Origin of the sequence: Rhodococcus mengyinensis (assembly GCF_048381435.1) — a bacterium.
Classification (GTDB): Bacteria; Actinomycetota; Actinomycetes; order Mycobacteriales; family Mycobacteriaceae; genus Rhodococcus_F; species Rhodococcus_F opacus_D.
In genome coordinates this window covers 1-43,202 of the sequence record NZ_JBLWIT010000014.1, presented here as the reverse complement: position 1 = coordinate 43,202, position 43,202 = coordinate 1, and the positions used below count along the sequence as shown (strand labels likewise).

The 43,202-nt window shown below is 62.2% G+C and carries 37 protein-coding genes and 5 pseudogenes; 29 read left to right on the top strand and 13 right to left on the bottom strand.

Annotated elements, in window-relative coordinates; all coding sequences use genetic code 11:
* The coding region (locus ACNJ7E_RS01395) for an FAD-dependent oxidoreductase (protein WP_418338861.1) at positions 1-689 on the bottom strand (689 nt) is incomplete at its 3' end.
* A gap of 1,058 nt (positions 690-1,747) precedes the next feature.
* Between ACNJ7E_RS01395 and ACNJ7E_RS01390 the strand changes: the two genes are divergently transcribed.
* From ACNJ7E_RS01390 to ACNJ7E_RS01310, 17 genes are all read left to right on the top strand, one after another.
* On the top strand, positions 1,748-2,788 hold the full coding sequence (locus tag ACNJ7E_RS01390; protein WP_418338860.1) for an ABC transporter ATP-binding protein: 1,041 nt from the start codon (positions 1,748-1,750) through the stop codon (positions 2,786-2,788).
* A gap of 141 nt (positions 2,789-2,929) precedes the next feature.
* The gene (locus ACNJ7E_RS01385) at positions 2,930-3,646 is read left to right on the top strand and encodes an MlaE family ABC transporter permease (RefSeq protein ID WP_230990436.1); all 717 of its coding nucleotides are present in this window, start codon (positions 2,930-2,932) and stop codon (positions 3,644-3,646) included.
* A gap of 14 nt (positions 3,647-3,660) precedes the next feature.
* Positions 3,661-4,518: an ABC transporter permease gene (locus ACNJ7E_RS01380; RefSeq protein WP_109335965.1), complete on the top strand. Its 858-nt coding sequence runs from the start codon at positions 3,661-3,663 to the stop codon at positions 4,516-4,518.
* A 2-nt stretch (positions 4,519-4,520) separates the two neighbouring features.
* Positions 4,521-5,735 (top strand): MCE family protein, encoded by a 1,215-nt coding sequence (locus ACNJ7E_RS01375; RefSeq protein WP_418338859.1) that lies wholly within the window; start codon positions 4,521-4,523, stop codon positions 5,733-5,735.
* A complete protein-coding gene (locus ACNJ7E_RS01370) occupies positions 5,732-6,751 on the top strand; it encodes an MCE family protein (protein WP_418338858.1) in 1,020 nt (339 codons plus the stop codon). The genes ACNJ7E_RS01375 and ACNJ7E_RS01370 overlap by 4 nt, the downstream gene beginning before the upstream one ends.
* Positions 6,751-7,983, top strand: a complete 1,233-nt coding sequence (locus ACNJ7E_RS01365; RefSeq protein ID WP_109335968.1) for an MCE family protein — start codon at positions 6,751-6,753, stop codon at positions 7,981-7,983. The genes ACNJ7E_RS01370 and ACNJ7E_RS01365 overlap by 1 nt, the downstream gene beginning before the upstream one ends.
* 3 nt (positions 7,984-7,986) lie before the next feature.
* A complete protein-coding gene (locus tag ACNJ7E_RS01360) occupies positions 7,987-9,327 on the top strand; it encodes an MCE family protein (protein ID WP_418338857.1) in 1,341 nt (446 codons plus the stop codon).
* The gene (locus ACNJ7E_RS01355; protein ID WP_418338855.1) at positions 9,324-10,460 is read left to right on the top strand and encodes an MCE family protein; all 1,137 of its coding nucleotides are present in this window, start codon (positions 9,324-9,326) and stop codon (positions 10,458-10,460) included. The genes ACNJ7E_RS01360 and ACNJ7E_RS01355 overlap by 4 nt, the downstream gene beginning before the upstream one ends.
* Entirely contained in the window at positions 10,460-11,968 is a 1,509-nt protein-coding gene (locus ACNJ7E_RS01350) for an MCE family protein (RefSeq protein ID WP_418338854.1), read from the top strand. The genes ACNJ7E_RS01355 and ACNJ7E_RS01350 overlap by 1 nt, the downstream gene beginning before the upstream one ends.
* Complete coding sequence (locus ACNJ7E_RS01345) at positions 11,935-12,717, top strand: hypothetical protein (RefSeq protein ID WP_418338853.1); 783 nt, start codon at positions 11,935-11,937, stop codon at positions 12,715-12,717. The genes ACNJ7E_RS01350 and ACNJ7E_RS01345 overlap by 34 nt, the downstream gene beginning before the upstream one ends.
* Positions 12,714-13,748, top strand: coding sequence for an RDD family protein (locus tag ACNJ7E_RS01340; protein WP_418338852.1), 1,035 nt, complete (start codon positions 12,714-12,716; stop codon positions 13,746-13,748). Before ACNJ7E_RS01345 ends, ACNJ7E_RS01340 begins: the two co-directional genes overlap by 4 nt.
* A gap of 42 nt (positions 13,749-13,790) precedes the next feature.
* On the top strand, positions 13,791-14,483 hold the full coding sequence (locus tag ACNJ7E_RS01335) for a hypothetical protein (RefSeq protein ID WP_418338851.1): 693 nt from the start codon (positions 13,791-13,793) through the stop codon (positions 14,481-14,483).
* Positions 14,450-15,517 (top strand): RDD family protein, encoded by a 1,068-nt coding sequence (locus tag ACNJ7E_RS01330; RefSeq protein WP_418338850.1) that lies wholly within the window; start codon positions 14,450-14,452, stop codon positions 15,515-15,517. The genes ACNJ7E_RS01335 and ACNJ7E_RS01330 overlap by 34 nt, the downstream gene beginning before the upstream one ends.
* 39 nt (positions 15,518-15,556) lie before the next feature.
* On the top strand, positions 15,557-16,174 hold the full coding sequence (locus ACNJ7E_RS01325) for a B-4DMT family transporter (RefSeq protein ID WP_418338849.1): 618 nt from the start codon (positions 15,557-15,559) through the stop codon (positions 16,172-16,174).
* 356 nt (positions 16,175-16,530) lie between these two features.
* Positions 16,531-17,283 carry a hypothetical protein gene (locus ACNJ7E_RS01320; protein WP_418338848.1) on the top strand — a complete coding sequence of 251 codons (753 nt, stop codon included), beginning with the start codon at positions 16,531-16,533 and terminating at the stop codon, positions 17,281-17,283.
* A complete protein-coding gene (locus ACNJ7E_RS01315; RefSeq protein ID WP_418338847.1) occupies positions 17,280-17,888 on the top strand; it encodes a cytochrome c oxidase subunit 3 in 609 nt (202 codons plus the stop codon). Before ACNJ7E_RS01320 ends, ACNJ7E_RS01315 begins: the two co-directional genes overlap by 4 nt.
* Before the next feature lie 91 nt (positions 17,889-17,979).
* A complete protein-coding gene (locus ACNJ7E_RS01310; protein WP_418338845.1) occupies positions 17,980-18,210 on the top strand; it encodes a cytochrome C oxidase subunit IV family protein in 231 nt (76 codons plus the stop codon).
* Between the two features lie 631 nt (positions 18,211-18,841).
* Here the strand turns inward: ACNJ7E_RS01310 and ACNJ7E_RS01305 are convergent.
* Positions 18,842-19,735 (bottom strand): alpha/beta fold hydrolase, encoded by an 894-nt coding sequence (locus ACNJ7E_RS01305; RefSeq protein WP_418338844.1) that lies wholly within the window; start codon positions 19,733-19,735, stop codon positions 18,842-18,844.
* Between the two features lie 39 nt (positions 19,736-19,774).
* On the opposite strand from ACNJ7E_RS01305, the gene ACNJ7E_RS01300 reads away from it, so the two are divergent.
* Both ACNJ7E_RS01300 and ACNJ7E_RS01295 read left to right on the top strand, forming a co-directional pair.
* Entirely contained in the window at positions 19,775-20,308 is a 534-nt protein-coding gene (locus ACNJ7E_RS01300; RefSeq protein ID WP_418338843.1) for a hypothetical protein, read from the top strand.
* A 5-nt stretch (positions 20,309-20,313) separates the two neighbouring features.
* Positions 20,314-20,865, top strand: a complete 552-nt coding sequence (locus ACNJ7E_RS01295) for a ferritin (protein WP_418338842.1) — start codon at positions 20,314-20,316, stop codon at positions 20,863-20,865.
* Positions 20,866-20,928: 63 nt separating this feature from the next.
* On the opposite strand, the pseudogene ACNJ7E_RS01290 reads toward ACNJ7E_RS01295, so the two are convergent.
* The 5 genes and pseudogenes from ACNJ7E_RS01290 to ACNJ7E_RS01270 all read right to left on the bottom strand — a co-directional run.
* Positions 20,929-21,069: pseudogene (locus ACNJ7E_RS01290) on the bottom strand (IS256 family transposase); the annotation flags it as partial.
* A gap of 12 nt (positions 21,070-21,081) precedes the next feature.
* Positions 21,082-22,149, bottom strand: coding sequence for a tyrosine-type recombinase/integrase (locus ACNJ7E_RS01285; protein ID WP_418338840.1), 1,068 nt, complete (start codon positions 22,147-22,149; stop codon positions 21,082-21,084).
* A gap of 7 nt (positions 22,150-22,156) precedes the next feature.
* Positions 22,157-22,645 (bottom strand): annotated as a pseudogene (locus ACNJ7E_RS01280) (IS3 family transposase); the annotation flags it as partial.
* Positions 22,642-23,100 (bottom strand): annotated as a pseudogene (locus ACNJ7E_RS01275) (ISAzo13-like element transposase-related protein); the annotation flags it as partial. The pseudogenes ACNJ7E_RS01280 and ACNJ7E_RS01275, both read right to left, overlap by 4 nt.
* A gap of 540 nt (positions 23,101-23,640) precedes the next feature.
* Positions 23,641-23,883, bottom strand: a pseudogene (locus ACNJ7E_RS01270) (SDR family oxidoreductase); the annotation flags it as partial.
* Here ACNJ7E_RS01270 and ACNJ7E_RS01265 point away from each other — a divergent pair.
* Positions 23,860-24,192, top strand: a pseudogene (locus tag ACNJ7E_RS01265) (response regulator transcription factor); the annotation flags it as partial. The pseudogenes ACNJ7E_RS01270 and ACNJ7E_RS01265 sit on opposite strands and share 24 nt — an antisense overlap.
* Positions 24,193-24,234: 42 nt before the next feature.
* On the opposite strand, the gene ACNJ7E_RS01260 reads toward ACNJ7E_RS01265, so the two are convergent.
* The 5 genes from ACNJ7E_RS01260 to ACNJ7E_RS01240 form a co-directional block, all read right to left on the bottom strand.
* Positions 24,235-25,251, bottom strand: a complete 1,017-nt coding sequence (locus ACNJ7E_RS01260; RefSeq protein WP_418338839.1) for an Rv3169 family protein — start codon at positions 25,249-25,251, stop codon at positions 24,235-24,237.
* A gap of 159 nt (positions 25,252-25,410) precedes the next feature.
* Positions 25,411-26,136, bottom strand: coding sequence for a FadR/GntR family transcriptional regulator (locus ACNJ7E_RS01255; RefSeq protein WP_418338838.1), 726 nt, complete (start codon positions 26,134-26,136; stop codon positions 25,411-25,413).
* A 172-nt stretch (positions 26,137-26,308) separates the two neighbouring features.
* Positions 26,309-27,532 carry an NAD(P)/FAD-dependent oxidoreductase gene (locus tag ACNJ7E_RS01250; RefSeq protein WP_418338837.1) on the bottom strand — a complete coding sequence of 408 codons (1,224 nt, stop codon included), beginning with the start codon at positions 27,530-27,532 and terminating at the stop codon, positions 26,309-26,311.
* 3 nt (positions 27,533-27,535) lie between these two features.
* The gene (locus ACNJ7E_RS01245) at positions 27,536-27,730 is read right to left on the bottom strand and encodes a ferredoxin (RefSeq protein WP_044475678.1); all 195 of its coding nucleotides are present in this window, start codon (positions 27,728-27,730) and stop codon (positions 27,536-27,538) included.
* Complete coding sequence (locus ACNJ7E_RS01240) at positions 27,727-29,400, bottom strand: pyruvate, phosphate dikinase (RefSeq protein ID WP_418338862.1); 1,674 nt, start codon at positions 29,398-29,400, stop codon at positions 27,727-27,729. The genes ACNJ7E_RS01245 and ACNJ7E_RS01240 overlap by 4 nt, the downstream gene beginning before the upstream one ends.
* 121 nt (positions 29,401-29,521) lie before the next feature.
* On the opposite strand from ACNJ7E_RS01240, the gene ACNJ7E_RS01235 reads away from it, so the two are divergent.
* The 9 genes from ACNJ7E_RS01235 (at position 29,522) to ACNJ7E_RS01195 (ending at position 42,195) form a co-directional block, all read left to right on the top strand.
* The gene (locus tag ACNJ7E_RS01235; protein ID WP_050785285.1) at positions 29,522-30,694 is read left to right on the top strand and encodes a cytochrome P450; all 1,173 of its coding nucleotides are present in this window, start codon (positions 29,522-29,524) and stop codon (positions 30,692-30,694) included.
* A 2-nt stretch (positions 30,695-30,696) separates the two neighbouring features.
* Positions 30,697-32,199, top strand: coding sequence for an aldehyde dehydrogenase family protein (locus tag ACNJ7E_RS01230; protein ID WP_418338836.1), 1,503 nt, complete (start codon positions 30,697-30,699; stop codon positions 32,197-32,199).
* Entirely contained in the window at positions 32,187-33,263 is a 1,077-nt protein-coding gene (locus ACNJ7E_RS01225) for a Zn-dependent alcohol dehydrogenase (RefSeq protein ID WP_418338835.1), read from the top strand. Before ACNJ7E_RS01230 ends, ACNJ7E_RS01225 begins: the two co-directional genes overlap by 13 nt.
* A gap of 197 nt (positions 33,264-33,460) precedes the next feature.
* Complete coding sequence (locus ACNJ7E_RS01220) at positions 33,461-35,596, top strand: acetate--CoA ligase family protein (RefSeq protein WP_418338834.1); 2,136 nt, start codon at positions 33,461-33,463, stop codon at positions 35,594-35,596.
* A gap of 72 nt (positions 35,597-35,668) precedes the next feature.
* On the top strand, positions 35,669-36,730 hold the full coding sequence (locus ACNJ7E_RS01215) for a phosphotransferase family protein (protein ID WP_418338833.1): 1,062 nt from the start codon (positions 35,669-35,671) through the stop codon (positions 36,728-36,730).
* A complete protein-coding gene (locus tag ACNJ7E_RS01210) occupies positions 36,727-39,168 on the top strand; it encodes a PEP-utilizing enzyme (protein WP_418338832.1) in 2,442 nt (813 codons plus the stop codon). Before ACNJ7E_RS01215 ends, ACNJ7E_RS01210 begins: the two co-directional genes overlap by 4 nt.
* Positions 39,161-39,997 carry a tyrosine-protein phosphatase gene (locus ACNJ7E_RS01205; protein WP_418338831.1) on the top strand — a complete coding sequence of 279 codons (837 nt, stop codon included), beginning with the start codon at positions 39,161-39,163 and terminating at the stop codon, positions 39,995-39,997. The genes ACNJ7E_RS01210 and ACNJ7E_RS01205 overlap by 8 nt, the downstream gene beginning before the upstream one ends.
* Positions 39,994-41,058, top strand: coding sequence for a phosphotransferase family protein (locus tag ACNJ7E_RS01200; RefSeq protein WP_418338830.1), 1,065 nt, complete (start codon positions 39,994-39,996; stop codon positions 41,056-41,058). Before ACNJ7E_RS01205 ends, ACNJ7E_RS01200 begins: the two co-directional genes overlap by 4 nt.
* A gap of 18 nt (positions 41,059-41,076) precedes the next feature.
* Positions 41,077-42,195: an Rv3169 family protein gene (locus ACNJ7E_RS01195; protein WP_418338829.1), complete on the top strand. Its 1,119-nt coding sequence runs from the start codon at positions 41,077-41,079 to the stop codon at positions 42,193-42,195.
* An 87-nt stretch (positions 42,196-42,282) separates the two neighbouring features.
* On the opposite strand, the gene ACNJ7E_RS01190 is transcribed toward ACNJ7E_RS01195, so the two are convergent.
* The coding region (locus tag ACNJ7E_RS01190) for an IS3 family transposase (protein ID WP_418338796.1) at positions 42,283-43,202 on the bottom strand (920 nt) is incomplete at its 5' end.

Below are 43,202 nucleotides of genomic sequence, written 5' to 3'. Positions count from 1 at the left end.
TCGACGATGACCTCGATCGTCGGCGAGTGGTCGAGTTCACGCAGCTCGAGGGGGGTGAACTTGGCCTGCGCCGGTCCGCGGCGACCGAACACGTGGACCTCGACGGCCTTGTTGGCCTTGAGTCCCTCGTAAACGTTGGCCGGGATCTCCGTCGGCAGCAGTTCGTCGCCGGTCTTGGCGAGGACGCGGGCGATGTCGAGGGCGACGTTGCCGACACCGAGGACGGCGACCTTCTCGGCCTCGAGGGGCCAGGTGCGCGGGACGTCAGGGTGGCCGTCGTACCAGGAGACGAAGTCGGCGGCGCCGTAGCTGCCGTCCAGTTCGATGCCCGGGATGCCCAGGGCGCGGTCGGCGTTGGCACCGGTGGAGAAGATCACCGCGTCGTAGAAATTGTGCAGGTCTTCGAGGGTGATGTCGCTGCCGTAGTCGATGTTGCCCAGCAGGCGCACCGACGGCTTGTCGAGCACCTTGTGCAGGGCGGTGATGATGCCCTTGATGCGCGGGTGGTCGGGTGCGACGCCGTACCGGATCAGACCGAAGGGGGCAGGCATCCGCTCGAAGAGGTCGATGCTGATCCCGCCGTCAGACGCGGCATCGGATTTCATGAGAGCGTCGGCTGCGTAGATACCGGCGGGGCCGGCACCCACGATCGCAACGCGCAACGGACGTGTCTGCACGGAGTCGGACACAGCATCTCCTCACTCATCGGTTCCGGCAAGCGCTGGAACGTCAACTGATGTTACAGCATGAACGTCATCAAAATCTAAAAAGAAATCGAACGAATCGACTTGATGTGCCGATTATGTTGTTGACCCTTTCCAGCTCTCGCCAGAAGCGCGATACCCCACCCCAGCTGCTGGTATGGACAAATCGCTGAAGCGTCTCTGTCCTGTGTCTCCGATGCATGGACTGCTGATTCACCGCAGCGTCAAGGGATGAACGGTGTCGCGGTTGAGTAATCTATTCTCTGTTAGGCAGACGGAGGTGCCGGGGGTTAGCTCTCGGGCCAGTTTCTTGCAACTGATGTTGGAAGCCCTTCGAAGGCCCGGCGCGAGAGCGAACAATCCGTCCAGATTCGCGAGGTTTCGGCTTCTCACGTAGAAAGCTGTGAACGGAGCGTCGATCTTGCGCCGGGCGAGGTTATGGATTCGGCAACCATCCAAGATCAGGTCCCACCGGATCGCACAATTTCTAAGCTGAGATTGGTTGTAACCGTGAACGCAGTCCGCTTACACGGGTGGCAGATGCCCTCTGAGTAGTAGCCACGCGATTGCCGTGACCAACCCCTGGACCGGGTCGACAAGATCGATGATCATCTCTCTTCCTTTCTGTGTTAGAGCCCCTTTGATCAGCGCAAATGCGTGCAGCGTAAGGGTTGGTCACGCTGATTGTCGCGTCTTTGCGCTGTTGGGTCGAATCGGCGATCTCGGACATTCGAGACACTTGGGGTCGCATTGCAGCGCCCCTTGCTTCAAGCGGTCGAGATCTCGTCCCGTTCCGATAATGGCAGACTACGTCTTCTTGCGCTCAGAAAAACCTGTGCTAGTTTAGATTCACTGTGACTCAGGGCACACAGGAAATCGGAGGACCGAGAAGCAGCGCTTTCGATCCGGGCGGTCCAACCGCGAGTACCGGTCCACCCGCGAGCGGTCGGCCCTGAGTTCCATGGGTGAGAAGTACGCGGACGAGCGAGGCGCTCTGCAGGTAGCTGAATTGCGACATTCGTACTGGAAGGGCGGTGAGGGTAGTGGTGGGAGTCGAAGTGCAAGTGGAAGGACTGACCAAGTCCTTCGGTTCGCAGACGATTTGGAAGGACGTGACATTGACCCTTCCCCCAGGGGAGGTCAGTGTGCTGTTGGGTCCGTCCGGGACGGGGAAGTCGGTCTTTCTGAAGTCTCTGATCGGTCTGCTCTGTCCTGAAGAGGGATCGATCGTCATCGACGGCACGGACATCATGGGCTGTTCGAGTGATGAGCTCTACGAGATCCGCAAGCTGTTCGGTGTGTTGTTCCAAGACGGGGCGTTGTTTGGGTCGATGACTCTTTACGACAATGTCGCCTTCGTTCTCCGGGAGCACACAAAGAAGAACGAGACCGAGATCCGCCGCATCGTGATGGAAAAGATGGAGTTGGTCGGTCTCATCGGTGCCGAGGAGAAGCTGCCGGGGGAAATCTCAGGAGGAATGCGCAAGCGTGCCGGATTGGCGCGCGCGCTAGTCCTCGATCCACAGATCATCTTGTGCGACGAGCCGGACTCCGGTTTGGACCCCGTCCGCACCGCGTACCTGTCGCAGCTGCTGATCGATATCAACGCGCAGATCGACGCCACCATCTTGATTGTCACCCACAATATTTCCGTGGCCCGGACAGTGCCGGACAACATTGGAATGCTCTTTCGCAAGGAACTCGTCATGTTCGGACCACGCGAGGTGCTGCTCACCAGCGATGAACCGGTCGTCGACCAGTTCCTGCAAGGTCGACGGCTCGGTCCGATCGGCATGTCCGAGGAGAAGGACGAAGCCCAGATGGCGGAAGAACAGGCGATGGTCGACGCCGGCCACCACCACGGTGGCACAGACGACGTCAAAGGAATTGTGCCCCAACTTCAGCCCACGCCCGGAATGCCGTTTCGGCAGGCAATTACCCGTCGGCAGGCGCGCGTACGTCAGATGATGGATTCGCTCCCGCCCAATGCACGTGCGGCTATCGAGGAAAGCATGCTCGACACCGACTGGGTGGACTATGAAGATGCTGAGTCTGCAGATGCACTGCATTCGGCACGGATCTGAGGTGCGACGATGAGCAGCGATGTCACGGAGCCGATAGCGATCGCCCGGGAGTCCCGTACGCCTTCAACGGCGGCGCCGAGCAACTACCTGCTCGAACGATTCGTCAACACTCCATTGCACGCGGTGGGCGGATTCTTCGAGATGTGTGTGGACACGTTCAAGGCGACGTTCAAATCGCCGTTCCAGTGGCGTGAGTTCTTCCTGATGGCATGGTTCGTAGTGCGTGTTTCGTTGGTACCAACGCTGCTAGTCTCAGTGCCCTTTACGGTGTTGGTTGTCTTCACCCTCAACATCCTGCTGGTTGAGTTCGGTGCTGCCGACCTGTCCGGTGCAGGTGCCGCCTTGGGTGCAGTGACCCAGATCGGGCCACTCGTAACTGTTTTGATCGTGGCGGGTGCCGGAGCGACCGCATTGTGCGCGGACTTGGGCGCACGCACGATTCGAGAAGAAATCGATGCTATGCGGGTTCTGGGCATCGATCCGATCCATCGTCTGGTCGTACCGCGGGTCCTTGCCTCGACCGTTGTCGCGCTCTTGCTCAACGGCTTGGTAGTCACGATCGGTCTGGTAGGTGGGTTCAGTTTCTCGGTCTTCATTCAGAACGTCACTCCAGGTTCTTACGCATCCTCGCTGACTCTCGTCACCGGACTTCCGGAAATTGTGATCTCAGAGGTCAAGGCGGCCTTGTTCGGCCTGGTTGCCGGTCTGGTGGCCTGTTACCGCGGCCTCACCGTCAAGGGCGGACCGAAGAGCGTGGGCGACGGGGTCAACGAAACAGTCGTGTATTCATTTATGGCCTTGTTCGCCATCAACGTCGTGGTAACCGCCGTCGGCGTCAAATTTGGTACAGGGCACTGAGAGAGATTGGACCAATGGCAGCGACAGCCTCGCGGCAACGACAATTTCCGCGCGCACGCAAGGTGATCAGTACACCCTCGCGTTCCGTGCGAGGCCTGGGTGGACATGGGGTGTTCTACTGGCGTGCAGCCCGCAACACCCCCCACGCGGTCACCGCGTATCGAAAGGAAACCCTGCGTCTCATCGCAGAGATCAGCATGGGTTCAGGAGCACTCGCGGTGATCGGTGGCACCGTAGTCATCGTCGGCTTCATGACCCTATCTGGTGGATCGCTGGTGGCAATCCAAGGGTTCTCGTCCCTAGGGAACATCGGAGTGGAGGCTCTCACCGGATTCTTCGGTGCCTTCATCAACGTCCGGATCATTGCGCCGGTAATCTCCGGTATCGCCCTAGCTGCGACCATCGGCGCCGGCGCAACTGCTCAGCTCGGCGCGATGCGCATTTCCGAAGAAATCGACGCACTCGAAGTCATGGGTATCAAGTCTATGTCGTATCTTGTCTCCACTCGCTTGATCGGCGGCCTGATCTCGATCATCCCGCTGTATTCCTTGGCTGTGATCATGTCATTCGTGGCGACGAGGGTCACTACTACCGTGTTTTACGGGCAGTCTTCGGGTGTCTACGATCACTATTTCGCGACGTTCCTGCGCCCAACTGATCTGTTCTGGTCGTTCCTCCAGGCGATCCTCATGGCGATCGTGGTGATGCTGATCCACTGCTACTACGGCTACACGGCTTCCGGTGGTCCCGCGGGCGTCGGTGAAGCTGTCGGGCGCGCTGTGCGGACATCTCTCATTGCGGTTGTCATGGTGACGCTGTTGGCGTCACTGGCCATTTACGGCACTGCCGGCAATTTCAACCTGGCGGGTTAACGGTGACGAAATTGAACGGGTTGACGTCTTCGAGAACCCATCATGCGCCGCCGCGGCTGATGACAGCTGGCGTGCTGCTTGGGCTTTCACTGTTCGGGATCGTGTCGCTCTGCCTCGTTCAGTTCCGGGGAGGCTTCGACCGTTACGATACCTTTACCTTGCGTGCGGATCGGTCTGGGCTCGTCATGGACCCGGGTGCGAAGGTTCAGATGCACGGCGTACAGATCGGAAAGGTCTCTCGTGTAGACATGACCGACGGATCGGCAACGTTGCAGCTGGAGGTCGAACCGAAGTGGGCTGACCTCATCCCGTCGAACGCGAGCGCGGAGATCAAAGCGACAACGGCATTCGGCTCGAAGTACGTGGCCATCAATGTGCCGACGAACCCCTCGGCTGACCGTCTTCATCCGGGATCGACAATCACCTCGACCAATGTCACTACCGAGGTGAACACTCTATTCGAGAGCCTGACCTCGGTGATGGGACACATCGATCCCGCCAAGCTGAATGCGACCCTGACTGCGGTCGCGGACGGGCTCAGCGGTCGGGGCGCGAAACTGGGGGAGACCCTCACGACATCGAACCAGTACCTGAGTGCGCTGAACCCGCACTTGCCGCAGCTGCAGGAAGACTTCCGACAGTCTGCGATCGTAGCGAACACATACGCCGGTGTCGTACCCGATGTCATGGGAGTTCTCGACAATGCGTCCACGACGTCGGACACCATCACACAACAAGAGAAGGATGTGGGTGGACTTTTGCTGGCCGCGATTGGTTTCGGGACTACGGCCACCGATGTTGGCAACGAGAACGTTGACGGATTCGTAGCGTCAAATGACCATCTGGTCCCGACGACCGAACTTCTTGCCGAGTACAGCCCCGAGTACCCGTGCTTGTTGAACGCATCGGTCCTGGGCGGCAAAGTCATGAACAACGCAGTCGCCGAGACCGGATACTCTCTCACCGTAGATGCGGCTCTGCTGCTCGGCGACAATGTGTACGAGTACCCCAAGAATCTGCCGAAGGTGGCGGCAAAGGGAGGCCCCGGTGGAAAGCCGGGTTGCTATCCCACGATCACCAAAGACCTTTATCCAACACCGTATTTGGTGGCAGACACGGGGGCCAGCATCGCGGATTCGACATCGATCAAACCGAACCACAACCCCGACCTCCTCCAGTGGTTGTTGGGGAGCACACCGGGAGGTGCGGCCCGATGAAGGTCGGCGGATCCATCATCAAGTTCTCGGTCTTTGCGCTGGTCATGATAGTGATCGCAGGAGGGCTGGTCGTGGTATTCGGCCAGATGCGCTTCGACAGCCAGAACGGATACAAAGCAGTCTTCTCGAACGTTTCCGGGCTTCGCACGGGGGAGTTCGTCCAAATTGCAGGTGTGGAAGTCGGAAAAGTCGACAAGATTACGATCGTCGACAATACCCAGGCCGAGGTGGAGTTCTCGCTCGATCGTGAAGTATCGCTCATGACCTCCACGCGCGCATCGGTTCGTTGGTCAAATCTGATCGGCGACCACTACCTCGAGTTGATAGAGGGTACGACGACCGCTGAGCCGCTTCCCGTCGGGGGCACGATCCCCATCGAGAACACCGCGGCTGCATTGGATTTGGACGCACTTCTCGGTGGATTCAAGCCGTTGTTCAAAGCGCTGGATCCGGACCAGGTCAATCGCCTCAGTTCCTCGCTGATCACCGTATTTCAGGGTCAGGGTGGATCGATAGCCGACGTGCTCAATCAAACCGCCCAACTCACCGGCGCTCTCGCAGACCGCGACCAGTTGATCGGATCGGTGATCACCAACTTCAACACCGTCTTGCGGACAGTCGATCGGCACAACGAACAGTTCTCCCAGGGAATCGACAACCTCCAACAGTTGGTGTCAGGTCTCGCTCAGCAATCCGACCCCATCGCAAATTCGCTGGCGCATATCAATGATGCTTCAGCGACCGTCGCCTCCCTACTCGGTCAAGTCCGTCCAAACATCGTCAACGACGTGCATCAACTCGACCGGACCGCAACTCAAATCAACAGCGACAGTGAGTTCCTCGATTCGGTTCTCGGGCGACTGCCCACGATCTACCAGAAGCTGTCCCGACTCGGCCTCTACGGCGACTTCTTCTCGTTCTACATTTGCGATGCAACACTCAAAGTGAATGGTCCAGATGGCAATCCGGTCCTCATTCCGATTGTCGGTCAACGTGCGGGAAGGTGTGCTGTCTGATGAGATCCGTTGACAGGAGCAAACGGATTCGGATCGGTCTCCTCGGAATCGTGACGACCGTCGCCGTGGTACTCATTGCGCAGAGTTACGGCAAGATGCCGTTCATCACGGGAGGTAATGACTACAGTGCATATCTCGCCGACACTGGTGGCCTGCAAGCCGGCAGCAAGGTCGAAGTGGCTGGGGTCACCGTCGGAAGCGTTCAGGATATCGACATCGACGGCGACAAGGTGATCATGCATTTCTCGGCCAAAGGGGTCGAGCTCAGCGCGGATACCTATCTCGCGGTCAAGACTCAGACGGTGTTGGGGACGAAGATGGTGGAACTGAGCCCCGGCCGAGGCGATCGCATGCCACGGGGCTTCGTCATACCCGTCGAACACACCACTGTTCCGTATTCATTGACAGACGCACTGGGTGACTTGACCAATACCGCAACCGGGTTGGATACCGAACAGGTGACGAATGCTCTCGACGTCCTCAGCCACACCTTCGAAGAGACGGCACCGCAGCTCGGGGCGGCGATGGAAAATGTCTCACGATTCTCCGATACCGTTGCCTCACGTGATCAGATGGTTCAAGACCTCTTCGGCAACGCCGAGAAGGTCACCAGCGTTCTCTCGGATCGAAGTGAACAGATCAACCGGCTGCTCCTCGACGGCAATACCCTCCTCGCCGCGCTGGACGCTCGTCGAGGTGCGCTAGACACCCTGCTCACCAACGTCTCCGCAGTCACCGCTCAGGTGAAGGGGCTTATCGCCGACAACAACACCGAACTGACTCCGATGCTCGAGAAACTGAACGCCGTGACGGATCTACTCAACAGGCGGAAAGACGACATCCACGCAATCTTTCAGCCTCTTGCCCTCTACGGAACCTCGCTCGGCGAGTCCGTTTCGGGAGGCCCCTTCTACAAGGCGTACGTGGCGAACATCCTGCCGGGGCAGTTCCTGCAACCGTTCATCGACGCAGCTTTCAAAGATCAAGGTGTCGATCCAGCGACACTCCCGGGGATAGGTGCCACATGGCCTGTCGACTGTGGAAACAACTCGCCCCCCGGCACGGTGCCACCAGGCGGCACGAAGCCGCTGCCCAACCCGAGCCAGTGCCCGGTATCGCCCGAGACCGTTCCCATTCCGGGCGTCAGCCCGCCACCGCCACCGGCACCTCAACCGCCGGTACCGCTGCCATTGATTCCGGGCCTGCCGGCCATCCCCGGATTGGGGGGCTGATCTGTGCAGAACATTCGGGAACTACGCGACAAGTTCGGCGTGCGTCGGCTGATCGCGGCTGCGGTGGTCGCAGTCATCGCTCTGGGCTCGGTTCTATTCGTGGGATGGCGCATCTATAGCGCCACCACAACGACATCCGTTACCGCCTACTTCAACAACACGAGCGGCATCTATATCGGTGACGACGTGAAGATCATGGGCGTCAACGTCGGAAAGATCGACCAGATCGAACCGGACGGCGACCGAATCAAGGTCGACTTCCACTATGACTCGTCCTACAAAGTTCCCGCCGATGCAAAGGCAGTCATCTTGTCGCAAAGCTTGATCTCCTCGCGCGCGATCCAATTGGCGCCCGCCTACACAGGCGGTGACGCGCTCACTGACGGGGCTGACATACCGCTGGAACGGACCGCAGTTCCCGTGGAATGGGACGACTTCCGGGCACAGTTGGAGCGTCTGTCCGCATCTCTCGGCCCCACCGAGACCAACAAGGACGGTGCCCTCGGCGGAATGGTCGACTCAGCGGCGGAGGCACTGAGTGGTAAGGGTGATTCGATCAACCAGACGATCAAGAAGATGTCGGATGCGATGTCGACCCTTTCGGATGGACGCACCGATCTGTTCGGAACCATCCAGCACCTTCAAGTGTTCGTGAGCGCGCTCGCTGCAAGCGACCAACAGATCGTCCAGATCAACGGTCACTTCGCTTCGGTCACCGATGCGCTGAACGGAACCGACCACGACCTCAGCGACGCCCTGAACGACATCGACTCGGTGACGGCTGATCTTCAGCAGTTTGTCGCGCAAAATCGTGACGGATTGACCAAGTCTCTCGACGACCTGGCTGCGGTGACCGGCTCGCTGGAGTCATCCAAGCCGGACATCGAACAGATCCTGCACATTCTGCCGACAGCGTTGGCGAACTTCGCCAATATCTATCAGCCAGCGCAGGGAGGCATGACCGGGGCCTTGGCGGTGAATCATTTCCAGAACCCGCTCCAATTCATTTGCGGGTCCATCCAGGCCGCAGCGCAAAAGGGAGCAGAGGAGTCGGCGAAGCTCTGCGCACAATATCTGGCGCCCGTGCTGAAAACCCTTCAGTTCAACTATCCACCGGCAGGGATCAATCTGCCCACTGGCATCCAAGTGCGTCCAGAAGAAATCGACTACAGCGAAGATTCGTTGCGCCCACCCCCCGGAATGGTCGACACCTCGGTTCCGGGAGTATTCGAGCCGGCCCCGACGAAGAAAGCGGCCGACACCGTGACGGCTGGGGACGGTTTGGCCGGCCTGCTCGGTGCACTGCGGCTGCCCGTAAACGGACCGAGCGGAGGTGGACGATGATGTTGAAAAGTCGGCGGGTCGCCAAGATAGGGATGAGTCTTACCGCAGCTGCGCTGGTGCTCTCGGGCTGTGAATGGCAGGGGGTCAACTCCCTCCCCATTCCAGGAACCGAAGGAAACGGCCCGGGCTCGTACACAGTCGACATCGAGATGCCCAATGTCACGTCACTGCAACGGAACAGTCGGGTCCGTGTGGCGGATGTCGATGTCGGGCACGTCACGGACATCCGGTTGCAGGATTGGCACGCCCTCGTGACGGTGCAACTCGACGGCGGTGTCACGCTGCCGAAGAATACGGTGGCCAAGGTTGGCCAGACCAGCCTGCTCGGCACGCTGCACGTCGAGCTGGCACCGCCGCTGGATGAGCCGGCAGAAGGAAGGTTGGCGGACGAAGACACGATCCCGATCGCGCATGCCGGGCTGTATCCGACGACGGAGCAGACTCTCGCATCGGTGTCAACGCTCCTCAATGGCGGAGGGTTGGCGCAGTTGAATCAGATCGATACCCAGCTCAATGCCGCGTTGGCGGGGCACGAGACCGACGTCCGCAGCTTGATCACCCAACTGGACACTTTCACGTCCGCGTTGAACGAACAGAAGGACGACATCATCACGGCGTCAGAGGGGCTCGACAGGCTGGCAGGAACCGTGAACGCCCAGACCCCCGTCCTGGAGAGGGCTCTCGATTCGATTCCGCCCGCGTTGGCCGTGCTGAATGAACAGAAGGACAATCTGAGCAACGCGATTGTCTCAGTGGGCAATTTCGCCGAGGTCGCGAATCGCGGAGTCACCGAAAGCCACGACGACTTGGTGCGGAATCTGCGTGCACTCGAGCCTACGTTGCGCGGTCTCGCTGACGCCGGACCTGCCCTGACTCAGGCGCTCGGCTACCTCCCCACATTCCCGTGGCCGCTCGACGGCACGCCGAATTTCGTCAAGGGCGACTACGCGAACCTCAGCCCCGTTATCGATCTGACCCTGGGGCGGCTCGACAACTCGGTGCTGCAGGGCACTCCGGCGGAGGGTTCCCTCATCGCCCTCGAGACCGCGATGGGTCGCACACTCGGGCGCCAGCCCAACGTCGCGACCACAGCAAATCCGCTCACCGCACCGATGGCAGGAAGTGGCAACTAATGATGCTCTCCAGCTTCGTCCGCGTCCAACTGATCATTTTCTCCATCGTCACTGTCATTTCACTTGTCGTGATGGGCGCGTACTACATGCGCATACCGTCGCTCGTGGGCATTGGCAGGTACGAGGTCACCGTTCAACTCCCCACCAGCGGTGGCCTGTATAAGACATCCAATATCACCTACCGTGGCGCTGATGTCGGGACCGTGCTCGATGTCGTTCCGACACAGCAGGGAGCCACCGCAACCTTGAGTATGAACAGTTCGGTGAAGATTCCTGCCGATGTCACCGCGGAGGTGCACAGCCGTTCAGCAATCGGCGAGCAGTACATCGACATGGTCCCCACGGCGCTCGACGGACCGTATTTGCACGACGGTTCGCTGATCCCAGCGGCGCAAACCACGGTGCCACAGGACATTGCTCCGATGCTCGATACCGCCAACAAGAACTTGGCGGCGATCGCACCGGGCAAACTCTCCACCCTCATCGATGAGAGTTACAAGGCGTTCAATGGAACTGGCCCGGATCTTCAACGGTTGCTTGACTCCGCAAATCTTCTAGTTCATGACGCGCATGCCAACGTCGCCCCGACAACCCGGCTGATAGACGACATGGGCCCGTTCCTCTCCGCTCAGGCGCAGAGCAGTGACGATATCTATACGTGGGCACGAAACCTGAACAGCCTCACTGCCCAAGCCAGGGAGCGAGACGATTCGATCCGCGCGATCCTCCAGAAGGGTCCCGGTGCCGCCGATGAGGCTACAAAGCTGTTTCAGCAACTCAAACCGACGTTGCCGCTACTCCTCGGGAACTTGACGAGCCTGGGTCAAGTCGCCGCGACGTATAACCCGTCGCTCGAGCAGACACTGGTGATCCTGCCGCAGCTGATGAGCATGCTCAACACCATCGGCGTTCCGAACGACGTGCACAACGGAGGTGCGGGCGGTCCGGTCCTCTCCTTCAACCTCGGCAACCTGAACGCACCGGAAAACTGCACAACGGGTTACCTCCCCGCATCCGAGCGGCGCGACGCGAGCGCAGTAGACGCGCCGCCACGTACTACCGACCCCATGTACTGTGCCATTCCACAGAATGCTCCACTAGATGTACGCGGAGCCCGCAACCTCCCATGCATGGAACATCCGGGCAAGCGCGCGCCGACCGTGGCGATCTGTAACAGTGACGAGGAGTACCAGCCCAAAGGCACCAACCCGTGGATTGGTGATCCTCTCCCCGTCGTCGGCAACCCACTGGGCGATCAGGTCCCCGGAAACGGCGGTCCAGCCCAACCGGCGCCGGGTGCTGGCGGCGGCACGCAAGCTGCACCGGCTTCCTACGGCACCGCTGTCACCCCAGGTGCCCCCGCACCCGTGGCAACCGCACCCTACGACGCCAAGACGGGTCGGTATCAGGGACATGACGGTGCGACATATGAGTTGTCCTCCGTTGCCACCCCCTCGTCGAATGAGGTTCGAACATGGCAGACGATGTTGACCGGCCGGAGCGCGTGATGCCTGCGGCCACCGGTACCGCAAGCGCACAACTGGCGCGTGCCCGCGCCGTTGCTGCGCAGAAGGCTGCCGAAGCAGCGGAGGCGACAGCCTTGGCCGCGGAGGCAGAGGCGGAAGCGGAAGCGGTTGCTGCCGACGAGTCCGCAGCCGTAGGGGCGCAGGAGAAGGTCGCACACGATGCCGGAGAGCGGGCGGAGGAATCAGTTGCGGAGGAGCTGAGTTCGGAACACGAGGGCAACACGGTGAGTCGGAGTCCGATGGGGCGACGACAGTTCGCATTTGCCTCCGGATTCCTCGCCGTGGTCGCCGTGGCACTGGCACTCGCGAGCGTCTACATGCTGCTGCACCATCGGACAGTATCGACCCAGGAGGAGCGTGAAACCGCGATCGTTGACTTCACGACCGCCAACATCAGCAATCTGATTGCCCCATCCTACGAGGACGCAGATGGGAGCGCACAGCGGATTCTCGACGCTGCTACAGGAGATTGGGCCGAACAGTTCGGGCCGAACAAAGATGCGTTCGCCGCCGCCCTGGTAGAGGCGAAAGTGCAGTCCTCGGCCGATGTAACCGATGTAGGAATAGAGAAACTCAACGAGGACGGAACCACAGACCTCCTCGTATCCGCGACATCCCAGGTGCAGAACACTGTGTCTCCCGATCCGACCCTGCGGACATGGCGTCTGCGCGTGACCGTCACAGAGATGGACGGGCAGTACAAGTTCTCGAAGGTGGAGCAGATCGTATGAGTACCGAGACACGCGCAGGCGAGGCCGTCGAAATCGACGACACCTCGCATCTCTACAAGCCCACGACCTCCGATGAGGAGGCGTCGGCAACCGGGCCCGGCACGGTCGCCGATCCCGAGGGGCGAACGACCCATGCGCCGTGGCGCAAGCGTGTGGCCGCCTTCCTGATCGACGTCATCGCGCCCGTTGCTTGCATGCTTGCCGTCTTCGAGCTCTGGGACGTGCTTCAGAGACCAGGATGGGGCTTGGCCGCAATGGTCGCCGTGTACCTTGCGTTGTGGGCTTTCCTGGTGTGGAACAGCATATTTGAGCAGGGTCGTACTGGTAGAACAATTGGAAAGTCTTTCGTGGGGATTCGAGTTGTTGACGGTGCCGACGGTCGACCGCTGGGATGGTTTCGAGCGTTTACTCGCAACCTTGCCCATGTCATCGACATCGTTCCACTGCTGTTGGGGTGGGCATGGCCGATCTGGAGCCGGCGAAAGCAGACGTTCTCCGACATGCTCTCCGGATCAGTCGTGCATATAGACACAGTACGGTCGGCCGACACTCGCTCGAAGCGACTTCTCCCACTTGCCGTTGGGCTGGTGTCGGCGGGCACCCTCGTAGCGCTAGCGGTCGCGGCATATGCGACGCAATACAGTCAGGATAGAGACGCTGAGCAGACGAGAAGTGTGATTGCTCAGATCGCAGCAGACAAAGCTGCTGCGGTTCTCTCCTACAAGCCGGACACCGTAGAGACGGATATGGCTGCAGCACAAACTAATCTCACTGGCGGCTTTCTCGAGTACTACAAGAAGTACGCGGACGAAACGGTGATACCCAACTCGAAGAAGGATCTGATTGGTACCGCGTGGACCGTCGTGGGTACTGCGGTCACCAAGGCGGATCCGTCCACGGCTGAGGTTCTGGTGTACCTCAATGGCACCGTGACTACCGGTGCTCAACCGGCCGACATGATCAGTAGCATCCGACTGCACCTGGAGAAGGTTGACGGTGCGTGGTTGATCTCGGACCTCGTACCACTCTGACCGCGACGACCAAGAGAGACACCATCAAGTAAGGAAGGCACCATGGCAGAGCAGAACTTCCCGGTGACCGGTTCGACCCGCCTAGCGGCGGCACGGAAGCGAGCCAAAGGCGCCCGCGCCGCTGCGGAGCGAGCGAGCGCGGAGGCGGAGAAGGCGCTGCTGGCCGCTGAGACAGTGGCCGCCGAGGGCACGGAGAACGCGTCATCAGACGCGGCGGAAGAGCGGGCCGCCAGAGGTGTCCACCGCAGATCACGACGCGACCTGGCACTGATGGTGACCGCGGCGCTCGTGGCGGCGTCGGCGGGCGCGATCAGTATCGTTCTCGCCATCAACCACCACACAAAACAGGCCCGCGCAGACGAGGATGTCGCAATCGTGCAGGCCGCACGTGAGCAGGTGGTCAATCTACTCACTATCGACAAGAACGACGTAACTGGCTACTCCGATCGAGTGCTCGCAGGTTCCACGGGTCGGTGGCAGGAGGAGTTTACCGCGAACAAAGACGCGGTGATGGCCGCGCTCACCGATGCGACGCAGCCCACGTCCGGGCGGGTTGTAGAGGCGGGGATAGAAGATCGAGGAGAAGGAGGCACAACTTCGGTATTGGTGTCGGCCAACACGATTGCTGGTTCCAACGCCGATGAGAAACAACCGGGAACAGCGGTCCGCATGAGGGTCGGTGTCACCGAAGTAGACGGCCAATGGAAGCTATCGAAAGTCGAGATCGTTCGATGACGACAACACAGATGAAGGCCAGCGGCGGCGTGAACGGCCAGGCCGAGGAAAATTCGGTTCCGGAAGACACGGTTGTCGGCGTTGTGGAGCGGACAGAGTCTTCGGACACCTCAACACCGGATACGGACTACGCCGGATTCGCCCGGCGTGCGGGTGCATTCGGCCTTGACTGGATTGCCCCGGTGGTGGTTATCGCGACGGTGGCTGCGATCAATGTTGTTCTCGATCATCCGTTGTGGTGGCTGATCGTGTCCGGCCTGGTCGCTGCGGCCACCATCTCGTTTGTTCTCTGGAACCGGGTGTGGGAACAAGGGCGCACCGGGTCGACGGTGGGGAAAAGTGCCGCGCGCATCGTCGCCGTCGACGTAGAAGAGGAAACGCCCATCGGGTGGCGGCGGGCACTATCTCGCGAACTGGCCCACGTGATCGACACGTGTGTATTGATGACAGGGTGGTTCCGACCTTTGTGGGACGGCAAGCGCCAGACACTCGCAGACCGTCTCGTGAAGACCGTCGTCGTAGTCGAACCGTCCGAACCCGCTCGTGACAAGGGTCGGCTCCGCGTTCTCGCAATTCTCACGGTCGTAATTATCGCGGGCGGGACGCTTGTGGCAACCACCTACTTCGCCCAGTACCGCCACGATCAGCAGACGTCGGAAGCAAGAACGACAGTCCAGCAAGTGGCCGCAGACGGTTCGACCGCCCTTCTGTCGTACACCTTCGACACCGCAGAGGCCCAACTCGAGTCCGCCTCAACATTCCTGACCGGCGATTTTCTCGACTACTACAGGAAATTCACAGAACAGGTAGTTGTTCCTGCAGCCAAAGAGAAGAGCGTCACCACGCAGGCGAATGTCGTGGGTAGCTCGATCGAACAGGTAGCCCCGACCAGTGCGACAGTACTGGTGATGGTAAATCAATCCACGACCACTTCCGACAGCCCGGCACCGTCCGCCTCCCAAAGTGCCGTGCGCGTCGAGTTGGAAAAAGTGGGCGGACGTTGGTTGATATCGGCCTTCAACCCGGTCTCGTGAACTCTTCGAATACCGAACCTCAAAGGAAGAAACCGATCCATGAGCACGCTGCTGAGAAGGTTCAAGTCCTCTGCCACCAGGGTCCAACCCGCGGGGACGGCCAGGAATTCGGCCCGGCGCAGATGGCTGATACGAGGCCTCGTATTGGCGGTCGTACATGTGCTGGTCCGTGCCGCAATGGGGGTGGGAGTGACGAACCACCCATCATCGGATTCTGCCCTGCGGCTCCTGGCGATCGGTGCAGTCGTTGTAGTTGCTCTGGTTTGGGGAATTCTCGACGGGATCTGTAAAGGACGAGATTCTCCGTCCGCGCAGAACGCCGACCTGACCATCATCTGGCTCGAGGCGGCGGCGGTGGCGGCAGTCCTCGCGGGCGTACTGGCCTGGATTGTCGGTCAGGCAACCTCCATCGGCGTTGGCCGCAACTCGCTGTTCTTCGAGGCGACCTCTGGTGCGGCCTTCACGTTGATGCTAATCTTCGCTCCCGCCGTAGCAGGATCAATTGTCGGACACTACCTGACGCTACGGAACACTAAGGGGCAGAAGGTGGCAGCAGTTTCCCAGAACAAGAACGTCGAGTATCTCGAAGACTTTGAGTATCTAGAAGAGGAAATCGTTGACCATTCCTACGAGGGTCCGCATCAGCATCATCGATAGCCGCGCCAGTGAATCACACCAGAGTGTGTGACAGCCAGCGCCTACCGAAACCGTGCAACGCCAATCGACTATCTGGCCAATGTTGGGTCGGCAGTGGAAACATCTCTCCACCGGGTACCTGAGGGTGACGATCATCGTCATCAATGCGGAACTGATCAGCGACCGAAGACTGCGGCGCGCGAAGAGGCTTGCCCGTGGTAAACGGGGCGAGCCATCGGCAGGTCTGCGGTGTGCATACAGGTGTGACCGAGCGCCCATCGAATCTGGCACGCAGCGACACGAGTCCACTTGACGGACTGTCGAATTCGGACAAGAATTCGCCAGAGGGGTCGGCAGTGCCCGTCGAAGGAGGCGCCGTGAGAAATGTATGGTCTCAGCGACTTTGCGTATGGAGCGGTGCTCTGTTCGCTCTCTTGTTCTTCATCGGTTTCGGCGTGATCGCGCGGTACATCCCGCCGCCGGATCCACAACGAAGCGCGGCCGACGTCGCGGCGTTCTACCGTGACAACGCGAACTCAATCCGCACCGGCATGCTCGTCAGCATGTACGCCCTAGTCCTCTACGTTCCGTTTGTAGCCGCTATATCCGTGCAGCTCAAGCGCATCGAGGGAACACACACCCCGTTGAGCTATACCCAGCTCGGAATAGGATGCACGCTCCCCGTGGCGTTCTTCCCTCCGCTATATTTCTTCCAGGTCGCGGCCTACCGGCCGGAGCGCTCCGACGACTCGATCATGATGCTCAACGACATGGGGTGGCTACCGTTTACCGGCATCATCTACGCGATCTTCATACAGAACCTTGCCATCGGCTTCGCCGTACTGGCGGATCGTCGTGCAAATCCGATCTATCCGAGGTGGTACGGCTACTTCTGCTTCTGGACTGCTTTGCTGTACTGCCCCGCCGGGTTCGATGTCTTCGTCAAGGACGGACCACTTGCTTGGGACGGCCTCTTCTCGTGGTGGCTCTCGCTGGTCTCGTTCTTCGCATGGCTAGTCGTGACCATCATGGTGACACTGCACGCCATAGCCGCCCACGTCGCTGCTCTTGACGACTGCGCAGACACGCCGGTCGCGGTCCGCGAAACCGCAGGACTGTTCATAACATGACCTCCACGAAGGACAACGCTGCCTGCGGGCCGCAAACAGATCGCCGCGAACGTAGCCTTCCGGCGGAAGCGGGCCTATGGCTGTTCATCTTCGGAGACCTGGTTGTATTCACCCTCCTGTTCCTCGTCTATCTCGCGTATCGCATAGACGAGCCAGAACTCTTCGCCAGCTCACAACAGACGCTGAGCATCAACGTCGGGGCCGTGAATACCCTGGTGCTACTCTGTAGCTCGTTGTTCGTCGTGGGGGCCGTGAGGGCGACACGAGCGGGCAACCGGCAACTCGCGCCATGTCTGGTACTCGCCGCGATGGCCTGCGGTTTCGTGTTTGTCTCGGTCAAGGTGTTCGAGTACCACGACAAGCTCGAAACTGATCACACGCCCGCCTCCAACTACTTCTACTTCTTTTACTTCTTCATGACCGGGCTGCACCTGGTCCATGTCGTGATAGGCCTGGGTGTCCTCACGTTCCTCTGGCGGCTGACCCGGCGCGCCGACGAACTCAGCTCGCTGGGAATGTCGTCCGTTGAGGGGTCTGCGTCCTTCTGGCATCTTGTCGATCTGGTCTGGATTGTCATCTTCCCGCTGCTGTACCTAGTCCAATGAGCTTGTTTGAAGTCCCGAGGTCTCAGGCCCGATGAACAAAATCAGAATTCTTGTAGCATCGCGGCCAATACTTGCTCTCAAGGTGCCCGAGGTGCTCGTCTGGATCGTGCTCGTAGTCGCGACGGCGTTCTCGTGGCTCCTCGGTCACGAGGTGGGGCGCGAGGTCGTAGCGATTGTCATCATGGCGGTCGCGTACGTGAAGGTACGCCTCGTCGGGCTGTACTTCATGGAGTTGCGAGGCGTGGTTGGACTCCGTAGATCGCTCGATGCCTACATCCTGATCAGCCTCGTGCTGATCATCGGGTTCTACCTCGCCGCATGATGGACGGCCTTGCTCATTCGCGAGGAGCTCTTGCGACGATGTCATCGGTCGGCGAGGTCGGACACAACCCAGATCCACCAGAAACGTCTTCGTAGTGATCTGAAATCGATTCGATGAGCTCATCGCGCACTTGGAATCTGCTCAACGGCAGGTTGCCTGGCTTCTGGTCGTCACGGGGAGTTGGAGGGGGTGGTCACCGCTGTCGACAGTTACTCCATTTACTCCGACTTACTCCGACGGTTTCAAGCTGGTGCCCAGCCAGTGCCAGTCTTCGACGACCAGGACTACGGCCGCACCGCTCGGTAGCCCCGAGGTCGTGGATATGCACAATGTCGGGATGTCCGGAGAGTCTGCCCATCGCGCGTGGTTCGCCGAGTAACCGTCATGTTCTCGGCATCGAGATGAGACGGAGAAGTTTGACGGCGACGATTGAGTCTAGGGAGGGCTGATAGTAGAGGTACACGACGACGAAGCTGCCTCCCCTGATTTCCTGCAGCGTCGTCGACATCGCATTCGTCAACCCCTCAAGAATGGATCCGTGACAGAGCATTGGCGTGCGTTACTCGCCCACCATGGTGGCGAACCGGGAATCTGCCGCGGCGTCCGGATCGCCGGCGTCGGCTACGAGAATTCAGGGTGTGCCGTCCGTGAGGGCACCGAGGAATTCGCCGACCACGTCCACGAACACCGCATTGTCGTCACCGGCAACCATGTGTCCGGCGGCGGCAACGGAGACGGCACGTGACTGTGGAATCAGGTCGAGCAATTCTTGGATGCCTTCGTTGCCGACGATGTCGGACTTGGCGCCGTGCACGAGCAGCGTCGGCGCAGTGATGTGGCTTGCTGCGGAGAAGGCAAGCTGATGAATTCCATGGGGGTTGTCCAGGTTTGCGCCGAGGCGGGTGAATGCTGGATCCCAGTGCCAGTAAAGGCGACCGTCGGCACGCTCACGAACGTTCTTCCGCAGGCCTTCGATGTTCTTCGGGCGTGGACGGTGGGGCTGATAGGCGGCTACTGCGTCGGCGACCTCTTCGAGGTTGGCGAAACCGTCGGGTGCGCTTCGCATGAAGTCGCGGATGCGTTTGATCCCCTGGGGTTCGACCTTAGGAGTGATGTCCACCAGAACGAGCGCGCGCGCGAATCCGGGGTTGCCACCCTCCGTGAGGATACTGGTGAGACCGCCCATCGAGGCGCCGAAGAGCACGGGACGGACGCGGTGTCCTGCTCTCTTTCCGATCTGGTCGACCACCATTTCCAGATCCCGGCCTAACGCGTCGATGGCATAGTCACCGTCTTGGTCCCAGGCGCTGTCGCCATGCCCACGAGCGTCGAGGGTGTAGACATCCCATCCCTCGGCGACCAGGTTTTTCGCCGCGCGATCCCAGGAGTGCCTGGTTTGGCCGCCACCATGCAACATGACCACGGTTCCCCGGGTCGGCCCATCTGAGCGTGGCGACCATCGGTCTGCGGCGATAGTACCGGCGCCCCCGTCGAATTTGACAGGCTCCGACTTGTACTTGGTCACAGAGTTGCCCTTCTTTAGATAGTGCGTGTCTGTGTTCCAGTGAACCGCATCGTCCGTGGTGACGGGATGGTGGGTCTGGCTGGTATGGAACTCTACCCAATGTGGGGCAAGCTCGCGACAGTGAAGAGCTTAGGAGTCAGCTTGCTCGTGCTTACGTTGGTGGTGGTGAGTGCCCGAGAAAAAGGCACCCGGTTGCGGCGTGAGGTGGGGGTCGGGATGGCGAATGTGAGTGAACCGTTGATGAATGTCGGAACCCGATTCGAAGGCATGGCATGGCGTGGCTCCGGCTTCGGCTTCGGCTTCGGGAGGGAGTCTGGCGACGACAAGAGTGCCGGCGGCGCTCGCGCCATTCGCGGCGACGAGACCCTCGATACTCATCGGGCTGGCACGGGTCTCACACGCCAGTTTCAGTCACGGGGGAAGAACACCAAACGAATCCCCCCCGCGGCTCCCGCAACTTTTGAAACTACCGTCTCCGTCTTCCTCTCGCAGTGCAGAATCCTCCACAATCGCTGGACATCAACGGATCTGAACCCGCCGACCCAGCTTGGGGATGTAGTGCCCGTAAACTGAGGATCATGACTTCGTCGACGCCGACCACCGCCAGCGACTTCCACCGTCTGCTCCAAGAGCAGATCCGCAACGAGTTCGCGGCGTCCCAGCAGTACGTCGCGGTCGCGGTGTACTTCGACACCCAGGACCTCCCACAGCTGGCGGGACGCTTCTACCGGCAGGCGGCCGAGGAACGCGGCCACGCGATGATGATCATCCAGTACTTCGTTGACAACACACTCGAAGTAACGGTGCCGGGCATCCCGGACGTCGTCACCCAGTTCGATTCGGTCCGCGCGCCCGTCGAACTCGCACTCGAGTGGGAACGTGCCGTCACCGACCAAATCAGGACACTCGCGCGCACCGCCCGCGACAGCGGCGACTACCTCGGCGAGCAGTTCATGCAGTGGTTCCTCAAGGAGCAGGTCGAGGAGGTCGCCAGCATGCACACCCTGCTGACGATCGTCGACCGCGCCGGGGACAACCTCTTCAACGTCGAGAACTTCGTGGCCCGCGAGATGAGCGGCGTGGCCCGCGCCGACTCCACCGCACCGAAGCAGGCCGATGCCGACGACTGAGGGGACTATCAGATACTCGGTGGATCTGGCTCTGGCGCATGGGTAGCGGATATTTGGGGTGATCCTGCCCTCGAATGTGATAGCGAATGCGTTCAAAGCTCCTTTCCACCTTGCTGCCCATCGTGCTCTTCCCTTGCCGGTGGGGTCCAGGGCCCGGGTGGCCAGATACAGGCACTTGAGTGCTGCCTGGTCGTTGGTTCTGTGGAATCAAGATTGTCAAGTTCGTGCTGGTCGGCCATGGTTGACAGCGACGATCGGCAACGGGGTGGCGGTCAGTTGGCGTGGTGTTGTTCCGGCCGGGGTCGGAACGTCGGCGAGGCGTTGCAGTATCTGGTCGAGGGCGGCTTGGCCGTCTTCGACGGCTGCTTGTTCATCGTCGGTGAGTGGGATGCTGACGAGCATGCGCTGAAGGTTCGATTTCGCCTGCAAGAGTTCACTTTTGCCGGACTCTTTGGGAATGTAGAAGTCACAGCGGGCGCAGGCCATGCGGTGCGGGCATTGCTCGAAGAAGGTGTAGCTGCAGAATCCGTGGCCGAGGTCGTAGTGCTGCCAAGGCTCACCAACGGCGGCAGCGCCGGAGGTCGCAGCGTCGCGGTCAACGAGGACTTCGATGGTGCGGACGTTGCGCGCGAAGTAACCGGCGTCGTTGTATGCCTTGGCCAGGGTATTCGGGGTAATTCTGGCGTAGTGCTGGGTCGATTCCGGGCTGCGGTGCCCGAGCCAAGCCTGCAGCTCGAACAGCGTCATCGGTTCCTTGGCGTTGTAGAGCTGTGTCGCGATGGTGGAGCGAGCGCGGTGGCTGGTGATCGGCCCGCGAACGTCGGCGGCAGGAATGTCGGCCTTGCGGCAGAGCGCGGGGATGATCGTGTCGTTGATGTAGTTCTTGCTGATCCGCCCGGCGCGGACTGCGAACAGGAAGTGCACCTTCTCACCGGTTTTCCGGTCCAGCATCGGTGGTTGCGCGGGGCGCAGGGCCTGCCATGCTTCGATCGCCCGGCCCAACAACGGGTCGACGGGCTTGGTGAACGCGGTGCCAGTCTTGTGGGTAGGGATATCGAGCAGACAGACCGAAGAGTCGGTCTGCTCTCGGTCGTCGCCGACGGCGGGCTGATCGTGTTGCCAGCGGATGCAGCCGACCCGAAGCCGGGCGATTTCGTCGCTGCGCTGGCCGGCGAACAGCCAGGTCAGCGTGACGGCGCGGACCATGTCGACCGGGTGGGCCCCGGGTCCTGCGGGCAGGTCGCCGGGATCGAGGTTGTGAGGTTGCCCCTTGAGAGTGGACACCCGGATTTCATGCGGCAACTGACAGCGTAGACGACGCGATCAGCCGTTGTTCGAACTCCACCGGGGAGAGGTATCCCAGCGCGGAGTGACGGCGACGTCGATTGAAGTACGAGAGCCACTCGAACAGCTCCAGCCGTGCCTGCGACTTCGACATCCAACTCCGTCCGTGCAGCCACTCCCTCTTGAGTCCTTGGAAGAACGACTCGGCAAGAGCATTGTCGTAACTCGAGCCGACCCGGCCTCGACTCGGGCGGATCCCATGACGGCGGCATACATCGACGAAAGCTGCTGCGGTGTACTGAGATCCGCGTTCGCTGTGGAATACGACCCCATGGACGTCACCACCGCGGGTGCGCACCGCCATCTCGATCGCGTCCGTGACGAGCTCGGTGCGCATATGGTCGGCGATGGACCACCCCACCACCCGGCGTGAGCAGATGTCGATCACCGTCGCCAAAAACAACCACGACGAGCCCACCGGAATGTAGGTGACGTCTTGGCGTTGGCCTGCAAACTGAATCCGTTGTCCCGCAACAACCGTCCCACCGTCGGTGCGGACACCGGATGGCCCTGCCGGGTCAGCTCCTCGGCCAGGTGTCGCAGCGACTTGGTCGTCCACCGCAACGGAGACTCCGGATCCCCACGCTTATCCGGCTCGACCAGCGCCAACAACGCAGGCACCAGCTGCGGATTCAGCGCGTCCGCACCCTTGCGGCCCCCACCCGGACGGCGGACCCGACCCGTCGGCGCCGGCTGCTCGCCGGCCTCCAACTCGAACACGCCCCTGCGAACCGTGGTCTCGCTGACACCGACCGCCCGGGCCACCGCCCGCACCCCGCCATGCCCCAGCGACCGGGCCTCCGCCGCCAACGCCAAACGCCGCTGCCGCTCGTTCAGGTGCGGCAACAAGACCTCGAACCGCTCCCGCAACCGGTCCTCGACCTCGCTCACAACCGCCCTACCGCACCGACCTGACTCAAACTGCAAAACACCATGTTATTACCTTACAGTCACGGTATGTCACACAGGCCTGCCGACGGTGCGCATCTCCTACGATGACACGGCTGGCGCTCGCTCCGTGCATCAGCGCTCTCGCCGCCCATTCGGCCGACTCGACCGCTGATATCGAAAATCCGCAGGGGTGACCCGCCCCGAGGGGTCAAAGAAAGGGATGAGGAAGGGATGAATTGAGAGGTCGAACGAGGATCGATGTCGTCGGATCTCCAAACGAAGCGGCCACAATCCGACTCGTCGGCTCGCCGAGCAAGCACGACGAGTCGGACCTAAGCGCACGGCTATTTCGGGCTGACGTGCTCACCCGCTACCGGCGTAGTCCATGTCCCAGACCATCTGCCGCACCGGCCCAGGAGGCGATGTCGGCTCCACCCGCATAACCGCCGCCGAGGAAGCATTCGCCTATGTCGTACACCACGCCCCCGACCTTGACCCGGGCGAGCGCGCATATGGACTGCCGTCGATTATCGGGGCGCCAATGCGGAGAGCGCCGTCCATACGGATGGTCTCACCGGTGAGACAGTCGTGTTCGACGATCATCTGCGCGAGCTGTGCGTACTCGGCGGGCTGGGCGAGGCGCGACGGGAACGGCACGCCCGCTTCGAGGTTCTTGCGGTATTCGTCGGTGACACCGGCGAGCATCGGGGTGTCGACGATGCCGGGGGCGATGGTGTTGACGCGGATGCCGAACTGCGCGAGGTCGCGGGCGGCGGTGACCGAGCGTTCGAGACCGAGTTCGGGCACGGCCTCGGGATGCGGTTCGAGGACGCTGCCGCGTACGCACTCGACGAGAAGGGCCCGACCGCCGCCTCGGTCGGGACGGGGTCGACGACTCTCACACGGCGGGAACGGCAGGTAGCCGAACTTGTCGCCGAGGGCCTGACCAACAGGGCGATCGCCGACAAGCTCGTCATTTCCCATCGCACCTCCCAGGGCCACGTGGAGCACATCCTGGCCAAGCTGGGGTTCACCTCCCGTACGCAGATCGCGGCATGGATTATCGAGCGTAGACAGGGCGGGCAGTCCTGATCTCACGCGCCGGACGCGCTCTCCGTCTCTGGACGTGCTGGGTCAGCCAGCCAGGGTAGGACAGTATGTGTAGGACGACGAGCGCGAGAGCGCGAATTCGAAGATCCCGTAGCCGGTCAGCCCGTTCCACTCGAACTCGCAGCAACGGTCGGTCAGGGCCGAGTCGAGAGTCTTCGGCCCCACGGTCCCGTCGAGCGGGTAGACGTCGAACTCTTCGTGGTCGCGGCCACGAACCTTGCCGTGATGCCCGCCGTAGCCGCCGCCCGCCATGTAGCCACCGCCGGCCGAGGCGTCCGCGTCGACGCGGTAGGTCGCACCACCGGCAGTCACGACCTCCACCGCGCCACTGGCGAGGTCGTTGCCCGCGGTGAACACCAGGTCGTGCCGGACGTCGGTGATGTGGTCGAGTCGGCCGTCGTCATGCATGACGGCCCCCTCCAACAGGATTCGCCCGCCATCCCGGTCCTCGACGAGCAGGAAGCCGAACGTGCGGTCCGGAAACTGCGCCTGATACCAGATGTGCAGGCCCTGGCCCCCGGACATGGTGCGCACCCCGCGGGAACGATCCCGCAGTCCGTACCAGCCGCCGATGTCGGTGGTGGTTCCGTCGAGGGTGAGCGTGCCCTCGTACCGGCCGGGCTGGAACAGATGGTCGAATGAGGTGACGTTTCCGTCGGTGTTCTCCACATCCACCGACCCGAGCCAATAGGGTGCGCGGGCGTGCCAGAGCAAATCCAGTGCGAGGCCGGTCTTGTTCTCGCCCAGCTGGATTCGCCAGGTGGAATTGTCGTCGACCGTCTCCCACCTCAACGGTCCGACGGAGGCGGCGTCGGTCTCGGAGTGTTCGGTTGAGTAGCGGAGATTGCGCTGCTCGGACTCCGTGGTGAGGACGACGAAACCGTCCACGACGTTGCGGGGCGGGTAGACGCCGGCGCCGAGGATTACCGACGGTGTGGTGACGCTGTCCGGGTGGAGATTGAACATGAACCGGTCGAAAAATCTCTCCGGCATCTCCGAGGTGGCCTGCGTTACCAGGGCATCGTGGAATCCGTCGGTCATACGTGCTCCTTCTGGTTGACGGTAGGTGTCAGCGGGAGACAGGCGCGGTCGTCTCCTGCTGACTTTTCGATGGAATCGACCTCTTTTGTGGTCGAGGGTGAAACGGTAGGAGCTCGGCAACTCGCGGGAGCCACACACAAAACACTGCATCAAGCTCGGTCAGTTCTGATCTTCGCTGCCTCGGATGTGCTGAGTCATCAGTTCGCGCGCACGGCCCGAATTGCGGTCGGCGATCGCTTCCGTGATCTCGCGGTGAGCCGTTAGCGAGCAGAGACGGGACTCGTGCGAACTGAAGCGTGCACTATTGGCTGCCGCCGTTAGTACCTCGGCAGTGGCGTGCATGAACGCTGCCAATAGTGTGTTGTGACTTGCATCGCTCACTGCGACGTGCCAAGCCTGACTTGCTGAGAGATACTCGGGGATGTTGTCGAGCGAGTGTGCCTGACGATCCTGGAAGCGGCGAATCGCATCGAGTTCGGCCGTGGTCCGCCGCTGTGCCGCCAGAGCGGCGCATGACGGCTCGATGATTTCGCGCGACTCAGTCAGCGTGGGAGTCTCCGGTCCCCAACCCTGTGCCTGGAGAAAGACATCGAGCGATGTAATCAGGTCTTGCTGCGTTGGGCGAGACACAACGGAGCCGCCGTGACGTCCGGTTAAGGTGACGATCAGTCCTTGTTGTTTCAGGATGGCGAGGGCGTCGCGAACCGCCGCACGGGTGAGTCCACCCTGCTCGACGAGGACTCGTTCGGGCGGTAGGTGATCGCCGGACTTGTATTCCCCGTTGAAGATTTTCGTACGCAGATGCTCGGCGAAGAGCTGCGCGGCTGTAGGTACTCGCACAGGACCGAATGGGGTGTGTCCCTTCGTGTCATGTTCCACGTCCACGGTGCTCCAATCGGGTTCAATATCGACTGGTCCAACCATATCCGGTCTACTTCGGTGCAGCTGGTGCAGCTGGTGCAGCTGGTGCAGCTGGTGCAGCTAGAGACTTGTGATTACTTGGACACTGCCTGCAAACGTAATATCCGGGACAACGACGCTAATAGCACTGTTTGGGTCATTTGGAATTCGCCGTCAATGAATTGTTGCGTGTCTGGGCCAGCTTCAATCCGTCCTCCCAGGTAGAGCCACGGGCAATGAGGGCCCGGTACTTCATGATGTCGCTGCGACGGTTGAGGGTGAGCGCGCCGATCAAGCGGTCGCCGTCTCGGTAGAGGGCAGTGAACACGTCTGTGGCAGGGTCTCCGGTAACGACTGTTGGTTCGCCGATAGGCCGACCAGCGAGTTGAATGCGGTTGCCGTACCAATCGGACCAGAAGTAGGGAATGTGGCGGTAGGGCGTTGCGTTGCTGGGATCGAGCAGGTTACGCATGGCGTGCGCCCCCTGTTCTGCGGCGTTTGTCCAGTGTTCGATCCGAAGTGATGTTTCGAAATCCTGGCTGTACCATCGCGCAACGTCCCCGGCCGCCCACACATTGCCCCCCGCGTGCATCGTTGCATCGCAGACGATGCCGTTGTCGAGGGTTAGTCCCGAACTCGTCAGCCAGTCGGTGGCAGGTGTGGCCCCGATTCCGACCACTACGAGGTCGGCGGGGAGATGTCGTCCATTCGCCAGACGGACCCCTTCGACGCGGTGGTCGCCGGAGATCGACTCGACCGCGACACCGCAGATCAGCTCAGTTCCGTTGCGTTCATGCAGTGCGCTGAGCCACCGTCCGGCGGTCTCGCCGACCGCGCGGACGAGCGGTATAGGGAGCGCCTCCACGACGGTGACTGAGCGACCCCTCTTACGAACGGCGGCGGCAACCTCGGCGCCGATGAATCCGGCGCCGACTACGACCACTCGTGCACCCTGATCCAGAGCCGAACGCACGATTCGTGCGTCGTCGATTGTGCGTAATGTGACCACCCCGTCGAGATGGGCGGCAGCGGGTATGGTGCGCGCAGTGGCGCCGGTCGCGATCAGGGCCGCGTCGTACGGCACCGTGCAGTCCCCGACATGCACGATGCCGTTGGCAAGATCGAGTGAGGTGGCTGGTTGGCCTAGCATCAGGCTCACTCCGAGCCCGTCGGCCAGCTCTTCTACGCCAGTGAAATGGGTGATATGGGAGTCCTGATCGCTGTCGATGTACTCCTTCGACAGCGGTGGACGATCGTAAGGCAGATGCGTTTCCGCCCCGATCAGGGTGAGCCGGCCAGCGTATCCGGCGCGGCGGGCAGTCTCCAGTGCACGCAGGCCAGCCAGCGAACCGCCGACAACGACGATATGTTCCGGGGCCATCGTTTAATCCTGCTCGAGGATGAGTGCGGCGGTTGGGCAGGCCGCGACCGCCTTCTCCACCAACTCGCGCTCGTCCGCGGGGACGTCCTCGCGCAGAAGAAGGAGATCCCCCTCGTCTCCGACTTCGAAGTAGGTTGGGGCAATCGCTTCGCAGTTTCCCAGGGCGGTGCACTTGGCACGGTCGACTACAACTTTCACTGTTCTTCTCCTTCGTGCGCGTACTGTCGTGCCCATTCCTCGAGGGCCGGGAGTTGAGGAAGTTCGTGTTCTATTGCGCGGATGACGATTTCGTCCGTCGGCGTCGTTACGGCACCACGCCAAACCTGGCCTGTGGTGCCGTCGATGGTGATGACATCTCCCACGCGAATCAGCAGCCCGGAAGGGGCGTGGATGCCGTTCGCGCTGCAGGTCAGGTCTTGCGCGCCCACGACTGCAGGAATGTTCCAGCCGCGTGCGACGACGGCGGCGTGGCTCACCAGGCCGCCCTTGGTGGTGAGCAGACCCACGGATGCGGCCATGCCCGCGACGTCCTCGGGCTTGGTTTCGGGACGGACGAGAATGACGTCATCGTCGGCGTCCGCGGCCTCATCGCTGGTCAGTACGACGCGGCCGACGGCCCGGCCGGGAGACGCTCCGAGTCCTGTCGTGACGAGATCGTGGGCGGCGTCATCCGCTCCGACGTGCGCAAGGGCCTCGTCGCGTGCCCGCTGACGAACGGCGGCAGGTACGCGGCTGACTGCCTCGGTGGGAGTCAGCCGGATATCCGGGTCGTTCACGAGGTCGACCGCAATTCGTACGGCGGCGACCGCGCTCCGTTTGCCGGCACGGGTCTGCAGCAACCACAGTCGACCGTTCTCAATGGTGAACTCGACATCGCACACGTCGCGGTAGTGCACTTCCAGGCGACGCAGGGTCTCCTGCAATTCGGTATAGATCGCGGGGTGCAACTGTTCTAGGTCGGCGATCGGCAAGGTATGTGCAGTGCCCGCCACCACGTCCTCGCCTTGAGCCATCGGGAGGTAGTCGCCGTAGAGGGCTGCCTCCCCGGTCGACGGGTCCCGGGTGAAGACGACACCGGTTCCCGAGTTGAGCCCTCGATTGCCGAACACCATTGCTTGTACGTTGACCGCGGTGCCCATCGACTCGTCGATGCCCTCTTTTGCGCGGTAGGTTCGGGCCCGCTGGCTATCCCACGAGCGGAAGACCGCCTCGACCGCTTCACGCAATTGCACCGTCGGCTCGGCCGGGACGTCCCGGCCGGCTACCTGACGGATGCGTTCACGCAGCAAAACGACATGCTCGCGTAAAGACTCCGTGGTGTCGCCGCTGTGGCCGACGTACAACTCGTCGCAGTGCACGCCCATGACGGTGGTGGCATACATGTGCAAGAACCGTCGGTAGCTGTCCCAGGCGAACTTCTCATCACCGGAGACTTTGGCCAACCCTTCGACGGTGTACTCGTTGAGTCCGAGATTGAGCACCGTGTCGAGCATCCCCGGCATGGAAACCGGGGCTCCGCTCCGAACCGCGACGAGCAGCGGATCGTTGTGGTCACCAAACCGGCGGCCCATCCGGTCACCCAGCCGGCTGGTGTGCAGTGTGATGGCCTCGTCCAGCCCCTCCGGCCAGCCCTCCCTCCGATATCGCTGGCAGAGCGGAACCGAGATGGTAAAGCCCGGCGGGACGTTGATCCCGAGTGTCGAGATCATCTCCGCCAGGCCGGCGCCCTTGCCACCGAGCAGGTCCGTCAATGCCCGCGGACGGGCACGGTGCGGGTGATCGAACGGATAGATCGCCGCGGTCAGCGGGGCGGCGTCCCCCAATGCATTCGACTTATGAGCAAGCGGCACGTCAGATCCTTTGGTCATGCCATTTTCAATGGTTGACAGAAACGTAACAGAGATCATAGCGTCTGGGGAAGAGAGACGTAGAAACAGACGGGAAGTGGACACAGTGGCGGCAACCGAGGCGGCATCTCGCGCGGACTTGATGGACATCTCAATATTCGGCCAGGACCGCGAGATGCCGGTCTTCGACGAATTGCGGGCGCACGATCCGGTGCATTGGAACGCACCGTCCCCTCTCGGCCCCGGATTCTGGGCCCTGACGAAGTACGCCGACGTGAAGTCGGCCGCGTCCGACAACATCAGGCTGTCCTCCGCGGGAGGCACGCAGATCCTCGACCGGAAGGTCGAAGGCAAACTCGCAAGCCTGCACAATATGGACGATCCGGAACATGCCCAGCTCCGAAAAATTGCGGTCCCACACCTGCGTGCCCTCCGCGTCCAACAGTGGCAGGACGCGATCGACGAAGCGGTGAAGTATCTGCTCGACGACGTCGCGAGCCGAGCAGGCGAATTCGACATGGTGCACACGGTCTCCGCGAAGCTGCCGATGCTTGTGCTCTCCCGAGTCCTCGGCGTGCCCGCAGCCGATGCGCCGAGAATGGTCGACTGGACCAATCGGCTCACCAGCTCCGACCCAGCCGACGAGGTCGATCAAGCGGCACTGGCCTCGGCTCGCGACGAGGTGATGGCGTACTTCGAGAAACTGACCGAGTTGCGTCGACGTGAGCCCACAACCGACCTGATCAGCGTCCTGGCCAACGGCAAGAAGGATGGTCGGCCGCTTACTTGGGAAGAACTCGCGGCCTACTACATCCTGCTGGTCGCCGCGGGAAACGAGACGGCCCGACATGCAGTCTCCGGTGGCACCATGCTGTTGCACCGGCACCCGGAAACCTGGCAACGCCTGGTCGCCGATCAGAGCCTCCTCCCTTCGGCGGTCGAAGAGATCCTCCGGTGGGTCACCCCCGTCGCAGCAATGCGGCGTACAGCGCTCGAGCCACTTCGGATCGGTGACAAGGACATCGCGGCGGGCGACAAAGTGGTGTTGTGGTTCTCCGCGGCCAACCGTGACCCCGAGGTATTCGAGGCGCCACATGAGTTCCGTATCGATCGGACTCCCAACGAGCACCTGACCTTCGGCTGGGGTATCCACTTCTGCCTCGGCGCACACCTGGCCCGCGCAGAGATCCGCACCTTCTTCGGCGAGGTACTGCGCCGCGGGATCCGATTCGAGGTGATGGGTGAGCCTACTCGAGTGCAGCACAACATCTTCCGAGGTTGGACCCAACTGCCGGTCCGCGTCGGAAAGGCATAACGATGTCCACGATCATGCCGGGCTCCGACACGATGCCCTTCCCACCGAATTCGGTGTATATCGCTGGTGAATGGATTTCCTCCCCCGACCTGGAACGGTTGCCGGTGCTGAACCCGGCCTCGGAGGAGGTAATCGGTTCCATCGTGGACGCGTCCCCAGCCGAGGTGGAGGCAGCTTTCGCCGCCGCCCGGGCCGCGCTACCGAAATGGTCGGCGACGGCACCGGGCGAGCGAGCCGACGTTCTCGACCGACTTGCCGACGCGTTCCGTGAGCACGGTGAGGAGCTGGCGGTTCTTGCCTCCCGTGAGATCGGCATGCCCATCAAGGAGTCCCGCGCCGGTCAGGCCGACCTGCCCGAGCGCGTGCTGCGTAGCACCGCAGATATCGCCCGAAACTTCCCATGGGAAGCCCGCGACGCATCCGGAACTACGGTCATCCGCGAACCAGTCGGGGTGGTACTCGGCATCACACCGTGGAATTTCCCTGTGCACCAGATCGTCGCCAAGCTGGCGCCGGCGCTCGCGGCAGGCTGCACTATCGTGCTGAAGCCTGCCGAACTCACACCCTTGAACGGACTGTTCGTCGCAGCCCTCTGTGAGCGGATCGGGGTGCCGTCCGGCGTCGTCAATGTGCTGACCGGTAGAGGGGCGACTACGGGGGAGGCGTTGGTTCAATCCGGCCAGTACGACCTCGTCTCGTTCACTGGCTCACTGGCAGTTGGTCGCCACATCGGTGCGGTCGCCGGTGAGCGAGTCGTTCGCGCGACGTTGGAGCTCGGAGGAAAGTCGCCCGCTGTGGTCCTTGACGACGCGGACGTCGAGGCAGCTGTGCGTGCCACCGTGCGCAACTGTTTCACCAACGCCGGCCAGAAGTGCAACGCCCCCACCCGCCTCATCGTGCCGGAGGCTCGACGTGAGGAAGCTGTTTCTATCGCCGCGTCGGCGGCCGCGGCGTACGTACTCGGGGACCCGCTCGACGAGAACTCCACGATGGGCCCGCTGGCGTCCGCCGAGCAGCGCGAGAAAGTCTTGAGCTGTGTGGAAGGTGCACGCGCGCGCGGTGCACGCGTTGCAGGCGGTGGTGCGGTGGACGGGGTCAATCGCGGCTACTTCGTTCGCCCGGCGATCATCACCGACGTCGAACCAGACGACCCGGTCGTACAGGAAGAGATCTTCGGTCCCGTCCTCGTCGTTCTCGGGCACGAGGGTGAAGACGATGCGGTCAGGCTCGCCAACGACACCCCGTACGGTCTGTCCGCCGAGGTGTGGTCGGGGAACCCCGCCCGAGCCGCGGACCTAGCGCGCCGAATCCACGCCGGGCAGGTGCGTGTGAACGGGGTGCGGACACCGGCCCTGCCGATCTCGCCGTTCGGCGGTTACAAGGCGTCCGGGCTCGGCCGTGAATTGGGGCCGTTCGGCCTCGAGGAGTACGTCGAGGTCAAAGCCGTTCTTGGCGACCCAAGTGATTCGATCCCATCGAAAGAGGAGCCGCAGTGCGTGCTGTAGTCACCTGGAACCCGGGCGAGCCTTTTACCATCCACGACAACGTCTGCCGCCCGGCACCTGGGCCGGGTGAAGTGGTGGTGCGCATCCGCGCGGCCGGTGTGTGCCAGACCGATATCGCGTTGTCGAAAGGTGCTTTCGGGCAGTCGACACCGGTCGTCCTCGGCCACGAAGGCGCCGGCGAGATCACCGAACTCGGGCCGGGCGTAACCGGCCTCATCCCCGGTGATCGAGTGCTCGTCACCTGGGTACCGCCATGTGGTCGTTGCTACCACTGCGTGCGAGGGGAAACCTACATCTGCTCCAATCGTCGCCGCTCTAGTGAGCGAGGAGACTCGGGAAGTCTCTCGGTCGGCGGAGTGCCAGTCCAAGCCGGAATGGGCACCGCAACCTTCGCGGAGGAGACCGTCGTCCCGGCCACCGGAGTGCTGCCGCTTCCAGACGACATCCCCTTCGAGTACGCCGCATTGTTGGGTTGCGCCGTACCCACCGGATGCGGTGCAGCACTGAACTCGGCGCGGGTGCGAGCCGGAGAGTCGGTGCTGGTCATTGGTTGCGGCGCGGTGGGGTTGAGCGCTATCCAAGGAGCTGTCATCGCCGGTGCGGCCGACATCGTTGCGGTGGACCTACAAGATCCTCGTCGCCGAGCGGCGCTGGAGTTCGGTGCGACTGCGGCCCTGCCACCCGGTTCGGATCCGAGGGAGAGTTTGGTGGACGCGCCCGGATTCGACGTAGTGATCGACGCCGTCGCGCGGTCATCGACCATTCGCGCCGGGTGGCAAGCAGCTCGACGCGGCGGTCGCGTCGTCGTCGTCGGCGCCGGCAAGCCCGACGACATGGTGCAGTTCAGTGCGCAGGAGCTGTTCCATGACGGGAAGCAACTCATCGGGTCCTTTTACGGTTCTTCGGATATGCGCCGCGAACTTCCGCGACTCATCGCCCTGTGGAGGGCCGGGCGACTCGACCTCAGTCGCATGGTCTCCGAAGTCGTGGACCTCGAACGGATCAACGACGTCGTGGCCCGGCAGACAGCAGGCGAAGTCGTGCGTTCCGTCCTATTGGTTTGACCAGTGTCTCCCGGTAGACGCGACGCAACCACGCAGGTCACGCGATTGATCGGCGAAACCAGTGGGCGGCCGGGACCTGGGACGGCGTCGACGGCGCGGGCACCTCTGAGTTCGCAGACCGTCGCAGCCGGTCCTACATCTATTCAGCAACGTGCGCGACACGGCGTCAGCCGGTCCGTTTGAAGGAGACCACATTCATGGGTAATCAGACGCTCGCAAACACCCCGCTCGACCGTGAGGCGCTTGACCGGTTGCTACGGCCCGAGCGGATTGCCTTGGTCGGCGCGAGCGACAAGAACCTGTTTTCTCGTCGAGCATTCGCACAGCACCACAGGGTCGCAGCGGCCAAACAGCTGACCCTGGTCAACCCGCGCAGTCGGCAGGTTCACGGCGTCCACACGGTGCCGACGTGCGGTGACATCGACGGCGGTATCGACTGCGCGTTCCTCATGACACCGCAGCATGCGACCGGCGAAGCGCTGATAGATGCCGCTGCCGGTGGTGCGAAGGCGGCTGCCGTGCTCGGCCAGGGTTGGGCGGAGGAGGGATCCGAAGGCGTACAACGGCAAGAGGAGCTTGTCGCGCTCGCCGAGGAACTCGGGGTTGTGCTGCTCGGGCCCAATCACCTCGGGTTTGCGAATCTCTGGGACGGCGTGGCTCCGTGCGCTCTGGGTTTGGACATGCCGGTCGAGCCGGGCGCCTTCGCTCTGGTTTCCCAGAGCGGCGCAGTGGGATCGTCGATGGTCGGCTACGCCGGCCGGCAAGACGTCCGATTCAGCTTCGTCGTGACGACCGGTAACGAGGCGATGGTTACGGTTGCAGATGTAGTGCGCTACCTCGTGGAGGACGAGCACACCCGCGCTATCGGCATCTTCGCGGAGACGATCCGCAAGCCCGCGGTCTTCCGTGCTGCCGCCCGGCGCGCAGCCGAGCTGGGAAAAGCACTCATCATCCTCAAGGCCGGGTCGAGCGAACTCGCCGCACAGACTGCTCAAGCACACACCGGTGCACTTGTCGGCGACGATCGGGTGATCGACGCGGTATTGCGTCAGGACGGTGTGATCCGAGTGCGCTCGGTCGAGGACCTGATCTGCGCGGGAATGCTCTGCGCCGGTACCGGACCGTTGCGTGCCAGCGGCGTCGGAGTCATGTCGGTCTCCGGTGGCGCTTGCGACCTCATCGCCGACCGCGGTCAGGACGTTGGACTCCGGTTGCCGCCGCTCTCGTCGGCGACCAAGGACCAACTTGCGCAGGTACTGCCAGCATATGGCCACCCCCAGAACCCGCTCGACGTCACCGGATCGGCCGCGACCCGGCCCGAGGTGTGGCGCAGCGCGTTCGAGTCGCTGGCCGCCGAGCCCACGATCGGGCTGATCGGCGCAGTCACCTCGCTACCGACGCCTGGCGAACCGCAACGCGACGACACCTTTCATGCCGTCGGCGCGGCAATCAGGGCCACCGGCGTCCCCGGCGTGATCTTCCCGCAGATCGATCAGATTCAGAACGATCATGTGCGCGAGGTCAAGTCAGCGTCCGGAGTGGACATCGTGCTGCCGAGCGTCGAGCGCTTTGCTCTTGCCGCCGCCGGACTCGGGCGTTGGTCGGACTGGCTACGGACCCGGCCGGGCCGGCCTGCGGCGTCTTCGGCGTCGCACGGCGATATCACCCTGCCGGGCAGTGGGCCGCTCAGCGAACTGGCCGGACGGGACCTGCTCGAGCGGGCCGGCATTCCTGCCGTACCCGCGACACTCGCAACCAGCGCTGACGACGCCGCTGCCGCCGCGGTCCGATTGGGTGAACCGGTGGCGCTCAAGATGTGCTCAGCGCAGGTAGCCCACAAGACCGAACTCGGAGGCGTCGAACTCGGCGTCTCCGGTACGACAGAGGTCGCTGCGGCATACGAGCGTCTGGCCGCTCGGGCTCAGGCGGCAGGTGTCGAACTCGACGGTGTGCTCGTCAGCCCCATGCGAACGGGCGGCGTGGAACTTCTCGTGGGAGTGACACACGATCCCGACTGGGGTCCCGTCATAGCCGTTGCGGTCGGTGGTGCATTGGTGGAACTGCTCGACGACAGCGCCCTACGGGTGCTGCCGGTCGGACCGGACGAAGTTCGATCGATGTTCGAAGAACTGCGCGGCTACAAATTGCTGACCGGATTCCGGGGAAGCAAGCCCGCAGACATCGACGGTCTTGTCGACGTGGTACTCCGGCTGTCGGAGTTGGCGCTAGCACTCGGGCCATCGGTCGAGTCGGTCGAGATCAATCCGTTGTTGGTGGACGGCGACCGGATTGAGGCACTCGATGTCCTGGTCACACGGTCCGTTCCGTCCTGAGTCAGGCCCTACCCTTCCTTGAACTGATGATTGGAAACGAATATGGTTAGACCGCCTTTGACAGGAAACGGTATGACTCCCGCTGCAGCCGAAAGCGTCGAGGCGGACCGTATGGTGCACGCACTGCAAAGTGCTGGGATGGCGGTGCCGAGTGCCGAATTGGTCGGCATGGAGAAGGCACCCATCGGGATCGGCGCCATGGCCGATACCTTCCGAATCCAGCTAACTTGGTCGGAAGAATCCGCCGGTCCTCGCTCACTCGTCATCAAGAAGCCGTCCGCAGACCCGGCTGCCGCGGCGACGGCTGCTTCGCTCGGCGCCTACGAACGCGAGGCCAAGTTCTATGTTGAGTTGGCGCCACGCACCGCGGTTCGGGCGCCGCGGCTGTTGGGGGTCGAACTCGACGACGGCATTCCGAGCACCGTGCTGCTGGAAGATCTGTCCGAGGACTACCATCCCGGCGACCAGTTCGCCGAGCTGGCGCTACCGCTGCTGCGCCAGGCGCGGCATCAGCTCGTGCTGTTGCAAGCGCCATTCTGGCAGAATGCGGACACCGCAAACCTGGACTGGCTGCACCGGCGCCTCGGCGTCCCGATCCCGGCCATCGTCGAGCGGATGCAGCGCTCGTGGTCGTCGGCCCGCTCGACAATCGGGAGCGGCCTGACCAGCGACGAACGAGCCTGTGTCGACCGATTCGTGAGTCGCGCTGGTGAATGGGCGTCCGGCCTGAATGGACCGTGTTCGCTTGTCCACCACGATTATCGAGTCGACAACATGCTCTTCGGCCAGAACGAGATCGTCGTGCTCGACTGGCAAACCATCGGCTGGGGTCCCGCAATGTTCGACGTGGCCTACCTGCTCGGTACCTCACTTGAACCGGAGCGCCGGCGCGCCGTCGAACGGGACGAAATTGCCCGACACGTCGACGAGCTTGCCCAGCATGGCGTGGACTGGGACGCTGCCGAAGCCTGGCAGGCATACCGCCAGGCGGCATTCGCCGTGCTCCTGATGCTGGTGCCGCCCATCGCAAGTGTCAAAACCAACGCGCGTATGGAGGCAATGTACGGCCGCCTGATCGCATTCGGAGCGCGCATGGCAATCGATCTGGATGCTCTCGATCTCCTGCCCGCTTGACCAAGATCCTGACTTACTTTCGCTATCTCCATCTGGGTACGACCATCGGAGGAACCATGACCATTCCCGAGCAAACGGTCCTCGCGACCCCAGGCGCTTTCGAGCCTGTCGGCACCGGACTCAACGTCTACGAAAACCCGGAGCCGGTCGAGGGCCGCGCACAGTGGCTGGACACACCTGAAGATGTTATCTCCTTCGTTGAGAGCGGGGAGGACGTCAGCGATGTGATTGTGATCGCACGCGGCGGAACCACGACGTTCCTGTCCATGGCATTGAACGCCGGGGTACGTGGTGTGATTACCCTGCAAGGCGCACCGGAGAGCCACCTTGGAATCCTCAGCCGCGAATACGGCATTCCATGCATCATGTCGGTCGCCTTCGACAAGGGCGTCCGTACCTCTCGCGGCGAAATCATCCCGGCGGACGGCGTCCGCGTGCGCATGGATCTCATCTCTCGCCCGACGGGCACCGTGAGCGTCGAAACGGGTGCGCCCGTGGATGATACGCCGACGCCGGACAGCGCCCCAGCCATGACGGCCGAACAGTTGGCGCAGATCCAGTTGTTGCTCAACAAGTTTCAGGGCGAGGTTCCGCGCGGGCGAGAAGGCCACGAGGTCATGGTCGCCCGCCAGACCTCGGCGGTGCTCGACCTCGATGACACGTCGATGAACCGTGAGCTCACCGTGGACGAGGTCAACGATGTGCTGCACTACCTTGCCTGGAACGAGTGGGACGCCCTCGCCGCCCGTGCCACCGAGGGCGAGTCCGGTCTGATTCCCCGTCAGGAGTACGAGGCTATGGGGATCATGGACAGCTGGTTTCATCACCCGGAGTGGCTCACAGCCATCCAGGATCACGTGGGTGCTGACGGAATCAGCGAGATCGCGAGCCGAGCACGCAGGGAGATCGGCACCAAGATCAATATGTTGCACATCTGGGCGTGCGCCAGCGCACCGAGCTTCGGGCGGGGTATCGCTCTGGAACTCGGTCTGCATGACTACGACTACCGTACGCGGCGGATCACTGAAGCGATGAGCACAGTTCGACATCTGTACAGGGGCTTGTGGGGATCTGGACCAATGTTCGCGTCGATGCGCGATTACCAGGCCCCCATCCTCGATCCGTCATGGATCGCCCACTTCGAATCCGACCGCATTGCACTCTCCGACGAGAACGGCCGGTCGACGTTCCAGCGCTTCAACGGCGCACTCGAACTGCTCGGATTTCTTGTGCACTTCGACAATCGCCTCGGACTCGGCGACAGCGGCCCGTATCCCACCGCGGACGGCGGCTTCGTCATCGTGCGTGATCTGTTCATCAATGAACCGGCATACCCGTGGTCGGACACCACGCAGGGCCTGCCGTATGCCGTGACGATCGCGATGTTCTTCGCGGGTGATACTGACCTCGAGACGAAGGTGTTCGATCTTTCGACGATGTTCACCGAACCGAGCAACTACCTGCCCCACGTCACCGGCGTGGCGGTCTATGCCCGCGAGAAGTTCGATACACCAATCGACCAACTGCGCACATTGTCGTTGGAGGACATGGCGCAATTGCGGGCCGAGGCAGAAGCCAAGTCCGAAGCGCTCTACAAGCGGATAGCCGCTATGAGCCAACAGGAGAAGGTGATGGCCGGCGCGGTTGTCTACGCCTCAGGCTTCCTGCTGCCCTTCGCCCGCGCGGCGGGAATCTATGACGATCTCGTTCGCGATCACGGATTCATGTCGATTCATCCCGTCGTTGAAGCGTGCCACGACAGGATGGTCGGGGGCGTCGCCAGCGAGATGATCCCGCGGCTCTTCCTGACGGGCTCGTGGGCCAACGACGTACCGCCGCACAGCAGCGACACCGTATCGACCATGCCCGACGAGTTCGAGGTACTTCAGGCAATCCGAACTCGTGGGTTCGCAACCGTGGAGCAGATCTCCATCAGTAGCGGCATCCCGGCGGAACGTGTTCGCGAGGTGGTTGCGGCGAGCGAAGAGAAGGGCTTCGTCAAGCAACGCACGGGACGGATCACCGGAGCAAGCCTCACCCCGGTGGGCCGTGCACGTCTGCTGCTGGTCACCGAGGCGGCGGTAACCGCCGACCAGCACGCAGTCATCACGTCTGCCTATGACGTGTTTCTCGGGCCAAACCGCGCCTTCAAGGCCATCGCCTCGTCCTGGCAGATCGATCAGGACCTCACTACCACGCTCAGCGGCCTGTCGCCCGTCCACCACGATGTTGCCGCGGTCATAGCGCAAGCGGCCACTGCACAGCCCAGATTTGGTCTCTATCGCCAGCGCCTGGACCATGCGCTCGAACAATTCCGGAACGGAAACACCGACGCACTAGCCCGTCCGATGGTCGAGTCGTATCACGACATCTGGATGGAGTTGCACGAAGACCTGTTGGCCACGCTGGGTCGCGCACGCACCGACCACGATGAGTGACGAACGCTCGGTGGGGGCTCGACGGAACAACCAGCTCGATCCCCGGATCCCGATTCCTGGCACCACCAACGTCCGAGACGTAGGCGGATACCCCACAGGCGACGGAAAGCGGACCGCGATGGGCCGGCTGTATCGATCGGAGGTTCTCGGGCTTTCCGGATCCGGTGCCGAATCGCTATGGGATGAACTCCGCACAGAGGATTATCAGTGCCTACGTCTCAGGTCAATTGTCGACTTGCGGTCGCACCGCGAGGCCAGAATGATCCCGTCTGCCTGGGATCGAGCGACCGGCGCACAGCTGTTTCACGCTCCGATCCCCGAAGGTGTCGAAGGAAGTGAGACTGACTTCATGCGCCTGCTGCGGGACGGCAAGATCACCACATTCGACGAGGAAGATCTAGGCCGGTGGTACCAACTGGTACTACGTCGCCGCACCGACGTGCTGGGCGAGGTGATCCGGGTACTGTCAAATCCGCACCACCTCCCGGCTCTCGTGCACTGCCACGCCGGAAAGGATCGAACCGGCCTCGTTGTGGCCCTTGTTCTGGAAGTGGTCGGCGTGCCGCGGAACGTCGTGACCGCCGACTACGCACTGACAAGTAGGTATCGACCCGACCGGGCGGCCGAGCATGCTGCTCTGCTCGAGCGCCTCGGAATCCACGTCGACGACGTTCGGTCCTTGTGGGAGGCGCCGGCGCGGGCGATGGAGTCGGCGCTCGAATTCCTCGACATCACCTACGGGGGAGTTGCTGCGTACCTCACGAACGAATGCTCAGTCACCCCCGCGCACATCGAGTCACTGCGCGCCCAGATGCTGGAGGATGCATGAACCCCACCACCCAAACCGAGCCCTCTATGGCGGGTGACATCGCCGAGGCCCTCCGAGCTGGTGGATCGTTGCCAGAAGGCGGGAGTGTCGAGCAGTGCCGAGCGCTGCCACTTGGGGCCGGCCAGCTTGCCGACAGCTACCGCGTCGAGCTCACCTACACCCCCGGGCCGTCAGGCCCGTCGTCCGTGTTCGTAAAGCTGCCCCCCAGCGACACACACTCGGCAGCAACGGCATCCAGAATCGGCGCATTCGATCGGGAGCGATTCTTCTACGCAGAACTCAGGCCGCGCCTCGACATCCGGACACCGAGGTTCCTTGGCAGCCTTCCCCGAGGGGACGGTCCGCCCGGGCTGATTCTGCAGGATCTCTCCTCCGCCACCCGTCCCCTGGACCAACTGCGCGACGGTACGATCGAACAGGTTGAATCTGTCGCAGATCAGCTGGCGGGACTCCAGGCCCCCTTCTGGGATGACGAGGATGCCGTGGGTGGCACCGACCGCTTCTACAACCGGACCGAAGACCACATCACGGGTCTCGCTGAACGCTATGAACAGTCGTGGCATCGGCACCGGGACACCGTCGGCGCTCTCCTAGACCCACAACAGCGGCAACTCATCGAGACATTCGGTCACCGCTGCCTCAGCTGGGCGTCCGGAATTCGAGGGCCCCGCACACTCGTGCACCAGGACCTTCGCCTCGATAATCTGCTGTGGGGTGATGCCGGCGCCTGGATAGTCGACTGGCAGACGCTGGCCTGGACCTCACCCGCCTGGGACCTCGCATTCTTCCTGGGCACTGCACTTGACCCCGACACTCGCCGCCGAGTGGAACAGCGACTGCTCGAAGCGCACGTGAGTGCGCTGCACGACCGCGGCGTACAGGGGTGGGATATCGATACCGCAGAGCGTGAGCACCGACGGCTCAGCGGCTCCGTACTTATCGCCATGGTTGCCGCACTCGCATTCGTGCAGCCCACCGCGCGCGGTTTCGAAATGTTTGCCTCACTCATCCATCGCGGTGCCCACCAGGCACTCGACCACGACTTGCTGTCTTTCATCTGAAATCCAAAAGGAGAACCTGTGCTGAGCAAATGGGACGACTATCCGGTGCACCAGGCGGCGCTGCCTGTGGCGCAGACCGCCTCGAGCGACCTAGGCCGCTATGACCGCCACTGGATGGCAATGCACGACATCGACTTGACCACCCAGGTCGGCTTCGGTCTCAGCGTTCATCCGAACCGCGGTATCGTCGACGCCTCGATCAGCATCGCGCGTGACGGGCGCCAAGACTCGGTGTTCGCCTCCTCCCGACTCTCGCGCGATCGCGACACAATCGCGGGCCCCCTGCGAGTCGAAGTCATCGAACCGATGCGCGTGCTACGTGTAGTGCTCGAGGAGCACGACGGTATCTCGGCCGACCTCACCTTCACCGGTGTAACACAGCACATCGAAGATGGACGGATGAGACGAGACTCAGGAACGACTCTCGTCTCGGAACGTCTCCGTACAGTGCAATTCGGAGACTGGTCCGGCGAATTCACCGTCGGCGGGGAAACCGTAACCTGCTCGCCCGACAAGTGGCGGGGCTTCCGAGACCGCTCGTGGGGCAGTCGGACCACCGGCACTGTGGCCGAAGGTCGACACGGTGTACACAAGAGCGCCATCTACTTTGCCTGGACGCTGCTGCGATTCGAGGACGAATGCTTGCTCGTAGCCGTAAATGAGATGCCGGACGGCCGCAGCGAAGCACGAACGGTCGCCGTCCTGCCCTTCCTGAAGGCCGGCGACCCGGCTTACGGCGAAGAGGATCGGATCCTCCGCGGCGACACCTTCCAATTCGACATCGACTACCGGCCTGGGACTCGCCGCGCCCAACATGTTGACCTCACCGTCGGACCGCGTGGGCTGGTCAACCGGAAGATCACCATTGAACCCGAAGGTCTATTCCTCATGCAGGGATTGGGCTATTACCACCCGATGTGGAAGCACGGTACCGATCATGGGAAAGACATTGTCGGAACGGACAGTTGGAAGCTTGCGGGCCTCGATCCGAGCGCGATGGAAAACGTTCACGCACAGCAGATTTGCCGAGCAACCCGCGCCGACGGTGCGATAGGACTGGGCTTGTTCGAGCACGTGGCGATCGGACCGCACCTGCCTTCCGGATTGCCTGACGGGATTGCGCCACTCGGCCAGTGACGGCCTTGAATCACCACTCGAGCTGTTGCCGGGAGGCGGTCGATTCCGACGGGATTGAGGTTGCCCCTTGAGAGTGGACACCGGATTTCATGCGGCAACTGACAGCGTAGACGACGCGATCAGTCGTTGTTCGAACTCCACCGGGGAGAGGTATCCCAGCGCGGAGTGACGGCGACGTCGGTTGAAGTACGAGAGCCACTCGAACAGCTCCAGCCGTGCCTGCGACTTCGACGTCCAACTCCGTCCGTGCAGCCACTCCCTCTTGAGTCCTTGGAAGAACGACTCGGCGAGAGCATTGTCGTAACTCGAGCCGACCCGGCCTCGACTCGGGCGGATCCCATGACGGCGGCATACATCGCCGAAAGTCTTTGCGGTGTACTGAGATCCGCGATCGCTATGGAATACGACCCCATGGACATCACCACCGCGGGTGCGCACCGCCATCTCGATCGCGTCCGTGACGAGCTCGGTGCGCATATGGTCGGCGATGGACCACCCCACCACCCGACGTGAACAGATGTCGATCACCGTCGCCAAAAACAACCACGACGAGCCCACCGGAATGTAGGTGACGTCCCCACACCACTTGGTATCCACAGCCGAAGCGGTGAAGTCCCGCATCACCAGATCCGGGACCGGTGGAGCTGACTTGTCCGCGATGGTCGTGCGCTTGGTGCGGCGCAGGTGCCGGCCCACGACGTGGTTGATTCGCATCAGCCGAGTCACCCGCTTGCGGTTGATCTTGCGCCCGCGGGAGCGGAGTTCGGCGTGCACCCGCGGGGCGCCGTAGGCGCTGCGGTGCTTGGCATGGATGGCGCGGATCTCGGCGACCGTCGTGGCCTCGTCGGCCTGGCGGTCGGCGCGAGCATCCTCGGTGGCCAGGTGCTTGTAGTAGCCGGAGCGGGAGGTCCCGAGCACCCGGCACAGCCGCTGCACGCCGAACTCGGCGCGATGGTCGGAGATGAAGTCCCAGCGGCGGGTCTTCACTTCACCTCCTTTGCGAAATA

Bases quoted from the DNA above. Each gene is read 5' to 3' on its own strand.
- ACNJ7E_RS01385 (WP_230990436.1), top strand. From the start codon at position 2,930: ATGTGTGTGGACACGTTCAAGGCGACGTTCAAATCGCCGTTCCAGTGG.
- ACNJ7E_RS01380 (WP_109335965.1), top strand. From the start codon at position 3,661: ATGGCAGCGACAGCCTCGCGGCAACGACAATTTCCGCGCGCACGCAAG.
- ACNJ7E_RS01370 (WP_418338858.1), top strand. From the start codon at position 5,732: ATGAAGGTCGGCGGATCCATCATCAAGTTCTCGGTCTTTGCGCTGGTC.
- ACNJ7E_RS01365 (WP_109335968.1), top strand. From the start codon at position 6,751: ATGAGATCCGTTGACAGGAGCAAACGGATTCGGATCGGTCTCCTCGGA.
- ACNJ7E_RS01355 (WP_418338855.1), top strand. From the start codon at position 9,324: ATGATGTTGAAAAGTCGGCGGGTCGCCAAGATAGGGATGAGTCTTACC.
- ACNJ7E_RS01350 (WP_418338854.1), top strand. From the start codon at position 10,460: ATGATGCTCTCCAGCTTCGTCCGCGTCCAACTGATCATTTTCTCCATC.
- ACNJ7E_RS01345 (WP_418338853.1), top strand. From the start codon at position 11,935: ATGGCAGACGATGTTGACCGGCCGGAGCGCGTGATGCCTGCGGCCACC.
- ACNJ7E_RS01340 (WP_418338852.1), top strand. From the start codon at position 12,714: ATGAGTACCGAGACACGCGCAGGCGAGGCCGTCGAAATCGACGACACC.
- ACNJ7E_RS01335 (WP_418338851.1), top strand. From the start codon at position 13,791: ATGGCAGAGCAGAACTTCCCGGTGACCGGTTCGACCCGCCTAGCGGCG.
- ACNJ7E_RS01330 (WP_418338850.1), top strand. From the start codon at position 14,450: ATGGAAGCTATCGAAAGTCGAGATCGTTCGATGACGACAACACAGATG.
- ACNJ7E_RS01325 (WP_418338849.1), top strand. From the start codon at position 15,557: ATGAGCACGCTGCTGAGAAGGTTCAAGTCCTCTGCCACCAGGGTCCAA.
- ACNJ7E_RS01315 (WP_418338847.1), top strand. From the start codon at position 17,280: ATGACCTCCACGAAGGACAACGCTGCCTGCGGGCCGCAAACAGATCGC.
- ACNJ7E_RS01295 (WP_418338842.1), top strand. From the start codon at position 20,314: ATGACTTCGTCGACGCCGACCACCGCCAGCGACTTCCACCGTCTGCTC.
- ACNJ7E_RS01260 (WP_418338839.1), bottom strand. From the start codon at position 25,251: ATGACCGACGGATTCCACGATGCCCTGGTAACGCAGGCCACCTCGGAG.
- ACNJ7E_RS01250 (WP_418338837.1), bottom strand. From the start codon at position 27,532: ATGGCCCCGGAACATATCGTCGTTGTCGGCGGTTCGCTGGCTGGCCTG.
- ACNJ7E_RS01240 (WP_418338862.1), bottom strand. From the start codon at position 29,400: ATGACCAAAGGATCTGACGTGCCGCTTGCTCATAAGTCGAATGCATTG.
- ACNJ7E_RS01235 (WP_050785285.1), top strand. From the start codon at position 29,522: ATGGACATCTCAATATTCGGCCAGGACCGCGAGATGCCGGTCTTCGAC.
- ACNJ7E_RS01230 (WP_418338836.1), top strand. From the start codon at position 30,697: ATGTCCACGATCATGCCGGGCTCCGACACGATGCCCTTCCCACCGAAT.
- ACNJ7E_RS01220 (WP_418338834.1), top strand. From the start codon at position 33,461: ATGGGTAATCAGACGCTCGCAAACACCCCGCTCGACCGTGAGGCGCTT.
- ACNJ7E_RS01215 (WP_418338833.1), top strand. From the start codon at position 35,669: ATGACTCCCGCTGCAGCCGAAAGCGTCGAGGCGGACCGTATGGTGCAC.
- ACNJ7E_RS01205 (WP_418338831.1), top strand. From the start codon at position 39,161: ATGAGTGACGAACGCTCGGTGGGGGCTCGACGGAACAACCAGCTCGAT.
- ACNJ7E_RS01200 (WP_418338830.1), top strand. From the start codon at position 39,994: ATGAACCCCACCACCCAAACCGAGCCCTCTATGGCGGGTGACATCGCC.